This is a genomic window from Cryobacterium sp. MLB-32 (assembly GCF_000738085.1).
In the GTDB taxonomy this organism is placed as follows: Bacteria; Actinomycetota; Actinomycetes; order Actinomycetales; family Microbacteriaceae; genus Cryobacterium.
This window is the reverse complement of record NZ_JPRS01000013.1, coordinates 1-57007: the sequence shown is the minus strand read 5'-3', so window position 1 is coordinate 57007 and position 57007 is coordinate 1. Positions and strand designations below refer to the sequence as shown.

General features: G+C 65.0%; 52 protein-coding genes (1 of these 52 cut by a window edge). 12 read left to right on the top strand and 40 right to left on the bottom strand.

Annotated features, from left to right (window positions below):
* Nucleotides 1–194 carry the 3' end of a hypothetical protein gene (locus JF66_RS02865; protein WP_197059300.1) on the top strand. 517 nt of this gene lie to the left of the window's left edge, so the window shows 194 of its 711 coding nt (coding positions 518–711); its start codon lies off the left edge, out of view; the stop codon is at nucleotides 192–194.
* A gap of 125 nt (nucleotides 195–319) precedes the next feature.
* Here JF66_RS02865 and leuA read toward each other — a convergent pair whose 3' ends face one another.
* From leuA to hrcA, 13 genes are all read right to left on the bottom strand, one after another.
* Entirely contained in the window at nucleotides 320–2086 is a 1767-nt protein-coding gene (gene leuA, locus JF66_RS02860) for a 2-isopropylmalate synthase (protein WP_035874904.1), read from the bottom strand.
* Between the two features lie 236 nt (nucleotides 2087–2322).
* Nucleotides 2323–3732, bottom strand: a complete 1410-nt coding sequence (locus JF66_RS02855; protein ID WP_035874901.1) for an FtsX-like permease family protein — start codon at nucleotides 3730–3732, stop codon at nucleotides 2323–2325.
* Complete coding sequence (locus JF66_RS02850) at nucleotides 3729–4490, bottom strand: ABC transporter ATP-binding protein (protein WP_035874898.1); 762 nt, start codon at nucleotides 4488–4490, stop codon at nucleotides 3729–3731. The genes JF66_RS02855 and JF66_RS02850 overlap by 4 nt, the downstream gene beginning before the upstream one ends.
* Before the next feature lie 101 nt (nucleotides 4491–4591).
* Nucleotides 4592–5302 (bottom strand): response regulator transcription factor, encoded by a 711-nt coding sequence (locus JF66_RS02845; protein WP_035874896.1) that lies wholly within the window; start codon nucleotides 5300–5302, stop codon nucleotides 4592–4594.
* Nucleotides 5299–6588: a sensor histidine kinase gene (locus JF66_RS02840; RefSeq protein WP_051973043.1), complete on the bottom strand. Its 1290-nt coding sequence runs from the start codon at nucleotides 6586–6588 to the stop codon at nucleotides 5299–5301. The genes JF66_RS02845 and JF66_RS02840 overlap by 4 nt, the downstream gene beginning before the upstream one ends.
* A gap of 135 nt (nucleotides 6589–6723) precedes the next feature.
* On the bottom strand, nucleotides 6724–7641 hold the full coding sequence (gene era, locus JF66_RS02835) for a GTPase Era (RefSeq protein ID WP_035874988.1): 918 nt from the start codon (nucleotides 7639–7641) through the stop codon (nucleotides 6724–6726).
* A complete protein-coding gene (locus JF66_RS02830; protein ID WP_051973042.1) occupies nucleotides 7625–8953 on the bottom strand; it encodes a hemolysin family protein in 1329 nt (442 codons plus the stop codon). The genes era and JF66_RS02830 overlap by 17 nt, the downstream gene beginning before the upstream one ends.
* Nucleotides 8953–9417 carry an rRNA maturation RNase YbeY gene (gene ybeY, locus JF66_RS02825; protein ID WP_035874893.1) on the bottom strand — a complete coding sequence of 155 codons (465 nt, stop codon included), beginning with the start codon at nucleotides 9415–9417 and terminating at the stop codon, nucleotides 8953–8955. Before ybeY ends, JF66_RS02830 begins: the two co-directional genes overlap by 1 nt.
* A complete protein-coding gene (locus tag JF66_RS02820) occupies nucleotides 9414–10430 on the bottom strand; it encodes a PhoH family protein (protein WP_231556268.1) in 1017 nt (338 codons plus the stop codon). The genes ybeY and JF66_RS02820 overlap by 4 nt, the downstream gene beginning before the upstream one ends.
* 52 nt (nucleotides 10431–10482) lie before the next feature.
* Entirely contained in the window at nucleotides 10483–10860 is a 378-nt protein-coding gene (locus tag JF66_RS02815; protein WP_035874887.1) for an HIT domain-containing protein, read from the bottom strand.
* A 19-nt stretch (nucleotides 10861–10879) separates the two neighbouring features.
* Complete coding sequence (locus tag JF66_RS02810) at nucleotides 10880–11620, bottom strand: 16S rRNA (uracil(1498)-N(3))-methyltransferase (RefSeq protein ID WP_035874884.1); 741 nt, start codon at nucleotides 11618–11620, stop codon at nucleotides 10880–10882.
* Nucleotides 11621–11637: 17 nt separating this feature from the next.
* On the bottom strand, nucleotides 11638–12747 hold the full coding sequence (gene dnaJ, locus JF66_RS02805) for a molecular chaperone DnaJ (RefSeq protein WP_035874881.1): 1110 nt from the start codon (nucleotides 12745–12747) through the stop codon (nucleotides 11638–11640).
* Between the two features lie 85 nt (nucleotides 12748–12832).
* Nucleotides 12833–13864, bottom strand: a complete 1032-nt coding sequence (gene hrcA, locus JF66_RS02800; RefSeq protein ID WP_035874878.1) for a heat-inducible transcriptional repressor HrcA — start codon at nucleotides 13862–13864, stop codon at nucleotides 12833–12835.
* Nucleotides 13865–14039: 175 nt separating this feature from the next.
* Here hrcA and JF66_RS02795 point away from each other — a divergent pair, with 175 nt between their 5' ends.
* Both JF66_RS02795 and JF66_RS02790 read left to right on the top strand, forming a co-directional pair.
* Nucleotides 14040–14468, top strand: coding sequence for a DUF4870 domain-containing protein (locus JF66_RS02795; protein WP_035874874.1), 429 nt, complete (start codon nucleotides 14040–14042; stop codon nucleotides 14466–14468).
* 96 nt (nucleotides 14469–14564) lie between these two features.
* Nucleotides 14565–14957: a DUF4870 domain-containing protein gene (locus JF66_RS02790; RefSeq protein WP_035874872.1), complete on the top strand. Its 393-nt coding sequence runs from the start codon at nucleotides 14565–14567 to the stop codon at nucleotides 14955–14957.
* Nucleotides 14958–14963: 6 nt separating this feature from the next.
* Here JF66_RS02790 and hemW read toward each other — a convergent pair whose 3' ends face one another.
* The 4 genes from hemW to JF66_RS02770 are packed head-to-tail and all read right to left on the bottom strand — an operon-like array spanning nucleotide 14964 to nucleotide 19971.
* Nucleotides 14964–16187 (bottom strand): radical SAM family heme chaperone HemW, encoded by a 1224-nt coding sequence (gene hemW, locus JF66_RS02785; RefSeq protein WP_035874869.1) that lies wholly within the window; start codon nucleotides 16185–16187, stop codon nucleotides 14964–14966.
* A gap of 4 nt (nucleotides 16188–16191) precedes the next feature.
* Nucleotides 16192–16839, bottom strand: coding sequence for a DUF1990 family protein (locus JF66_RS02780; RefSeq protein ID WP_035874864.1), 648 nt, complete (start codon nucleotides 16837–16839; stop codon nucleotides 16192–16194).
* A gap of 4 nt (nucleotides 16840–16843) precedes the next feature.
* On the bottom strand, nucleotides 16844–18700 hold the full coding sequence (gene lepA / locus JF66_RS02775; RefSeq protein WP_035874862.1) for a translation elongation factor 4: 1857 nt from the start codon (nucleotides 18698–18700) through the stop codon (nucleotides 16844–16846).
* A gap of 59 nt (nucleotides 18701–18759) precedes the next feature.
* The gene (locus JF66_RS02770) at nucleotides 18760–19971 is read right to left on the bottom strand and encodes an amidohydrolase (RefSeq protein ID WP_035874860.1); all 1212 of its coding nucleotides are present in this window, start codon (nucleotides 19969–19971) and stop codon (nucleotides 18760–18762) included.
* Between the two features lie 63 nt (nucleotides 19972–20034).
* Here JF66_RS02770 and JF66_RS02765 point away from each other — a divergent pair, with 63 nt between their 5' ends.
* From JF66_RS02765 to JF66_RS02755, 3 genes are all read left to right on the top strand, one after another.
* Nucleotides 20035–20823, top strand: a complete 789-nt coding sequence (locus JF66_RS02765) for an alpha/beta fold hydrolase (protein ID WP_081882098.1) — start codon at nucleotides 20035–20037, stop codon at nucleotides 20821–20823.
* Between the two features lie 137 nt (nucleotides 20824–20960).
* On the top strand, nucleotides 20961–21224 hold the full coding sequence (rpsT, locus tag JF66_RS02760; RefSeq protein ID WP_035874857.1) for a 30S ribosomal protein S20: 264 nt from the start codon (nucleotides 20961–20963) through the stop codon (nucleotides 21222–21224).
* Nucleotides 21225–21353: 129 nt separating this feature from the next.
* Nucleotides 21354–21965: a hypothetical protein gene (locus tag JF66_RS02755; protein WP_156109625.1), complete on the top strand. Its 612-nt coding sequence runs from the start codon at nucleotides 21354–21356 to the stop codon at nucleotides 21963–21965.
* A gap of 16 nt (nucleotides 21966–21981) precedes the next feature.
* Here JF66_RS02755 and holA read toward each other — a convergent pair whose 3' ends face one another.
* Nucleotides 21982–23028: a DNA polymerase III subunit delta gene (gene holA / locus JF66_RS02750; RefSeq protein WP_035874851.1), complete on the bottom strand. Its 1047-nt coding sequence runs from the start codon at nucleotides 23026–23028 to the stop codon at nucleotides 21982–21984.
* Nucleotides 23029–23211: 183 nt separating this feature from the next.
* Here holA and JF66_RS02745 point away from each other — a divergent pair, with 183 nt between their 5' ends.
* Nucleotides 23212–24600: a polysaccharide biosynthesis protein gene (locus JF66_RS02745; protein ID WP_231556262.1), complete on the top strand. Its 1389-nt coding sequence runs from the start codon at nucleotides 23212–23214 to the stop codon at nucleotides 24598–24600.
* A gap of 23 nt (nucleotides 24601–24623) precedes the next feature.
* Here the strand turns inward: JF66_RS02745 and JF66_RS02740 are convergent, their stop codons facing one another.
* The 4 genes from JF66_RS02740 to pabB all read right to left on the bottom strand — a co-directional run bounded on the left by JF66_RS02740 (nucleotide 24624) and on the right by pabB (nucleotide 31949).
* On the bottom strand, nucleotides 24624–27011 hold the full coding sequence (locus JF66_RS02740; RefSeq protein WP_051973041.1) for a ComEC/Rec2 family competence protein: 2388 nt from the start codon (nucleotides 27009–27011) through the stop codon (nucleotides 24624–24626).
* Nucleotides 27008–27679 (bottom strand): helix-hairpin-helix domain-containing protein, encoded by a 672-nt coding sequence (locus JF66_RS02735; RefSeq protein ID WP_081882097.1) that lies wholly within the window; start codon nucleotides 27677–27679, stop codon nucleotides 27008–27010. Before JF66_RS02735 ends, JF66_RS02740 begins: the two co-directional genes overlap by 4 nt.
* A gap of 113 nt (nucleotides 27680–27792) precedes the next feature.
* A complete protein-coding gene (gene leuS, locus JF66_RS02730; protein ID WP_051973050.1) occupies nucleotides 27793–30321 on the bottom strand; it encodes a leucine--tRNA ligase in 2529 nt (842 codons plus the stop codon).
* 146 nt (nucleotides 30322–30467) lie between these two features.
* On the bottom strand, nucleotides 30468–31949 hold the full coding sequence (gene pabB, locus JF66_RS02725) for an aminodeoxychorismate synthase component I (protein ID WP_051973040.1): 1482 nt from the start codon (nucleotides 31947–31949) through the stop codon (nucleotides 30468–30470).
* Between the two features lie 62 nt (nucleotides 31950–32011).
* Between pabB and JF66_RS02720 the strand changes: the two genes are divergently transcribed.
* Nucleotides 32012–32647 (top strand): DedA family protein, encoded by a 636-nt coding sequence (locus tag JF66_RS02720; RefSeq protein ID WP_051973039.1) that lies wholly within the window; start codon nucleotides 32012–32014, stop codon nucleotides 32645–32647.
* Between the two features lie 8 nt (nucleotides 32648–32655).
* On the opposite strand, the gene cydC is transcribed toward JF66_RS02720, so the two are convergent.
* The 4 genes from cydC to JF66_RS02700 are packed head-to-tail and all read right to left on the bottom strand — an operon-like array spanning nucleotide 32656 to nucleotide 38443.
* Complete coding sequence (cydC, locus tag JF66_RS02715) at nucleotides 32656–34362, bottom strand: thiol reductant ABC exporter subunit CydC (protein ID WP_035874848.1); 1707 nt, start codon at nucleotides 34360–34362, stop codon at nucleotides 32656–32658.
* The gene (gene cydD, locus JF66_RS02710) at nucleotides 34355–35998 is read right to left on the bottom strand and encodes a thiol reductant ABC exporter subunit CydD (protein ID WP_035874961.1); all 1644 of its coding nucleotides are present in this window, start codon (nucleotides 35996–35998) and stop codon (nucleotides 34355–34357) included. The genes cydC and cydD overlap by 8 nt, the downstream gene beginning before the upstream one ends.
* Nucleotides 35999–36004: 6 nt before the next feature.
* Nucleotides 36005–37009: a cytochrome d ubiquinol oxidase subunit II gene (cydB, locus tag JF66_RS02705; protein WP_035874845.1), complete on the bottom strand. Its 1005-nt coding sequence runs from the start codon at nucleotides 37007–37009 to the stop codon at nucleotides 36005–36007.
* Nucleotides 37010–37033: 24 nt separating this feature from the next.
* The gene (locus JF66_RS02700) at nucleotides 37034–38443 is read right to left on the bottom strand and encodes a cytochrome ubiquinol oxidase subunit I (protein WP_035874842.1); all 1410 of its coding nucleotides are present in this window, start codon (nucleotides 38441–38443) and stop codon (nucleotides 37034–37036) included.
* An 87-nt stretch (nucleotides 38444–38530) separates the two neighbouring features.
* On the opposite strand from JF66_RS02700, the gene JF66_RS02695 reads away from it, so the two are divergent.
* A complete protein-coding gene (locus tag JF66_RS02695) occupies nucleotides 38531–38917 on the top strand; it encodes a BlaI/MecI/CopY family transcriptional regulator (protein ID WP_035874839.1) in 387 nt (128 codons plus the stop codon).
* Nucleotides 38918–38936: 19 nt separating this feature from the next.
* On the top strand, nucleotides 38937–39881 hold the full coding sequence (locus JF66_RS02690) for a M56 family metallopeptidase (RefSeq protein ID WP_035874836.1): 945 nt from the start codon (nucleotides 38937–38939) through the stop codon (nucleotides 39879–39881).
* A gap of 99 nt (nucleotides 39882–39980) precedes the next feature.
* On the opposite strand, the gene JF66_RS02685 is transcribed toward JF66_RS02690, so the two are convergent.
* The 5 genes from JF66_RS02685 to JF66_RS02665 all read right to left on the bottom strand — a co-directional run bounded on the left by JF66_RS02685 (nucleotide 39981) and on the right by JF66_RS02665 (nucleotide 43990).
* Nucleotides 39981–40907, bottom strand: coding sequence for an ABC transporter substrate-binding protein (locus JF66_RS02685; protein ID WP_035874958.1), 927 nt, complete (start codon nucleotides 40905–40907; stop codon nucleotides 39981–39983).
* Nucleotides 40908–40936: 29 nt separating this feature from the next.
* Entirely contained in the window at nucleotides 40937–41644 is a 708-nt protein-coding gene (locus JF66_RS02680) for an ABC transporter permease (RefSeq protein WP_035874833.1), read from the bottom strand.
* Nucleotides 41641–42321, bottom strand: a complete 681-nt coding sequence (locus JF66_RS02675) for an ABC transporter permease (RefSeq protein WP_035874830.1) — start codon at nucleotides 42319–42321, stop codon at nucleotides 41641–41643. Before JF66_RS02675 ends, JF66_RS02680 begins: the two co-directional genes overlap by 4 nt.
* Complete coding sequence (locus JF66_RS02670) at nucleotides 42318–43202, bottom strand: ABC transporter ATP-binding protein (RefSeq protein ID WP_035874827.1); 885 nt, start codon at nucleotides 43200–43202, stop codon at nucleotides 42318–42320. Before JF66_RS02670 ends, JF66_RS02675 begins: the two co-directional genes overlap by 4 nt.
* A gap of 98 nt (nucleotides 43203–43300) precedes the next feature.
* Nucleotides 43301–43990 (bottom strand): TetR/AcrR family transcriptional regulator, encoded by a 690-nt coding sequence (locus JF66_RS02665; protein WP_051973038.1) that lies wholly within the window; start codon nucleotides 43988–43990, stop codon nucleotides 43301–43303.
* 114 nt (nucleotides 43991–44104) lie between these two features.
* Here JF66_RS02665 and JF66_RS02660 point away from each other — a divergent pair, with 114 nt between their 5' ends.
* Entirely contained in the window at nucleotides 44105–45178 is a 1074-nt protein-coding gene (locus tag JF66_RS02660) for a phosphatase domain-containing protein (RefSeq protein WP_035874823.1), read from the top strand.
* Between the two features lie 43 nt (nucleotides 45179–45221).
* Here JF66_RS02660 and JF66_RS02655 read toward each other — a convergent pair whose 3' ends face one another.
* The 4 genes from JF66_RS02655 to hisD form a co-directional block, all read right to left on the bottom strand.
* Nucleotides 45222–46664: a hypothetical protein gene (locus JF66_RS02655; RefSeq protein ID WP_035874820.1), complete on the bottom strand. Its 1443-nt coding sequence runs from the start codon at nucleotides 46662–46664 to the stop codon at nucleotides 45222–45224.
* A 79-nt stretch (nucleotides 46665–46743) separates the two neighbouring features.
* Entirely contained in the window at nucleotides 46744–47781 is a 1038-nt protein-coding gene (locus tag JF66_RS02650; RefSeq protein WP_035874818.1) for a quinone-dependent dihydroorotate dehydrogenase, read from the bottom strand.
* 7 nt (nucleotides 47782–47788) lie between these two features.
* Nucleotides 47789–48283, bottom strand: a complete 495-nt coding sequence (nrdR, locus tag JF66_RS02645) for a transcriptional regulator NrdR (RefSeq protein ID WP_035874815.1) — start codon at nucleotides 48281–48283, stop codon at nucleotides 47789–47791.
* A 48-nt stretch (nucleotides 48284–48331) separates the two neighbouring features.
* Entirely contained in the window at nucleotides 48332–49666 is a 1335-nt protein-coding gene (gene hisD, locus JF66_RS02640) for a histidinol dehydrogenase (protein ID WP_035874812.1), read from the bottom strand.
* A 70-nt stretch (nucleotides 49667–49736) separates the two neighbouring features.
* Between hisD and JF66_RS02635 the strand changes: the two genes are divergently transcribed.
* Entirely contained in the window at nucleotides 49737–50303 is a 567-nt protein-coding gene (locus tag JF66_RS02635; protein WP_035874809.1) for a flavin reductase family protein, read from the top strand.
* Here the strand turns inward: JF66_RS02635 and JF66_RS02630 are convergent.
* From JF66_RS02630 to JF66_RS02610, 5 genes are all read right to left on the bottom strand, one after another.
* A complete protein-coding gene (locus JF66_RS02630) occupies nucleotides 50300–51070 on the bottom strand; it encodes a 1-acyl-sn-glycerol-3-phosphate acyltransferase (protein ID WP_035874953.1) in 771 nt (256 codons plus the stop codon). The genes JF66_RS02635 and JF66_RS02630 overlap by 4 nt on opposite strands.
* Before the next feature lie 40 nt (nucleotides 51071–51110).
* Nucleotides 51111–54578 carry a DNA polymerase III subunit alpha gene (dnaE, locus tag JF66_RS02625; RefSeq protein ID WP_051973049.1) on the bottom strand — a complete coding sequence of 1156 codons (3468 nt, stop codon included), beginning with the start codon at nucleotides 54576–54578 and terminating at the stop codon, nucleotides 51111–51113.
* Nucleotides 54579–54692: 114 nt separating this feature from the next.
* Nucleotides 54693–55619, bottom strand: a complete 927-nt coding sequence (locus JF66_RS02620; protein ID WP_035874806.1) for an RluA family pseudouridine synthase — start codon at nucleotides 55617–55619, stop codon at nucleotides 54693–54695.
* Nucleotides 55616–56224 carry a signal peptidase II gene (gene lspA, locus JF66_RS02615; RefSeq protein WP_051973036.1) on the bottom strand — a complete coding sequence of 203 codons (609 nt, stop codon included), beginning with the start codon at nucleotides 56222–56224 and terminating at the stop codon, nucleotides 55616–55618. The genes JF66_RS02620 and lspA overlap by 4 nt, the downstream gene beginning before the upstream one ends.
* Entirely contained in the window at nucleotides 56214–56843 is a 630-nt protein-coding gene (locus JF66_RS02610; RefSeq protein WP_035874803.1) for a DivIVA domain-containing protein, read from the bottom strand. The genes lspA and JF66_RS02610 overlap by 11 nt, the downstream gene beginning before the upstream one ends.
* Nucleotides 56844–57007 lie beyond the last annotated feature (164 nt).

The following is a 57007-nucleotide window of genomic DNA, read 5'->3' as shown; positions in this document are numbered from 1 at the left end:
CCATTCTGCGTGTGTCGGTGCAGGGCGTCGCCGAGGCGTGCATCCCCGATACGGATGCCAAGCTCTTCGAGCTGCTCTCCGCTGCGATTTCCGACACTCAGGCTATCCTGCAGCCGTGTGACGCGAGGCCAGCAGCCCGTCAGACCCAGCCCGACCAGACACAGCGCGTGGATTCTCGCCCTCGCGTCGTCTGACCGGGTCGCCCGTCGGCAACCCCGCAGACAACGACGTGAGGCCCGTCCCATTTCCGGGACGAGCCTCACGTCTGCGTGCTTTGAGCGGAGCGTTCAGCGGTGCAGATGCTCCATGACGCGTGGGCTCAGACGACGCTGAGTTCGCGGTCGCCCACCTCGGAGCGGATGCCGCGGTTGACGGCCGACACCACAGCCTTCAGCGATGCCGTCGAGATGTCGGCATCGATACCCACACCCCAGAATCGCTTGCCGTTGACATCGAGCTCGACATACGACGCGGCCTGGGCGTCACCGCCTGCCGACAGGGCGTGCTCCACATAGTCGTACAGGGTAATCTCAATGCCGCGTGGGGCCATCAGGGTGAGGAACGCGTTGATGGGGCCGTTACCCTCGCCGGTGGCGGTCGCCGTGGTCTCACCATCACGCAGGTCAACCGTGAGGGCGACGTGTCCCGCGAGGTCGCTCGATGTGCGGGTGGAGAAGAGCTCAAACCGTCCCCACTTGGCATCCGGCGTCTTCACACTGGCCGGCAGGTACTCGTCATTGAAGATGTCCCAGATCTGGGCGCTCGTCACCTCGCCACCCTCACTGTCGGTCTTCGTCTGAACAACGCCGGAAAACTCGATCTGCAGCTTGCGGGGCAGGTCCAGGGAGTGGTCCGTCTTGAGCAGGTAGGCGACCCCACCCTTGCCGGACTGAGAATTTACCCGGATGACCGCTTCGTAGCTGCGCCCGAGGTCTTTCGGGTCGATCGGCAGGTACGGAACGGCCCAGACCAGATCAGCAACGGAGCACTCCCGCGCGGCGGCATCGGCATCCATGGCCTCGAAGCCCTTCTTGATGGCGTCCTGATGCGAACCGCTGAACGCGGTGAAGACCAGGTCGCCGGCCCACGGGCTGCGCTCGGGGACGGGAAGCTGGTTGCAGTACTCCGCGGTCCGCTTGATCTCATCGATGTTGCTGAAGTCGATCTGCGGGTCCACGCCCTGGGTGAACAGGTTCACCCCCAGGGCGACGAGGTCGACGTTGCCCGTGCGTTCGCCGTTGCCGAAGAGGCAACCCTCGATCCGGTCGGCCCCGGCCAGGTAGCCCAACTCGGCAGCCGCGATAGCGGTTCCCCTGTCGTTGTGCGGGTGCAGGGACAGAATGACGTTCTCGCGGTGCGCGAGGTGGCGGGACATCCACTCAATGGAATCGGCGTACACATTGGGCGTCGCCATCTCCACCGTCGCCGGCAGGTTGATGATGACCTTGCGCTCCGGTGTGGGCTCGAAGATTTCGATGACCTGGTTGGAGACGTCGACCGCGAAATCGAGTTCGGTACCGGTGAAGCTCTCCGGCGAGTACTCGTAGTAGACGGTGGTGCCGGGCACCGTGGCTTCCATGGCCCGGCACGTTCGAGCTCCGAACAGGGCCAGGTCGATGATCCCCTGCTTGTCTTCGCGGAAGACGACCTCGCGCTGCAGCACGCTCGTGGAGTTGTACAGGTGCACAATGGCCTGCTTGGCACCCTTGATCGATTCATAGGTGCGCTTGATCAGGGCTTCTCTGGCCTGGGTGAGCACCTGGATCGTGACGTCATCCGGAATGGCGTTGTCGTCGATCAGGCTGCGCACAAAGTCGAAGTCCGTCTGGCTGGCGGACGGAAAGCCCACCTCGATCTCCTTGTAGCCGATGCGCACCAGCAGATCGAACATGATCCGCTTGCGCTCGGGGCTCATCGGGTCGATGAGCGCCTGGTTACCGTCTCTCAGGTCAACGGCGCACCAGCGCGGCGCGACCGTGATGTGCTTGGACGGCCACGTGCGGTCAGCGAGGTCGATACCGAATTGCTCGTGGTACGGACGGTAGCGGTGAACCGGCAGGTTGGATGCGGTCTGATTGTTCTTCATGATCTGTGATCTCCTCAGGATTGTCAGCAGCCAACGACAAACGCCGCGACGAGGGAGGCCTCAGATTAGGACTCGTCGCGGCAGCTAAGAAGGAGCAGACCGAACAACACAGACAAATGCTAGCACCGTTTGTCACGAGGCTGGCCCCGAAACGGTCCCCACCGTGAGCGGCGGAGGCCCCGAGCGCGTCGCGCTCAGGGCCTCCGTGCACGCCTCACACCCGCCTCACACCCCCCTCACGCGGTGGCGAGGGCGGCCACCGGCGAGATGGATACCGCCCGACGCGTGGGCAGGATCGTGGCGCCGATCGCGAGCACCGCGGTGCCGACCACGCACAGAACAACGAGCAGCCACGGAACCGACGGTGCCACGAGGCCGGCATTCGAGAGTGACCCGAAGAGTGATTGCGCCGCCGCCCAGCCGTAGCCGACTCCGAGCACCAGGCCCAGGGAAACGGCAGCGACGGTCATCTGCAGGCTTTCGGCGAGGATCATGGCGCGCACCTGCCGCCCGGTGAACCCGAGCGCCCGGAGCAGTCCGATCTCGCGGGATCGCTGCAGAACGCTGAGGGCCAGATTGTTGACTATGCCGACCGCCGCGATCAGAGCGCTGAAGCCTACGAGCACGGAGATGACGGCCAGACTGGTGGACACCATTTCGGAGACCTCCGCACGCATCGCGGCGTCTTCCATCAGCGGCTGCATCATGGTTTCGAAGGTGGATCCCGCGACGGCGAACATGGTGATCAGCGTCACTCCGACGACCAGTCCGATGGTGGTGCGGGAGCTGCGCTCCGGGTGCTGCGTGGCGTTCGCTGCTGCGAGTCGGGCGGGCGCGCCACCCCCGAGGCACCGGCCGACCAGGCTCAGGATGGGCGGCATGAGCAGGTGCGATCCCAGCACCAGCCCGGTGAACGAGAGCAGCCCGCCCGCCAGTCCGAGCAGCACGCCGTATTCGTTCTGTTGTCCGACGACGACTCCTGAGGCGAGGAACAGGAGGCCCGTGACCATCAGCACGATCGCGACGACGTTGCGTACCGGGCGCCGAGCCGATTCCTCGAGGGAGCGCTCCTGCGCTGCGCCGATGGCCTGCATCGGGCTGACGGTGAGAACCCGGCGAGACCCGACCCAGGCGGCGCACCACGTGGACAAGACGACGATCGCGACGGGAAGCGCGAGCAGAGGTTCGACGAGGCCATAGTCGAGATCAGGGATGAGGCCCGACGCGAGAGCCACCCGCACCGCCGCGAAACTCAGCAGTATCCCGACCAGGGCACCTCCGACCGCACCGGCGAGACCGACCGTGAGACCGTCCCGGGCCACGGCGCGGCGCTGGTCCCCCGCACTCGAACCGATCAGGCGCATGAGCGCGATGGTGCGGGTTCGACCAGCGATGACCGTCGCCACCGTATTCGTGGTCACGATCGCACTCACATAGACCGCAATGGTGATGAACAGGAACGCCACAATCGACAGGGAGGCGCGAACGGCGGGGCGGCTGGACACGTCACTGCCGCTCACGACCGTGGCGAGCACACTCGTCACCTCGAGGAGCACCACTCCGAAGGCGGATGCGAGCCCCGCCACGAGCAGGCTCGCTCCCCGACCGGCGTGCCCGTTGGCCCGGGCGCTCTCCGGGCCGCTCATGCGCGCTGCTCCATGCCGAGCATGATGGCGGAGATCTCTTCGGCGGAGGACCGTTCCCGGTCTTCGACCACTCGGCCGTCGGCGAGGAAGAGGATGCGGTCGGCGTAACTGGCCGCAATGGGGTCGTGGGTGACCATGGCGATGCTCTGGCCGTAGCCGGTGCTGGCCGCTTTGAGCAGGGTGAGCACCTCTCGCCCGGCGCGCGAATCGAGGTTTCCGGTCGGCTCGTCGGCGAACACCAGCTCGGGCCGGGTGGCCAGGGCCCTCGCGATCGCCACGCGCTGTTGCTGTCCGCCGGAGAGTTCGTGCGGGCGGTGCGTGAGCCGGTCGCCCAGGCCGAGGGAGTCGGTCAGCTGATCGATCCAGGCCTTCTCGGCCGAGTCCGGCCGGCGTCCGTCGAGGGCGAACGGCAGGAGGATGTTCCCCCGCACGTCCAGGGTGGAGACCAGGTTGAAGGATTGGAAGATGAATCCGATCCGCCGCCGCCGCAGCACCGTGAGGTCGGCGTCACCCAGGCCGGTGATCTCGGTGTCTCCGAGCCAGGCCCGGCCGGCGCTGGCTTCGTCCAGGCCCGCCATGATGTGCATCAGGGTGGACTTGCCCGAGCCGCTTGGCCCCATGATCGCGGTGAATTGCCCGCGACGGATACCGATGGACACGTCGTCGAGGGCCTTCACCGAAGTGGTGGCCGATCCGTATGTTTTGCTCAGGTTGGTGACTCTGGCGGCGACGCCGAGTTCGGTCGTTGTGATTTCCATGTTTCCACGCTAGGAACCACGCCCCCTCCGCCGCATCCGGCGCGAGGACCATCCCGCACACCGCGGGGATGACTCCGGCCCGGGCCGGGTCATCCTTCCGGCTACTCCGTGAGGCGGTGCTGGAAGGCGTACACCACGAGCTGCACCCGGTCTCGGAGGGACAGCTTGGAGAGTATGCGGCTGATGTGCGTCTTGACGGTGGCCTCGCTGAGGAATTCGCCGGCCGCGATCTCAGCGTTGCTCAGGCCCAGGGCGGCCAGGGCGAAGATGTCCCGTTCCCGCCCGGTCAGGGCGCGGAAGGCCTCGGGTTCCTGTGGCCGTTCCGGCACCGGGGCAGGAACGGGCGCCGGGGTCCTGAAGTGGGCCAAGAGCTCACGGGTCGCGGATGCGGCGATGACGGCGCTTCCGGCGTTGACGGTTCGAATCGCTGCCAGCAGAAACTCCGGGTCCGCGTCTTTGAGCAGGAACCCGCTCGCACCGCTGCGAATGGCCCGGCTGGCGCTCTCGTCGAGTTCGAAGGTGGTCAGGACGATGATGCGCGGCGGCTTGGTTCCGGCGGACTCCGCGGCGGCGATGATGGCCACCGTGGCGTCGATGCCGTCCATCACGGGCATCCGGATGTCCATCAGGATCACGTCGGGGTGCACCGCTGCGGCCATGGTCACGCCGGTCGCGCCGCTGCCTGCTTCCCCGACGAACTCGAGGTCCGGTTGCGAGGACACCAGCATCCGGATCCCGGCACGGAAGAGCGCCTGATCGTCGACGAGGGCGACACGGATGCGGGGCGCATCCGCGGCCGGTACCTCGCTCATGCGTTCACTTCCTGGTCGCTCGGGAGCTCCGGCCCAGCGTGCGTGCCGGCCGGGAGCCATGCCGCGACAGAGAATCGGCCTCCACTGGATTCGACCGTCAGGGAGCCCCCGGCCAGTAGCGCCCGCTCCCGCATGCCCGGAAGCCCGTGGCCGATCTCACCAGCCTTCCGCCCCCCGGGGCCTGACTCCCCATCGGCAGCGACCGACGGCATCCGCAGTGCGTTGTCGATCGTCACGGTGATCCCGTCGGCCGTCCAGACGAGGCGCAACGCCACCGTGCGGCCGGTATCCCCGTGACGGAGGGCGTTCGTCAGCGCTTCCTGCACGATGCGGTACCCCGCCAACTGCGCGCCGGAGGCGAGGCCGGTGGGCGTGCCGATCGTGGCCCAGTCGATGTCGAGACCCGTGCTGCGCATCTGTTCCACGAGACGGTCGAGGTCGGCGAGCACGGGCTGTGGTCCGGTGGCACCGTCCTGGCGCTGACGGGCGAGCAGGATCCGAACCTCGCCCAGGGCCTCCCGCGCCGTCGAGGAGATTGTGGTGAGCGCCTCATCGACCGCGTCGGGATTCTGCGCTCGCGCATAGCGGGCACCGTCAGCCTGCGCGATGACCACGGCGAGGGAGTGCGCCACGACGTCATGCATGTCCCTGGCGATGCGGTTGCGCTCCTGTTCGACGACCACCGCGAGCTGCGCCGCGCGCTGCTCCTCGACGGCACGGTACTGGGTGAACCTGCTTTCCCGGGCGCTCGTCCGGGTGCGCGTCAACAGTCCGAGGGTCCAGGACAATCCCAGAACGGCCACACTGACCACGGACATCAACACGGTCGACCAGACCATGCTGGCCAGGTCGCCCTGCTGCAGCGCCGCTCCGAGCTGGTCCACTCCCCGTTGGACGACGGCAAGGTAGACGCCGGCGACGAGCGAGCCGACACCCACCGAGATCAGGCCCGCACGACGCGTGCGTCCCTGGGAGTACGCCGCGGTGGCGTACAGCACCGCCAGGATCACCATGTCACTGGCAAGAACAGGGAGGCCGGCCAGCATCTGTCCGATGGCGGTCAGCCACGCAATCGAGAGGGCCAGGCCGGGCGAGAGCCGACGCACCGCGAGCGAGGCCGTGAACCCGACCAGCGTCAGGAAGGTCGGGACATCGTCGAAGACGAACAGCAGGGCAATGAGAAAGAAGACCCCGGCGATCGACACGTCCACGATCAGGGTTCGACGGGAAACCGAACGGGTCCACCCGTTGCGCGGTACACGTGGTGATGCTCCGGGGTCGGTCATCTTTCCAGCGTACGGCCCCGCGCGCGAGCCACCGAGGCGCTCCGGGAATATCATCCCGCAGACGTCCCGAAATCCTCCGAGCGATGTAGTCCCCATCGCCGGGGTCTGGAAGCCCAGGTGCTAGAAGCCCAGGCGCTAGAAGCCCAGGCGCCCGAGCTGCTTGGGGTCACGCTGCCATTCCTTGGCGACCTTGACCCGAAGCGACAGGAAGACACGCTTGCCCACGAGCGGCTCGATTTCCTTGCGGGCGCGCATCCCGACGTCTTTGAGCCGGCTGCCCGACTTGCCGATGATGATGCCCTTCTGGCTGTCGCGCTCCACGAACAGGTTGGCGTAGATCTCGACCAGTTCCTGGTCGTCACGCTCAATGATGTCGTCGATGGTCACGGCAATGGAGTGGGGAAGTTCGTCGGTGACGCCTTCGAGCGCCGCCTCACGGATGTACTCGGAGATGCGGGATTCGAGGGTTTCGTCCGTCACCGTGTCGGCAGGGTAAAGCGGAGCGTCGGATGTCGGCAGGAGCCGCAGCAGCTCCACGGCGAGGGTGTCCAGCTGGATGCGGCTGGTCGAGGAAATCGGAACAATCGCTTCCCAATCACGCAGCTGCGACACGGCGAGCAGTTGATTGGCGACATTCGTTTTCGACGATGCATCGATCTTCGTCACGATCGCCACCTTGCGCGCCCGGGGGAAGGCATCCAACTGCTCGTTGATGAACTTGTCGCCCGGGCCGATGGGCTCGTTGGCCGGGATGCAGAGTCCGATCACGTCAACGCCGGACAGGGTCGCCGTCACGAGACTGTTCAATCGCTCACCGAGCAGGGTGCGCGGCTTGTGGATTCCGGGGGTGTCCACCAGGATCAGCTGGCCGTTCTTCTGGTGCACGATTCCGCGGATGGCGCGACGTGTCGTCTGCGGCTTCGACGACGTGATGGCGACCTTTTCCCCGACAAGGGCGTTCGTGAGTGTGGACTTTCCCACGTTGGGTCGTCCCACGAAAGACACGAATCCGGCGCGATACGCGTCCGCCCGGTTATCACTTGTGCTGGTCATGGCCACTTGCTCCTTCATCGTCCGACACTCCGAGGAATGCCGTCTGCGCATCAATCAATGCTTCATCTCGTTCCACCAGCACTGTGCTGATGCGCTTGCGTCGACCCTCGGTGCGTTCCGCGGTGAGAATCAGCCCGCTCACCCCCGCTACCGATCCGGCAACCGGAAGCCGCCCGAGGGCCTTGGCCAAAAGCCCGCCCACCGAGTCGACATCGTCATCGTCGAGTTCGAGGTCAAACAATTCTCCCAGTTCATCGACCGGCAGGCGTGCACTGACACGAAAGTGACCGTCACCGAGATCTTCGACCTCAATCGACTCGCGGTCGTATTCGTCGGAAATATCACCGACAAGCTCTTCAATCAGGTCCTCGAGGGTCACAAGTCCGGCGATTCCCCCGTACTCGTCCACCACCATGGCGAGGTGGTTGGATTCGGCCTGCATCTGGCGCAGCGTCGCGTCGGCCTTCTTCGATTCCGGTACATAGACGGCTCCCCTGGCCAGTTCGGCGACGGTGAGGGTTTCCATGTTGTCCGGCCGCTCATAGATCAACCGAGCCACGTCGCGCAGATACAGCACGCCCGTGACGTCGTCGACCTCGCCATCCACGACCGGCACGCGTGACGTACCGGAGCTCAGGAACAGTCCCATCGCGGCATCGACGGATGCGGTGGCCTCGATGGTGATCATGTCCGTCCGGGGAATCATCACCTCGCGCACCACCGTCTCGTTGAACTCGAAGATCGAGTGGATCAGGTCCCGGTGGGCCTCTTCGATGACATCGAGTTCGGTGGCTTCGTCCACCATGCTCAGCAGTTGGTCCTCGGACGTGAACGTGGCGAGACGACTGCGGCCCGGCGTGACCCGGTTGCCCAGTGCGACGAGGGCGTTCGCGATCGGGCCCAGCAAGACGCGCACGAAGTGCACGAGCAGGGCACTGGACCGCAGCAGGTTGATGGGATGCGCCCGGCCGACGCTGCGCGGACTCGCGCCGACCAGCACAAACGACACCGCCGTCATGATTAATGCCGACAGCAGAAGGGCGAGCCAGAGGTGGTCGATCGTGGTGGCGAAAACGAGGGTCACGAGCACCGCCGCCGTTGTTTCGGCGATGATGCGCATGAAGTTGATCGCGTTCAGGTGCGCACCCGTGTCGGCGGCGATGGCCCGCAGCGATCTTTTGGCGCGCGAAGTCTCACTCAACCCCGCGATGTCCGCGCGGGATTGCACGGTGATCGCCGCGTCGACGGCGGCCATCAACCCGGCGAAGGCGATCAGGAAGATCGCCGCCGCCAGGAACCAACCGATCAACATCAGCCGCGGTGCCGTTCCTGCATCGTGAAACCGAGCAGGATGTCGCGCTGGATGCCGAACATCTCCTTCTCTTCGTCTGGCTCGGCGTGGTCGAACCCGAGAAGGTGCAGGATGCCGTGTGTCGTCAGCAGCAAGAGCTCATCGAGCGTGCTGTGGCCGGCCGTCTCCGCCTGGGACTGGGCAACCTGCGGGCAGAGCACGATGTCGCCGAGCAACCCCGGCGGTGTTTCCGCTTCCTCGGTTCCGGGTCGCAGTTCGTCCATGGGGAAGCTCAGCACATCGGTGGGTCCGGGTTCGTCCATCCACTGCACGTGAAGCTGCTCCATGGCTCCTTCGTCGACGAGCACGATGGCGAGGTCAGCATCCGCATGCACGTGCATCGTATCGAGCGCGAAGGATGACAGCCTCTGGATGGCGGCTTCGTCGACCTCGATGGTCGACTCATTATTAATTTCGATACTCAACTGTGACTCCGTTTCGGAAGGCGGTCCCGCGGACCGCCCGAGCGTTGGGGGCCTCTGGCCGCGAAATCGCGAGCCTCGGCGGTTTCCTGGCGCAGCGCTTGCCGCTGCGCATCATATTCCGTGTAGGCATCGACGATGCGTCCCACGAGCGAGTGACGCACAACATCTTTGCTGGTCAGGTAAGAGAAATGGATGTCATCGACGGTGTCGAGCACCCGAGTGACCAGCTTGAGTCCGCTCGTGCCTGCCGGCAGGTCGATCTGCGTGACGTCACCGGTGACCACCATCTTTGAGCCGAACCCCAGACGGGTCAGGAACATCTTCATCTGCTCCGGAGTGGTGTTCTGCGCCTCATCCAGCACAACGAACGATGAGTTGAGGGTGCGACCACGCATGTACGCGAGCGGGGCAACCTCGATCGTGCCGGCCGCAAGAAGTTTGGGGATCAGCTCAGGGTCGAGCATCTCGCCGAGGGCGTCGTACAGGGGGCGAAGGTAGGGGTCGATCTTGTCCGTGAGGGTTCCGGGCAGGAACCCGAGCCGTTCCCCGGCCTCCACGGCGGGACGGGTGAGGATAATGCGTTCAACCTCTTTGTTCTGCAGGGCGCGAACGGCCTTCGCCATCGCGAGGTAGGTCTTGCCCGTGCCGGCAGGGCCGATCCCGAAGACGATGGTGTTGGCGTCGATGGCGTCCACGTACTGCTTCTGCCCGATGGATTTGGCCCGAATGCTCTTGCCCCGCGCGGTCAGGATCGGCGCGCCCAACAGCTGGGACGGGCTCGTCGAACTGTCGGCACGAAGCATGCGCGCCGACGTCGCCACCTGCGCCTCGCCCAGGTCCTGGCCATCGATGATCATGGATTGGAGTTCCTCGATCAACCGACGCACGGCCTCGATCTCGGCGGGAAGACCGACGAGGGTAATCTCGTTGCTCCGCACGTGCACGCTCACCCGCGGATACTGTTTTTCGATCGTCGACAGGTAACGGTCCTCTGGACCGAGAAGACGCACCATGGCGATGCCGTCAACATGCAGGCGCAACTGCGCGGATTCGGACTGGCCAGGATCAGAGGGAACCAAGAGACCCCTCTCCGAGAGCATCAGCGACGGTCACGACGCCGAGCACGTGCGCATGCACGTGGAACACGGTCTGCCCGGAGGCAGCCCCCGTGTTGAACACCAAGCGGAATTGCCCCATCGTGCGTTCATCCGCAATCGTCTGCGCCACCCGCACGAGCTCGGCCAGAAGCCCGGGGTCACCGGCCGCCAGTTCAACGACGTTGCGATACTGCGGGTCTTTCGTGGTGATGACGACGTGCACCGGCGCTTGCGGGGCGATGTCCTCGAAGGCGATGAGGCGGTCGGTCTCGGCCACGATCGTCGCGGGTATTTCGCGGGCGATGATGCGGCTGAAGATGGACGGTTCGGCACCCTGAGAAGACATATCTCTATCTTAAGCGCGACTACCAGCGGCCGAGGGCCGCATTCAGGATTGCCAGCGCGGCCGGTCCAGCCGTCGACGTGCGCAAGACGGTGTCGCCAAGCCGAACCTGTGTCGCACCGGCCTGCTCCAGCAGGCTCAGCTCGCCGGGCGCGATTCCGCCCTCCGGCCCCACGACGAGCACGATGTCCCGGTCGTCGATCGGTGGCGCCACCTCGGTCAGGCGGATCGTGGCGGACGGCTCCAGCAGGAGCATGTGCGTCGTCGCCGCCAGCGCGGCGAGTTGCTTGGTGGTGCACAGGTCACCCACCTCGGGCAGCCAGGCACGAATGGACTGCTTGCTGGCCTCGCGTACGATGCTCGTCCAGCGGTCCTGGCCCTTTCGTACCTTCGGGCCCTCCCAACGGGACACGGAGCGCGCCGCGGCCCAGGGGATGACCCCATCGATACCCAGCTCCGTCGCGGCTTGGACGGCCAGCTCGTCCCGGTCGCCTTTGGCCAGAGCCTGGACGAGACGGATGCGCGGCGTCACGGCCGGCGTGTCCGTCGCCGTGTCGACTCGGAGCGTGAACTCGGCCGGTTCGGCCGACACGACAGTGCCGGAGAGCATGAGCCCGGCGCCGTTCCCGATCAGCAGACGTTCGCCCGGCCGGATCCGACTTACGGTCACCGCGTGCCGGGCTTCGGTCCCCGTCACACTCACCACGGAGCCGCTCGGGCACTCGTTCGCCCGGAGCTCGGGAGCGAGATAGAAATTAGCCACGCTGGCTTTCCCGCTCCCTAACCGAGGAAGCGGTCGCGAAGCTTGGCAAACAAGCCCTGCTGATAGTGGCTGAGCGTGGGCGCGGGCGCGGAGTGACGGGCCGCGAACTGCTCGATCAGGTCACGCTCCTTGTGATCGAGTCGCGTTGGCGTCACGACCTGGACGCCGATTTTAAGGTCGCCACGTCCCGAGCCGCGCAGTTTGGTCACACCCCGCTCCTTCACCGTGAGAATCTCGGAGCTTTGCACTCCCGGGCGCAGTTCGACCTCGATATCACCGTCGAGGGCCTTCACCGTGACGGTGGTGCCGAGAACAGCGCTTGTCATGGGCACTTCGAGCGAGCACATCAGGTCGTCACCGTCGCGGCTGAAGACGTCGTGGTGACGCACCTTCATCTCGAGGTACAGGTCGCCGTTGGGTCCGCCGGCCGGACCGACCTCGCCGCTGCCGGGCATCTGGAGGCGCAGGCCGGTGTCGACGCCGGCGGGGATGTCCACCGGAACCGTGCGGCGCGCGCGAACGCGTCCCTGCCCGGAGCAGGTGGTGCACGGTGTGGCGATGATGGTTCCGAACCCGCGGCACGATCCGCAGGGGCTGCTCGTCATGACGTTGCCCAGAAGTGATCGGACGGCGCGCTGGATGCTGCCGGTCCCGCGGCAGATGTCGCAGGTCACGGGAGACGTACCCGGCCGGCAACAGGAACCCTTACAGGTCTCGCAGAGAATCGCGGTGTCGACCTCAAGGTCCCGATGCGTACCGAAGATGACATCCGCGAGATCCAGCTCGACCCGGATCAGAGCGTCCTGGCCGCGCTCGCGCCGCGACCGCGGACCGCGGGTTGATCCCCCGCCGCCGCCGAAGAAGGTCTCGAAGATGTCCCCGAAGTTTCCGAAGTTCTGTCCGTCGAACCCGCCGCCGTTCTGCCCGCCGCCCTGGTCGTACTTCTGTCGCTGCTTCGGGTCGCTGAGCACGTCATAGGCGTGGGTGACGCTCTTGAACTTTTCCGAGGCATCCGCCCCGGGGTTGACGTCAGGGTGCAGCTGACGGGCGAGGCGACGGTACGCCTTCTTGATTTCATCGGTGGACGCATCGCGGCTTACGCCGAGGACTTCGTAGTGGTCAGCCAAAGGTGGCTCTCCTTGTTGATCTGTTGAGATTGGTTGATCAGTTCATCTGATCGAGTGACGGTCTGTGATGACGGGGTGGTGAAGCCTAATTCTCGCCCAGCAGGCGGGAAAGGTAGCGTGCGACGGCTCGTACGGCAGCCATGTTGTTGGAATAGTCCATCCGAGTGGGCCCGAGGACGCCGAGGCGCGCGAGGTTTCCATTTGAGCTGTACCCGCTCGTGAGAACCGAGGTTTCCGCCAGTCCGAAAGGGGCGTTTTCCCGGCCGATGCTCACCGAGACCCCATGCTGATCGGTGGCCATCTCACCGAAAAGACGAAGCAACACGACCTGCTCCTCAATGGCTTCCAGAACCGGGTAGATGCTCCCCGTGAAATCTTCCTCCGTGCGCACCAGATTAGCGGCACCGGCCATCACAAGCTTGTTCTGCTTGTTGGCCCCGACCTGCTCGCGGAGGGTGTTCGCGATGAGCTCCGTCACGTTCTGCAGCTCGGGGGAATCGGGGCGGGACTCGACCGGCGCATCGGCGGCGAGGGCGGCCGCGGCATCCGTCATGCTCAACCCGACGATGGCACTCAGCAACCTGGCACGCACCACGCTGAGCGCGGACTCGTCCACGGCGCGCGGAAGATCGATGACCCGCTGTTCGACCGCCCCGGAATCCGTGATGAGGACGGACAGGATGCGCGTGTCCGTCAGCGACACCAGCTCGATGTGCCGAACCTTCGAGCGCGACAGCGAGGGGTACTGAACCAGGGCGACCTGGTGCGTGAGCTGCGACAGGAGACGCACGCTCCGCACGAGGACTTCGTCAAGGTCCGCAGAGTGACCGAGGAAGGTTTCGATGGCCTGCCGCTGGGCTGGCGACAGCGGGCGCAGGTCGGCGAGGTGGTCGACGAATACCCGATATCCCTTGTCGGTCGGGATCCGCCCCGACGAGGTGTGTGGAGCGGCAATGAGCTGCTCCTCCTCCAGGAGTGCCATGTCGTTGCGAATCGTCGCGGCCGACACTCCGAACGCGTGCCGGTCGACGATGGATTTGGAGCCGACGGGTTCACGGGATGCGACATAGTCCTGAACAATGACGCGCAGCACATCAAGGCCACGATCGGAAACCATGATGACCGCCTCTCGGTTCTGACTGCGTGGACGAGCTCACGGGGTTGGCACTCGCATTACCTGACTGCCAATCATATCGCGCCTTCTCGAAGATCACCCATTGCCCCCCGACCGGGGCGGCAGTACATTATGCAGTGAGGTGGTTCTTTTCCCATTCAGTGTGAAAGGCATTGTCATGAGCGATCCAAACGCGCAGGTTCCCCCAGACCCGAATCCTGGACAACCGCAGCCACCGTCTTATGCGACGGTCACACCACTCACAGCGGCCGAAGACCGCCAGTGGGCCTCCTTTGCTCACCTGGGCGGAATCCTGTGGTTCCTTCCCTCCCTCATCATCTGGCTCGTCTTCCGGGAACGCGGACGCCTGACAGACGTTGAGGCGAAAGAGGCGCTGAACTTTCAGATCACTTTTCTGATCGTCTACTTCGCCGTGTTCTTCCTCGGAACGTTCCTGGCGATTGTCACGTTCGGTATCGGCATTCTGTTCTCGTTCCTCGGATTCGCCCTGTGGATTGTGAACGTCGTCTTCTCGATCCTCGGATTCACGACGGTGAAGAACGGCGGCAACTACCGCTACCCGATTTCACTGCGTCTGATCAAGTAGCCCGTCGCGCAGGACACCTGCGGTCAATGTTGGCCGGGTACGCTTGCTGAGCCGGTGGCACACCGCCACAGCCCGGTGCCCGATCGAGGAGACCGCATGTCCGACGCCACGCCGCCTGTCAACCCGTACCAGTCCACCGGGGCTCCACTCAGCCCTGCCGATGAGAAGCTGTGGGCGACGCTGATCCACGTCGGCGGCATCTTCTTCTGCTGGGTACCATTACTGAACTGCGTACCGGCGCTGATCGGATATCTACTGCTCAGGGACCGCGGACCGTTCATCCGCGCGCACACCGCGACCGCGTTGAATTTTCAGATCACCATGGCGATCGGACTGACTATTTCTGCCGCGCTGCTGGCCATCGCGATCGGAGCCCTCACCGCGTTCGCCATCTGGATCATCATCGTGGTGTTCAGCATCATCGCGGCCCTCGCCGCCAACCGCGGCGAGGGATACACCTACCCGCTGTCGTTGAGATTCGTGAGCTAGTCACACCTAGTCGGTAATCCGCCGAACAACGGCGTCGGCGAGGAGCCGCCCCGTGAGGGTCAACTCGAGTGAGCCGGACAACGCAGCCTTCGCGTTGATCAGCTCGTCGGCAATCAGGCCGGCGACCTCCCGGCGACCGGGTGCCGACAACGACGCGATCGGGATACCGGTGCGGATACGGCTGAGCAGCAGGATGCGTTCGAGCTCCCGGGTGGCTTCATCCAGGGTCTCGCGGCCTGCAGCCGGAGACACCCCGGACAACACCCGTTCCGCATAGGCGGCGGGGTGCTTGACGTTCCACCAGCGCACGCCGCCGACATGGCTGTGAGCGCCGGGGCCGACACCCCACCAGTCCTGACTGCGCCAGTACGACAGGTTGTGGCGCGACTCGTGTGCGGCGTCCTTCGCCCAGTTGCTCACCTCGTACCAGTGGTAGCCCGCCGCTGCCAGGAGTTCATCCGCGAGCTCGTAGAACTCCGCCTGCTGGTCATCGTTGGTCGGCACCACGTCGCCGCGCCGGATCTGTCGTGCGAGTTTCGTGCCCTCCTCGACGATGAGCGAGTAGGCGCTCAGGTGGTCGGGATTCTGGTCGATGGCGTGCTCGAGGCTCGCCCTCCAGTCATCGATGGACTCCCCCGGAGTGCCGTAAATGAGATCGAGGCTCACGTCGAGGCCCGCTTCGCGCGCCCACTCGACGACGAGGGGAACACGTTCGGGGTCGTGCGTGCGTTCCAGCGTGGCCAACACGCGCGGCACAGCCGATTGCATGCCGAAGGACACCCGCGTGAAACCGGCCTCCCGGAGCGAGGCGAGGTAGGCCGCGTCGACGGAATCGGGATTGGCCTCTGTCGTAACTTCGGCCCCCGGGGCCAGACCCCATTCCGTACCCACGGCGGCCAGCATCTTGGCCAGGTCGGTGACCGGAAGCAGCGTGGGCGTGCCACCCCCGAAGAACACGGTGGACGCCGGCCTCGGCGGCAGGCCGGAATCGGTCAGGATGCGACCGGCAGCCTGGATCTCCAGCACGGCCTGGCTCGCATAGTCGCTCTGTTTCACGCCGCGAAGTTCGGTGGACGTATACGTGTTGAAATCGCAGTACCCGCAGCGCACCTTGCAGAAGGGAACGTGCAGGTAGACCCCGAAGTCGCGCTCCGATGCGCCAATCGACGCGACTGAGGGAAGGAGTCCGTCGGCGGGCGCTGGGTCGCCGAGGGGAAGAGCACCGGCCACGGGCTTACAACGCCCCGACCGGATGAAGGGCGCGCAGATACCGCCGGGTGAATCGCTCCTGCTGGAACCGAAGGAAGGGTGCGGCGAGACGGTAATACCAGGTGCTCGGACGCGAGAACGAACGAAGCGTGAACCAGACAGAATCATCGTCTCGCCTGTCCAGGATGAACGATTCCTCTCCGCTCTCGGGATGTCCCGTCATCGTTCCATAGGCGAAGCCCACCCGATTGACCTCGGCGATGACGTACACCACGCGAACCGGCGCCTTCACCGTGAATGGACCCACCTTGATCTCGAGCTGGGCGGTCATCCCGTTCACGATGTACGGTGTGCCGTCATCAGCGAACGTTGATTCGTCCGTCAGGGCCGGACGGGCGGGCAGTGGCGTTCCGTCGGAGGCGAACTCCACCGGCGTGTACTGCACCCCCGTTCCCGCTTCGAGGTCCGTAACGTTCATGCCGCTCTGCCGCTGAACACCCCAGGTCATCAGCAACTTGGAGGCCACCTCGAACCGCTCGGCCCCGCTGCCGAGGCGTACGCTGCGTTCCATGGGCCGGTGGCCTGTGGGTGGGTACTGCAGGAGGTCGGGCGCCAGGGTGCCGCCGATGGCCCCATAGGTCACGGCCGCATCGGTGAAAGTGGCTCGACGCATGCTTCTACTTCTTTTCTTTCTTGGGGGGCTCGTCGCCGGAGAGGGCGGCGATGAAGGCTTCCTGCGGCACCTCGACACGGCCGACCATCTTCATGCGCTTTTTTCCCTCTTTCTGCTTCTCGAGGAGCTTGCGCTTGCGCGAGATGTCGCCGCCGTAGCACTTGGCCAGCACGTCCTTGCGAATTGCGCTGATCGATTCGCGGGCGATGATGCGGGCACCGATAGCGGCCTGGATCGGCACATCGAACTGCTGGCGCGGGATGAGTTTGCGCAACCGGCCGGTCATGAGCACACCGTAGTCGTAGGCCTTGTCGCGGTGCACGATCGCGCTGAACGCATCCACCTGTTCGCCCTGCAGCAGAATGTCGACCTTCACGAGGTCGGCCTCCTGCGAACCGATCGGCTCGTAGTCCAGCGAGCCGTAGCCGGCCGTGCGGCTCTTGAGGTTGTCGAAGAAGTCGAACACGATCTCGCCCAGAGGCATCGTGTAGCGGATCTCCACCCGGTCTTCGCCGAGGTAGTCCATGCCGAGCAGCGTTCCGCGGCGCGTCTGGCAGAGCTCCATGATCACGCCGACGTAGTCCTTGGGAGCCAGGATCGCCGCCTTGACGATGGGCTCCTCGACCTTGGCAATCTTGCCGCTGGGGAACTCGCTCGGGTTGGTGACCGTGACGGTCTTCTTGTCGTCTGTCGTCACCTCGTACGGCACGCTCGGAGCCGTCGTGATCAGGTCAAGCCCGAACTCGCGCTCGAGACGCTCGGTGATGATCTCCAGGTGGAGCAGTCCGAGAAAGCCGCAGCGAAACCCGAAGCCGAGGGCGACGGATGTCTCCGGCTCGTACCCGAGGGAGGCATCCGACAGCTTGAGTTTGTCGAGGGCCTCACGCAGGGCCGGGTAGTCGCTGCCGTCGATGGGATACAGGCCAGAGAAGACCATGGGCTGGGGCTCGGTGTATCCGGGCAGCGCCTCGGTCGCCGGCCGGCTGGCCGTCGTGACGGTATCGCCGACCTTGGACTGGCGCACGTCCTTCACGCCGGTGATGAGGTAGCCGACCTCACCGACGCCGAGGCCCTTCTTGCTGATCGTGGGCTCCGGGGAGATCACGCCGATTTCGAGGATCTCGTGCGTAGCGCGCGTCGACATCATCTGGATCTTCTCGCGCGGGCCCAGGTTGCCGTCGATCATGCGCACATAGGTGACGACGCCGCGGTAGCTGTCGTACACCGAGTCGAAAATCATCGCACGCGTCGGGGCGTCGGGATCGCCGAACGGGGCGGGAATGGACCGTGTCGCAAGGTCGAGGAGCTCGGAAACGCCGGCGCCGGTCTTGCCGGACACCCGGAGCACGTCTTCGGGCTTGCCGCCGATGAGGCTTGCCAACTCGCGGGCATACTTGTCGGGGTCCGCGGCCGGCAGGTCGATCTTGTTCAGCACCGGAATGATCGTGAGGTCGTTTTCGAGCGCGAGATAGAGGTTGGCGAGCGTCTGCGCCTCAATGCCCTGGGCAGCGTCGACCAGCAGGATCGCGCCCTCGCAGGCGGCCAGACTCCGTGACACCTCGTAGGTGAAGTCCACGTGCCCGGGGGTGTCGATCATGTTCAGGGCATAGGTCTTGCCATCCAGTTCCCAGGGCATACGCACCGCCTGGCTCTTGATGGTGATGCCACGCTCGCGCTCGATGTCCATGCGGTCGAGGTACTGTGCTCGCATGGACCGGTCGTCCACGACGCCGGTGATCTGCAGCATCCGGTCGGCCAGCGTCGACTTGCCGTGGTCGATGTGGGCAATGATGCAGAAGTTGCGGATGAACTCGGGCGGCGTGGCGGCGGGTTCAAGCGCCTGAAGGGCTCTCGGTGACATAGTTTTCCCATTCTTTCATGTCCGCACCCGGCGCGCTTACGCGCCACGTGCGAGACCGGCTAGGAGAACCGACTGGCGCGTTCCGTGACCTGGCCGCGACCGTCGCTCCAGCGGTAGACCTCGACCCCACCGATGAGCACCAGCTCAGCACGCGAGTTCACGTCGAGCGGGTCTCCGGACCAGATGACGACGTCGGCGTCCAGCCCGGGAGCGAGCGATCCGACCCGTTCGTGCAGCCGGAGAATCAGCGCCGGGTTGACCGTGAGGGCCTCAAGCGCCGTCTGCACCGGCAGCCCTTCCTTCACGGCGAGGGACGCCTGGTGCACGAGGAAGTTGACCGGAACCACGGGGTGGTCGGTGGTGATGGCTACCTGCACGCCGGCGGCGGCCAGGGCCACGAGGTTCGAGAATGCCCGGTCACGCAGTTCCACCTTGGATCGGGCAGTGAACAGCGGGCCGTAGATAACCGGAATACCGCGTTCGGCGAGCACATCGGCGAGTTTGTGCCCCTCCGTGCCGTGGTTGATCACGAGACGGTAGCCGAACTCGTCTGCGAGCCGGATGGCGGTGGCGATGTCATCGTGGCGGTGCACGTGCTGGTCCCACGCGAGCTCTCCGGCCAGCACACGCGCCAGGGTCTCCTTGCCCAGGTCGCGAGTGAACGGCTCGCCCTTCTCGGCGGCCGCGTCACGCGCGGCGGCGTAGTCCTGGGCCGCGATGAACGCTTCTCGAATCACGAGGCTCACGCCCAGCCGGGTGCTCGGAGTCTGCTTCTTGTCGCCGTAGACCCGCTTCGGGTTCTCGCCGAGGGCGGATTTCACGCTCACCGCGTCGCTGATCACCTGTTCGTCGATGGTGCGACCGCCCCAGCTCTTGATGGCCACCGACTGCCCGCCGATCGGATTGCCCGATCCCGGCTTGACCACGATGGTGGTGATGCCTCCCGCGAGGGCATCGCGGAATCCCTCATCATCGATGTCGATTGCATCGAGGGCCCGCACCGCCGCCATGTTCGGACCGGTCATCTCGTTGGTATCGTCACCCGCCCATCCGTTGGCCTCTTCGTGAATGCCCACATGGCCGTGCGATTCGATGAAACCGGGCAGCACCCACTTGCCGGCGGCGTCGATGACCGTCGCGTCAGCGGGGATTGTCACGTCGGTGCCAAGCTCGACGATCCGTCCGTTCTGCAGCAGAACCGTACCCCCGTCGAAGGCGGCACTCGCAACGGGAACGACATGGGCATTGATGATTGCAGTCACTGGAGTCATCACTCCAGACTATGCATCTTCACCCGGGGCCGGTGTGAGCGGGCAGGTGGCTATGCTGGCCGCATGGACTCCCCGGGAGATGCGCCACAGCCCAGTAGGGCCTCGACGTCGGACGCCGTACCCGTCTCCGTGTTACTGGTGCACGGCATCCGCACATCATCGTCGATGTGGCGGCACCAGATCGACGTTCTTCGAGGGCGTGGCCACACCGTGGCTGCCGTGGACCTCCCGGGCCACGGGTCCCGGTTGGGCGAACCCTTCACCGCGGTGGCGGCGCGCCGAGCCATCGATGAGGGCGTCACGTCTCTCGGCGGACGAGTGATGCTCGTCGGACTATCCCTGGGCGGGTACTGGGCCATCGACTATGCGGCCACCCACCCCGAGAGAGTGATCGGGCTGGTGGCGTCCTCCTGCAGCGCCCTTCCGCGGGGTCCGCTCCTCGGGGGCTATCGTGCGCTGGCCCGCGGCATCCGTCGGCTGCCGGATCGAGGCCTCCTGCTGCACAGAACGATCGCCCGGGCCTTCCTGCCGCAGCAGGGCGCGCTCGACGTGATGGCGGGTGGAGTCGCCCTCGACGTGATGGATGCCGGCCTGCGGGCAACAGGACGCTTGACACCGCTGCGCAGCCTCGCGGCCTACCCCGGCCCCGTCTGGCTGATCAACGGGTCCCGTGACCACTTCCGACTTCACGAGCACCGGTTCCTCGCGGCCTGCCGACGCGGGACGCTTATCGTGGTGCCGGGTGCAACGCACCTGGTCAGCCTCGTGCAACCCGAACTCTTCAGCGAGCACCTGACCGCCGTCGCTCAGACGCTGACCGAGCGCAAATGTTTCGGGGATTCCGCCGCGTGATTGTCGAAGCGGCCAACTTGCTGGTATCGTTGGCCGTTGACTTGCGTGTTGGGTCCCACCCCATACGATTATCGCCGTAGCAGCGCCCTCTATCGCTCAGCGGCATCCCAACCAGAATCTAACGAAAGCGTATAAACGTGGCAAATATCAAGTCGCAGATCAAGCGAATCGGCACCAACAAGAAGGCTCAGGAGCGCAACAAGTCGGTCAAGAGCGAGTTCAAGTCGGCCATCCGCGCGACTCGTACCGCTGTTGCCGCTGGTGACAAGGACAAGGCTGTCGTCAGCCTCGGCATCGCGTCGAAGAAGCTCGACAAGGCCGTCAGCAAGGGTGTCATCCACCAGAACCAGGCAGCAAACAAGAAGTCGGCAATCGCGAAGGCTGTTTCAGCTCTCGTCTAGTCCTCCTCATCGCTCATCCGAGCGCAGAAGCCCTCGCCTCACGGCGGGGGCTTTTTTGTGCCCGGTGGTCGGGCACTGGGCCCCCGTTCGGGCTGCGTAGGCACCGCACCATCCCGCTACACTTTGGCCGTGATGAGTTCAGCAAATGATCCAGCTCCGCGAGCGCCCGACGCACAGGTCCCCCCGCGCAGCCAGGCCCGCTATCGCGGCATTCTCGCAGCCGCGGGCGCCGCGCTCCTCACGGCATGCCTGTTGCTCGTGCCACTCAATGGCGCACAGGACAGCGGGTGGACGGTCCTCGGCACCATCGCCCTCGGCCTGCTTCTGACCAGTACCGCTCTCTATGCCGGCTCGGCCGCGCCTGGTTCGCGGGGCGGCCCGACCTTAGGAGCGCCGCACCCAAGCGGGCGGCGGCGCCTCGCGCTGCGTCTGGCCGGCGTCGCTGCCGCAACCGGGCTCGTTCTGGTGCTCGGCATGGTGACGGCACGACTGTTCGTCCCCGCGCCGGAGCAGACGGTAACGGTGCAGTTCTCGGACCCCACCGGGCGGGTCATCCTGGAGTACTGCCCGACGCTGCCCGGGTCATTTGAGGCACAGGCCAGACCTGCCGACCTCTCGGGCGGGTCATCGACACTCCCCATTCGCGTGACCGCCGACATCTGCGGCAATCCGGAATTCGACAAGGGAATCTGGCTTTACCTGCAGCGGTCAGGCATCACGATCGGTGTCGCTGACCGGTAGCAGCTCCGAGCGGACGTCAGCCCTGGCCGCGGCGGGCGATGACGCCGATCAAGCGTTCGAGCACGAAGACCGGGTCTCGTCCTGCACCCTTGACACCGGCATCCGTCTCGGCCAGGACCTCGATACACCGCGCGAGGCCCTCGTCTGTCCAGCCGCGCAGGTCGCGCTGCGCTCGCTCCACTTGCCACGGTGCGAGACCGAGCGACGACGCAAGCTGGCCCGAGGAACCTCGGGCGCCGAAGACTTTGGCCATGGTGCGTATTTTGCTCGCAAAGGCCGCCACGATCGGCACCGGATCGGCCCCGGAGGAGAGGGCATGGCGCAGGGTGAGCAGGGCCTCACCGTTCCGTCCCGCAATTGCGGCGTCAGCGACCTTGAAGGCATTCGTTTCGACGCGGCCGCCATAGTAACGATCGACCGTCGTCTCAGTGATCTCGCTCGTCACATCCGAGATGAGCTGTTGGCACGCCGCCGACAGCTCGGCGAGATCGTCGGAGAATGCTGCGACGAGGGAGCGCAGGGCGCTGGCCGTGACGCGTTTTCCCACGGCTGAGAATTCTGCGGAGGCGAACTCATACTTTTCCGTGTCTTTTTTGAGCTCGGTGCACACGACTTCGATGCCACCGCCCTCCCCGCCCCTGATGCTGTCCAGAAGACGCTTACCGCGCACTCCCCCGCCGTGCCGCAGCACGACATACGTGTCCTCAGCCGGATTGCTCAGGTAGTCCAGGGCCTCGGCCAGGAACACGTCACTGCACTTCTCGACGGAACTCACCCTGATCAGGCGGGGTTCACCGAACAATGACGGACTGGCCAGCGTGAGCAGTTCCCCCGGCGCATAGCTGTCCGCCTGCACGTCGCTGATCTCCAGACTCGGGTCTTCGAGCTTCAGAAAATCCCGAAGTTGGCGGATGGCGCGCTCCGCCAGGAACGTCTCGGTACCCGATACAAGAACGATCGGCGCGGGCCGAACCTGATGCCAGGCCAGTTGCGCGATCACTGTCTTGGCGGCAGCCGCCTTTCCCTTGGCTGCGGACCGACCTGCTGTTGCTTTCACGACCATGCCGTTCCCTTCGACTGCAATGTCCAGCTTAACCCGCCCTCACCGACGCCGCGCCGGCCACCCCCACTTCGCGGGCGGGCGAGCGCAATCGGCGGCCTTCGCCCTCTTTTCGGCGACTTCTCCTGCTATGAATACACGGAGTATGAGTGATCGGTTCGTGTCCAGGTCGAAGTCGAGGGTGTTGTGACCAAGCAGGTGTCTTCCCGGCGGGCCCGTCCCGGCGGCATGCTGGCGACGGTCGGAACCACTGCAGCCGCCAAGATCCTCGTCGTCGGGCTGTCGGGCGTGCTCGGCATCTTGACCGGTCGACTGATCATCGCGAACTTCGGCACGGACGCGTACGCCCAATACGGATTGCTCACCACCCTGCCGGCCCTGCTGCCCTTCGCCGATATGGGCATTGCCGCGGTGGTGATCAATGCCGTGTCCGGCTCGGATTCCGTGCGCACCGACGCGTATGTGCGCCGCGTCATCGTGACTGCCTTCCGTATCCTGTTGGTGTCCGGCACCCTGATCGTGGCGGCCGCCGTGGGCTTCTACCTGCTGGGGTGGTGGCCGATACTCCTCGGTGCCGGCCTCCTCCCCGACGGAGGAAGTCTCGCGGCGGCGGCATGCCTGGCCGTTTTCGGACTCGTGCTGCCCCTCACCGTGGGCCAGCGACTGCTGGTGGGGCTTCGGAAGACGAGCGCCCAGGTCGCAAGCCAGTCGATCATCGCTCCGTTCATGCTGCTGTCGATAGCCCTTCTCATCGCATTCTCCGTGCCCGCCGGCACCTACATCTCCGTTCTCTCCTACATCGCCAGCGGACTGGTCTCCGCCGTCTGCCTTCTCATGGCCAGCCGCGCCCTCGCGCCTCAGGTGGGCCGGGCAATTCGAGAGATACCGCGCCTGCGCAGCGTGCGCAGCGTGCCTGCGCTGGGCCTGGCCTGGCCGATGCTCGTTCAAATGCTGGCCATGCCCCTCTCCATGCAGACGGGCCGTCTGCTTCTCGCACACCTGTCCACCAGCCACGAGCTTGCCACCTACAACCTGGCGTCCCAGCTTTTCGGCATCGTGCTGCAGACCATCGCGGCGGCCGGCGTGGCGCTCTGGCCCATCTACGCCCGGGCGCGGTCAACGGGCTCCGTGGAGTCTCCGCTCGCTCCAACGCTGTGGTTTCTGCTGGGTGGCCTCACCCTCGGCACCATTCTCGCCCTGGCGTCCCCCTGGGTAGCGGGTTTCGTCTCGAGCGGCAAGATCGTTCTCGACCCGCTGCTGTTAGTGATGTTCGTGGTGTTCGTGGGCCTCCAGGCCGCCAAGTACCCGTTCGGAATGTACATGACGGACCGAAAGGGACTTCGGTTCCAGGTGATACCCGTCATCGTGATGGTCCCCATCAGCCTGGGTCTCTCGTTCATGCTTATCCCGCTGTGGGGCGCGGCGGGGGCCGTGGCGGGCGCCTCCGCGGCTGTGCTGATCTGCCAGATCTTCCCCAACCTCTGGTACGTGTACCGCGACCTCGCCCTGCGCCGCGCAACGGCCGCGCAGGACGTCGCCTCAGAGGCACCACTGAGCGGAGACTCCGTCCGGTGATGTACCCGCCTCGGCAGATCAACTCATCCTCCTCTCGCCGATGCCTGGGACAGCCGGTCCGCCGACGCAACCCGCTCCGACCACACGCTGAGTGCACCGTCGTCGGCACGCGCCACCACGACGAGCCCTTCCAGGTCGGTGCGTTCGATCTCCGTTCCGACCCCGCGCAGAATATCGAGCAGGCGCTGAGTCGGGTGCCCGTACGTGTTGTCTGAACCCACGGAGATCAGACCCACCCGGGCCGCGAGGGTTTCATAGAGGGCTGCGCTCTGGTCGGAGGACCCGTGATGCGCCACCTTGACGACGTCGACGCTGCCCGGCGGCGATGCCCGCAGCAAAGCGTCCTGGGCCTCCTCCCCCAGGTCGCCGAGAAAGATCGAACGAAGGCCTCCGCCCTCGAATTCGATCGTGACGCTGCCGGGGTTACCGGTCTGCATTCGCGTCGATCCGGACACGGGCCAGAGGATGCGCCAGGCCAGGCTGCCCAGGCTACCCGAGTCGCCCCGGGCCGACTGCCGAACGTCGGCCCCGCCGGCCGCCAGGCGCTCGTGCAGGCCCGCGTCCTGGGCGTTCTCGGGGATCCCGACGAGCGCATGATCGACGCGTCCGATCACGGCATCCAGACCACCCACATGGTCAAGGTCATAGTGCGTGAGAACCAACAGGTTGATGCGGGCTACGTGGAGCCCCTCAAGGCACTCCGTGAGGAGCGCTGGATCCGGACCGACATCAATGAGCGCATACTGCTCGCCGTCTCTGACAAGCACGGCATCGCCCTGCCCGATGTCGCAGGCCGCTATCTGCCACCGGTCGGGAAAGGCAAGAGTGCGCCCCAGCCCCGCTCCCGCAAGACTCCCGGCATAACCGCCCCCGCCGGCCAGCAACACGGCCAGAACGGCCGCGGGCCAGCGACGGCGGCGACCGTCGCGGCGGCGCAGCAGCAGAGCGATGGCCAGAATCGTACCGAGGGACAGCAGCAGAAAGCCGGCGAATCCCTCGAGCCACGGCAGCCGATTCCCTGGCAGCGCCGCGCTGGTCGTCGCCACGGCCGCGATCCATTCCGACGGCGCCCACGCCGCCGCGATCAGACCGCGCGCGACGCCCGGCAGCACGGGAAGAAGGAGACACCCGATCAGGCCGATCACCGTGGCGATCGGGGCGGCGGGCGCCGCCAGAAGGTTGGCCGGAACCCCGTACAGCGCAATCGACGGATTCAGAAGCAGGAGAACGGGCTGGCAGGCGAGCTGCGCGGCGAAAGGAATGGAGATGATCAGCGCAAGCGCTGTCGGCATCCATCGGGACAACGCACGGGCGAGTGGACCGGCGATGACCAGCAGTCCGGCCGTGGCCAGCACCGACAGGGCAAAACCATAATTGCGGGACAGCCACGGATCACTGACCAGCAGGATGACCACGGACAGCCCGAGAGTGGCCACGCCGCGCCCCGGGCGCCCGATTCCGATCGAGACGAGAGTCACCGAGGCCATCACGGCCGAACGCAGCACGCTCGGTTCTGGCGTCACCAGGATGGCGAATCCGAGGAGAGCCGCAAGCGACAACGCGATCCGCGCCCAGCGTCGGAGCCCCAGCACGGCACCAAGCAGCATGATCGACGCGATGACGATGGCGCAGTTCGCTCCCGACACGGCAGTGAGATGGCTGAGCGCGCTGGATTTCATGGCGTCGTTCAGCTCGGGCGTGACCGCACTCGTGTCCCCGATCGCCAGTCCCGGGAGCAGGTCGGCCCCTTCTCCGGGCAACGTGGCTGCGGCCACGGAGAACCCTGACCGCAGGTCGTTCGCCCACGACAGCGTCCACGGCGCCTCGGCAACGACCTCGGCCCGAGAGTGCGAAAAGAACAGCGCCGCCGCGCTGTCTCCCGGATCCGTCACACGGGGCGTGCCGATCAGTCGCACCGTCGACCCGATCGCCAGGGTACGCGACGAACCCACCGGTGTCGGCGCGAAGGCCACGATCGGCACGGAGACCATCGTCGTGTCTCCCCGATGGCTGATACTCGCGATGGTGGCGCGAAAACGTGCGCTACCACCATCAACCGAGCTGGATCGTCCGAAGCTCCTCGCAGGAACCGGTACGGACCAGACGGTCGCCGTGATGGTCACGGTCTGGTGGCCCGACGCGGCGTCACGCAGGCTCGCCGGGAGACGTGCGGACGCGGTGACGCCGACGACAACGGCCACCAGGCCCGCAACAGCGCCGCAGACGACCAGCGCGCCGCACAGCGTTCGCCATCTCGGTCGGCGTATCACCAGCATCGTCCCCAGGCTCGCCACGGCCACAATCCAGCAGGCCACGGCCGCCGGTACGCTCAGATCGGGGACCGCGATCAGGATTCCCGACGTCAACCAGGCGGCGGCGGCCGGTGCGACCAGCCGCAGGTCGTGGCTCACGTCGTGACCAGGTCCTTCAACGACTCAAACGTCTTGTCGCCGATTCCGGTGACGTTGCGGAGGTCGTCGACGCTGCTGAAAAGACCGTTGGCCGTACGGTAATCGATGATGCGCTGAGCCATCATCGGTCCGACGTGCGGAAGCGTGTCGAGATCGGCCGCCGCAGCCGTGTTGATATTCACCTTGGCAGGGGGTGAGCCAACCTGCCCCTGGCCATCCCCGGCTATCGGCACCGCCGGGGACTCGCCGATTGCCGGAACGTAGACCTGTTCCCCGTCGGCCAGGAGCCGGGCAAGATTGATCCCGGCCTGGTCCGCCGATTCGGTGAGGCCACCCGCCTGCGCGACCGCGTCCATCACACGAGCCCCGGCGGCCACCTCGAAGAGCCCGGGGTTATGGACTGATCCGAGAACGTGCACGAAGATCGTCGGCGGCACTGAATCGTCGGCAGGAGCCATGCTGAAGGCGGACGTGGGTGGCCTGACAGCCGGGCTCGGCCCCGCCCCAATCGGACGCTCCGCCGGCTGGGTCACGGCCGAGATCACGACCGCCGCCACCAGGGTCGCGATCAGCAGCACGATGGCGGCGCCGACGCCCAGGCGTCCGCGTTGGGCGATGCGGGCCCGGGGGCTCAGCCGGGCGAGGTCATCGTGGGGTTCTGGCTGCATCCCGACAGATTAGGCGGGAGGGCCCGGTCTCGCCGCAGGCCAGGTCAGGTCTGTGAGCCGGCGTCGGTCAGCGCGCCTGTGGAGGAAGACTCGACGCCGGCAGAAGCGTTCGCTTACGCCTTCGTGACGATGGACACGAGTTTGGGTACCCGAACGATGACGCGAACGATCTCGCGGTCGCCAATCGAACGAATCACCGGAACGGCCTCACGAGCCATCTTCTCAAGATCCTCCCCCGAGATCTTCGGTGACACCTCGAGCAGCGTGCGCATCTTGCCGTCCACCTGCACAACCGCCGTCACCGACTCCTCCACGAGCAGGGTGAGGTCGGCCTTCCGCCAGAGGACCAGGGCGATGCAGGGCTCGTAGCCAAGGTGCTGCCACATGTCCTCGGCCGCATAGGGCGCGAACAGGTTGAGGGCCATGGCCGTCACCTCGGCGGCCTCGCGCACCGCGGCATCCGCCGGGCCTGCCCCGGTGTCGATCACCTTGCGGGTGGCGTTGACGAGGTCCATGAGTCGGGCCACGACAACGTTGAACTTGAAGGACTCCACGAGCGCCGGTGCATCGGCCAGGAACCGATGGGTCACCCGACGCAGAACGCCGTCACCCGATTTCCAGTCGATGTCCGGGGAGCTCGTCACGTCCCGCGCCACACGCCAAGCACGGGCAAGGAATTTGGCCGAGCCCACCGGGGATACGTCCGCCCAGTCGATGTCGTCTTCGGGGGGACCGGCAAAGGCCATCGTGAGTCGCACGGCGTCGACGCCGTGGCGTTCGATTTCCTCGGTGAAGTAGACGAGGTTGCCCTTGCTCTTTGACATCTTCGCACCGTCGAGAATTACCATGCCCTGATTCAGCAGCGCGGTAAACGGCTCGGTGAAGCTGACGTAGCCCTCATCGAACAGGAACTTCGTGATGAAGCGCGCGTAGAGCAGGTGCAGAATGGCGTGTTCGACACCCCCGACGTACTGGTCGACCGGGGCCCATTTCTCGGCTTCCAACCGGTCGAAGGCCTTGGTGGCATCATTCGGGTTCAGGAACCGCAAAAAATACCACGAGCTGTCGACGAAGGTGTCCAGGGTGTCAGCATCACGTCGCGCCGGAGTGCCGTCAATCGGGTTCGGCACGTTGACCCAGTCGGCGGCGCCGCCCAGCGGCGAGGTTCCACGGGGCTTCAGATCGAGACCCTCCGCCGGGGGCAGCAGCACGGGCAGCTGGTCCTCGGGCACCGGAATCTCGGAGCCATCGGCGCCGTGGATGATCGGGATCGGTGCGCCCCAATACCGCTGGCGGGAGACGAGCCAGTCTCGCAAACGGTAGTTCTTCGCGGCACGGCCGAGCCCATCGCCGGCGAGCTGTTCGACGATGCGCTTGATGGCCGTGGTCTTGCTCAGGCCGTTGAGGGGGCCGGAGTTGATCAGGCGGCCCTCGCCCGCCAGGGCGATGCCGGTGCTGAGCGGGTCAAGCGCCGGCAGCTCTTCCGTGCCGTCGATCATGGCCTGGGTGATCACCGGTATCATGCCGGTGGCCGGTGAATTGGTGTCGACGACGACCCGCACGGGGAGGTCGAACGCCCGGGCGAAGTCGAGGTCACGCTGGTCGTGCGCCGGTACGGCCATGATCGCGCCGGTGCCGTAGTCGGCGAGCACGTAATCGGCCGCCCAGATGGGCAGGCGTTCTCCGTTGACCGGGTTGATCGCGTAGCGGCCGAGAAACACACCTGTCTTGTCCCGGTCGGTCGCCTGACGCTCGATCTCGGTGCTGCGCTGCACCTGAACGAGGTAGGCCTGGAAGGCTTCCCGCTCCTCGGGGGTCGAACCGGCGACGAGTTCTGCGGCCAGGTCGCTGTCCGGCGCGACGACCATGAAGGTGGCGCCGAAGAGGGTGTCGGGGCGGGTGGTGAACACGGTGACCCGTTCGTCCCGTCCCTCGATCGCGAACTCGACATCCGCTCCGATGGACCGGCCGATCCAGTTGCGCTGCATGTTGAGCACCTTGGCCGGCCAGCTGCCCTCAAGCTGATTGAGGTCGTCGAGCAGTCGGTCGGCGTAGTCGGTGATCTTGAAGTACCACTGGGTGAGCTTCTTTTTGACCACGACGGCGCCGCTGCGCTCAGACGTGCCGTCAGCGAGCACCTGCTCGTTCGCCAACACGGTCTGGTCGATCGGGTCCCAGTTGACCCAGCTGTCTTTCCGGTAAGCGAGGCCCTTCTTGTGCAGCTGCAGGAACAGCCATTGGGTCCACTGGTAGTACTCGGGATCGCTCGTATGCAGCTCGCGGTCCCAATCGAAGCTCGTGGCATAGAGCTTCATGCTCTTCTTCTGCTGGGCGATGTTGTCGTAGGTCCAGCCGCGCGGGTCAATGCCGCGTTTGATGGCGGCATTTTCGGCGGGCAGGCCAAAAGAATCCCAGCCGATGGGGTGGAGCACGTTGAATCCCTGGTGGCGCCAGTAGCGCGCCACAATGTCGCCGAGAGCGTAGACCTCCGCATGCCCCATGTGCAGGTCGCCCGACGGGTACGGGAACATATCCAGCACGTACTTGCGCGGTCGGGTGTCGTCGGCGTCGCTCGTGCTGAACGGCTTCAGGTCTTCCCAGATCGGTTGCCACTTGGCCTGAATGGCCGCGAAGTCGTACATCTCTTCGTCACTGTCCTCGTGCGGGTGGACGGTGTCGTGCAAAGGGACGGTGTCGTGCTCGTGTGCCACGGGGCTCTCATTCATTGCGGTGGGGACGAGCCGGGGCTCGCGTGAGTGCGCCCGGTAAAGGCGTCCACCCCTCTAGGTTACTCACCGCGCTTGCCTGTCGCTGACCCCCGGTCCGGCGAGACGGGAGCCGCACCGAGGGCCAGGAGGAGCGCGGCAGCCTTGATCCGGGTTTCCTCGATTTCCTCGCGCGCATCGGAGAGCGCCGTGATCCCTCCGCCGGTGCCGATGGATGCACCCGCGGGACTGAGCACAATGCTGCGAATGATGATCGCGAGATCGACGGCGCCGTCCAGGCCGAAATAGCCGAAGGCCCCGGCGTAGAGCCCGCGTGGACCGCCCTCAAGCCGGTCGATGATGCCCATGGCACTGTGTTTGGGTGCGCCGGTCATGGAGCCCGCTGGGAAACACGCCGCGACGACGTCAACCCCGGTCACTCCAGCCGCCAGACGAGCCTCAATCGTGCTGACCAGTTGATGAACGTGTCGGTAGCTTTCGACCGCCAGAAGCTTCGACACGGCAACGGAGCCGAGTTCGGCGATCCGACCAAGGTCGTTTCGCATCAGATCGACGATCATCAGGTTTTCGGCGCGTTCCTTCTCGCTGGATCGAAGCTCCCGTGCCAGGTCTCCGTCCCTGACAGCATCCACGGATCGAGGACGCGTGCCCTTGATGGGCTTCGTGCGGACCTCTCCGTGCGGCGTCACCTGGAGGAACTGCTCCGGTGACGCGCTCAGGAGAGCGGTCTGGCCAAAACGCAACAACCCACCGTGATGGCTCGGACTGCTCTCTCGGAGTCGCAGGTAGGCCGCTACCGGATCGACAGCTCCGTCCACTCGGATCTCGTTGGTGAGGCACACCTGGTAGACATCCCCGGATCGGATGGCGACGAGGCACTCTGCGATGAGCTCGGCGTACCGTTCCGGGGAATGACGCCAGCGGGCGACAGCGGATGCCGGGGGTCCCGCCGGCGGCCTCTCCGGCGTCGTCTGCAGCGCGAATTCCACCTCCGTGGCCCAGTCCTGAATCGGTTGCTCGGCACCGAATCGGGCCAGCAACGTGACCGTGCGCGTGCCGTGATCGAACATGATGGCGCGGTCCACCATGAGAAGGGCCGCGTCAGGGTGGCCGGCACTGTGGACGGGGCTGCCCACGGTTTGGGACCCGAGTTCGTAGCCAAGCCAGCCGACCCACCCAAGCCGAAATGACCCGTCGAAAATATCGTCGCCCCCGCTGGCCGGGTCGTCGACGCCGGGAGAAGTAGCCCTCGGGCGCGCTGTACCGGCAAGATCACTCCGAAGAAAATCGAAGATCGTCGTTCGCATGGTCACGCCCTCGACACCCGGGGCCCCGGGCGTGACAACGTGCACCGTCCCGTCGGCCACCGACGCCGTGACGAAACGCGAGTGCTCGGTGGCGACTCCAAGGTAGCTCCGGCCCGAGACAGCGTTCGCACCGGCATCGAGCCAGAAGGAATAGGGGTGATCGGAGTACAGGGTCTGAAAGACGCGCTCCGGATCCCACCATTCCGGCAGGGGAATACTTTGGATCTGTCCAGTCACCCCTCCAGCCTAGGCGTGGAAGTGCCCATGCATGCTCGTCGAACCACACCTAGCTGGAGTGGATGAATGACATGCTCAACTGGATTCTCGGGACCGTATCCAGCGTCGACCCCGTCCTTCGCACGACCCTGGCCGGGCTCGGCATGCTGCTTGAGACATCCGTTCTGGTGGGACTCGTCGTTCCGGGCGACACGATCGTGATCGTCGCCAGCACGGCGGTGGCCACTCCCACCGAATATGTGGCGCTGGTCAGCGCAGTCGTGGTGGGCGCCCTAGCCGGGGAAAGCATCGGCTTCGCCCTCGGTCGTCACTTCGGTCCGTACATTCGGCGCAGCCGCCTGGGTACCCGAATCGGCGAGGCCAATTGGCAGCGTGCCGAGACGTATCTGGAACGCCGGGGCGGGCTCGCTGTCTTCATCTCCCGTTTTCTTCCCGTTTTGCATTCCGTGATCCCGATCACCGTCGGCATGAGCTCCATGCGCTATCGCACGTTCATGGCCTGGACGGTGCCGGCGTGTGTCCTGTGGTCCCTCGCCTACGTCTCCGTCGCCTCGGCGGCGGCCGGCGGATACCGTGAGCTCAGCACCGAGCTTCACCTCGCGGGATATTTCTTTGTTGGAGCCATCGCCGTCTTCATGCTCGCCGTCGTGCTGCTCAAGAAATGGTTGCACCGCCGCGAGTCCCGACACATGGACTAGCCGGCCGGTCAGCCCAGAGTCACTCGGCCGGTGATGAGATCGTCGGGGACGGGCGTGTGGGAGATCAACAGCACGGCACGATTATCGGCGGCAGCCACGCGCAGAATGTCGCGCACAAGCCGCTCTCCTTGCTCGGTATCGACGTTGGCGGTCGGCTCGTCCACGATGAGGATGGGGAAGTCGGCAAGCAACGCACGAGCGAGGGCGATCCGCTGGGCCTGCCCGCCCGAGACAAGAGCCCCGCGCTCCCCCACGCGGGCGTCGAGCCCGCCGCGAGCGGCCGCCCACGGGCCCAGCCCGACCCGACCCAGAACGGCCAGGAGATCGGCGTCCGTTGCGGTGTCTCTGGCGAACAGCAGATTCTGGCGAATGCTGTCGTCGAACAGCCACGGTCGCTGCTCGCAGAGTCCGACGAGGCCGCGCACCCGATGCTGAGGCAGGTCGCGGGCTTCGACGCCACCGAGCCGATACGACCCTGTGTACTCCAGAAAGCGCACCAGGGTCGTCGCGAGGGTGGTCTTGCCGGAGCCGCTCGGGCCCGCCAGATGCACGCGATCGCCCGGCGCCAGGCGCAGCGAGACGCCGGCCAGCGCCGGCGTCGCTGCTCCCGGCCACCGCGCTCCGAGATTGTCTAGTTCCAGAACGACCTGCCCCTCTGCCGGAAGCACTGGGGCGCCTGGAAGCGCTGGCACCGCCGTCGCATCCCTCGTCAGGTGGTCCTCGTCAAGCGGAATCTCCCGCGGAATCTCCCGCGGCACCACCGACGCGACCCGCTCGGCGCTTGACCGGACCTGGCGCCAGGCACCGGCGGCCAGCGGAATCATGCCGAAGACCTCGAAGACAGCGAGGGGCACGAGCACGATCACCACGAACGCCGGAGCGTTCAGCCCCGCAGGATCCAAACCGAGGGCGGGGACTCCCCAGACCAGGGCCGCGATCGTGGCGCAACCGGCACAGAGTGACACGACAGCGGACTGCACACCGAAGCCGAGAGCACGGCGGAGGGTCGCCCGACGAAGCCGGTCGTCCAGGCGGCGGAACGAAGCCAGCCGGGCGTCGAGGGCGCCGAACAGAGTCAGCACGTCAAGGTTCTCGATGATCTCGAGAATCTCATCGGCGAGTGCGCCGCGCAGGGGCGCGAGGGTCCGTTCGGAACCCGCCGACAGTCGCCCGGCCACGAGCGTACCGACGACGCCGGCGATGACGAGGCAACAGAGGAGGGCCAGCCCGGCGGCAGGGAGGATGAGCCACACTCCACAGACGCTCAGCGCGGCCGTCAGGCCTGCCACCAGCAGGGGTTGCACGACCCGGAGCGGCAGGTCCTGGAGGTCGTCGACGTCACGCACCAGTCGGCTCAGCAGATCGCCACGACCGGTGTGCGCGAGCCCGGCCGGTGCACGCGGCAGAATACGCGCGAAGATTCCGAGCCGCAGCTCAGAGAGCTGGGCGAAAGCGGCGTCGTGGCTGGCGACGCGCTCAAGATAACGGAAGACCGATCGTCCGAGGGCAAAGGCCCTCACCCCGACGACGGCCATGGACAGGAACAGGATCGGCGGCATCTCGGCGGCCCTCGTGATGAGCCAGGCGGACACAGCCAGCAAGGCAACGGCGAAGAGTGCGCTCAGCACGCCCGCCGCGAGTCCGGGCGCGAAGCGCCGTGCGCGCGGCTGCGCCAGCCGGAGCACGGCTCGGGAGTCTGCGGACAGCCTAGACATGAGCGTCCTCCCGGATGGTCAGTACCCGGTCTGCGGCGGCGACAACCACGGGCCGATGGCTCACCACAATGACGATCCGCCCCTGATCGGCGAGCCGGCGAAGGCCCCGCAGCAGATCCAGCTCTGCCGCGGCGTCCAGGGCGGAACTCGGTTCGTCGAACACCACCACGGCGCACCCGTGCACCAGCGCGCGATAGATGGCTCTGGCCGCCGCGAGGCGCTGAGCCTGACCGCCCGAAAGCCCTGCGCCGTTCACGCCGAGCCGGGTGGCCGTCGACAGGCCGGACAAGCCTGCCCAGTCGAGCGATGTCTCGAGCGCGGCGGAATCCACGGCGGCCTCTCCTAAGGCGACGTTGTGCGCCACCGTGCCCGACATCAGCCCCGGACGCTGCCCTGACCACGCCAACCAGCTGCGCGGACTGCCCGGTGTTATCGTCCAATCACCGAGCCGCACCTCACCGTCGTACGGCACGAAGCCGAGGAGGGCCCCGACGAGCGTCGATTTTCCGGCACCACTGACCCCGTTGATCACCGAGATGTGGCCGGATCTGAATTCGGCGTCGAGGCCGTCGATGACCGGCGTGCCCTGTCGTCGTACCGTGAGCGAATGCAGGTGGAGGGCACTGGCCGCCGTACCGGGATCGGTCATGGACACCGCATTCGGGATGGACGCCCCATCGCTGGCGTCGTCGTCGAGAATGGCGAAGACATCGCCTGCGGCCGCGAGGCCGTCTGCCGCCGCATGGAACTGGGCACCCACTTGTCGGATCGGCAGGAATGCCTCCGGGGCAAGCAACAACACGAAGAGCCCCACGGAGAGAACCAGGGAACCGTCGACGAGGCGCAGACCCACCGAGACGGCGATCAGGGCCACTGACAGACTGGCCGCCAGCTCGAGCACGAAGCCGCTCAGGAAAGACACGCGGAGCACCTTCATGGTGCGCTGGCGATAATCCTCGGTGATCGTGCGCAGGCGCACGAATTGACGCCGCTCACGCCCGAAGATCTTCAGGGTGCCGAGCCCGCCGACAACGTCGAGAAAGCCCGATCCCAGGCGCTGCAGCGCATCCCATTGGTTCTGCTGAACGGACTGGGTCGCCCTGCCGATCAGTACCATGAACACGGGGATCAGGGGCAAGACAATGATGACCGTGATACCGCTCGCCAGATCGTTGGCGAGCATGACCGCCACCAGAATCGGGGTGGCAATCACGGTGAGCAGAAGCTGTGGCAGGTACCTCGCGAAGTAGTTGTCGAGGGCGTCGAGCCCGGAGGTGACCGTTGTCGCAAGACGAACGCCCTGCCGACCGGACACCCACTCGGGGCCACGCTCGGCGACGCGGGCGAGCACCTGGGTGCGCAATTGTGTCTTCACCTGTGCCGCACCACGGGTGGCGGCCGCGTCGAGCAACCAGACGACGAGAGCCCGCAGCCCGACGATGACGGCAAGAGCCGCAATACTGGGGCTGAGTTCATCAATCGAGCGGCCGTCGATGGCGAGGGTGATCACCCGACTGAGCAACCACGCGTACGCGACGACGATGAGCGTCTGGGCCAAGCCCAGCACCGCTCCAACGAAGAGAAACCAGCGTGCAGCGGTCGCGTAACGCAGCAGTCGGGGATCCAGTGGTCGCACGAGCATTTAGTGTACGGCGGCCTCAATGTGCGCGCGACCGATGCGCTTGCGGAAGACCCAGTAGGTAAATCCCTGGTAGCCGAGGATGACCGGCATGCCAATCAGAGCGGTCCAACTCATCACCGTCAGGGTATACGGGGACGACGCCGCATTGATGATCGTCAGGCTGTTCGCCGGGTCGTTGCTGGCCGGCATGACGAACGGGAAAAGCGAGGCGAACAGGGTGAGTACGGCCAGACCGATGGTCGCGGCCATGAGGCCGAAGGCCCACCGTTCGGCCCCGCGCAGGTTCGCAACGAAAGCACCCACGAGGGTCAGTGCAGCAACGAGGGCGAGCACGCCGGACGACAGAGTGCCGAAGGCGAAGGTGGTCCAGATCAAGAATGACGCAGCCACGACGATCGTGACGATTCCGGCCTTGATCGCCACGGCCCTGGCCCGCACACGGATGTCGCCTTCAGTCTTCAGCGACACAAATATCACCCCGTGCGTGAAGAAGAGCAGCAGGGTCGTGAGCCCACCCAGAAGGGCGTACGGGTTCAGCAGGTCAAAAAAACTGCCCGAGTAGTTGAAGTTCGCGTCAAGCGGCACACCGCGAACCACATTGGCGAACGCGACGCCCCAGAGCAGCGCCGGGACGGCAGACCCGACGACGATCATGCCGTCGAACCACTTCTTCCACTCGGATTCTGGACGCTGGTGCCGGTATTCGAAGGAGACCCCGCGCACGATCAGGGCGAGCAAGATGAGCAGCAGCGGAAGATAGAAGCCGCTGAACATGGTGGCGTACCACTCGGGGAAGGCCGCAAACAGCGACGCCCCCGCGACGATGACCCAGGTCTCGTTGAGGTCCCAGACCGGTCCGATCGTGTTGATCAGCACGCGGCGGTCGGTGTCGTCCTTGCCGAGAAACGGGAGCGACATACCCACCCCGAAGTCGAATCCGTCCAGCACGAAGTACCCGATGAACATGAAAGCGATAATCCAGAACCAGAGAATGTTGAGATCCATGATGTTTTCCTATCTGCCCGTCGCCTAGTAAACCGTGACCGCGCGCGTGACCTCGCCGGCCTCGTCGAGTTCCGGCGCGTCGTCGGGCCCCTTCTGAACGGCGCGGAGAATCAGCCTGAACTCGACCACGGCAAGGATTCCGTACAGCAGCGTGAAGGCAATGAGAGAGATCAGAATCTCGATGCCGCTGACGCCCGGTGACACACCATCGGCGGTCTTCAGGAGTCCGAAGACGAGCCAGGGCTGACGGCCCATCTCGGTGAAGACCCAACCGACGCTCATGGCCAGCAGTGAGAAGGGGAAACTCCAGATCGCGATCTTCCATACCCACGTGCTCTTCGGGCTGCGTCCCTTCCGAGTCATCCACAGGCCGACGACAGCGACGAGCATGTGGGCCAGTCCGAGGCCGATCATCCAGCGGAAGGCCCAGTACGTGATCCAAATGGTGGGCGTGTAGTCCCCCGGGCCGTAGAGCGTGACGTACTGCGCCTGCAGGTTGTTTATTCCCTCGACGGTGCCGTCAAAGGTGTGGGTCGACAGGAACGAGAGCAGGTACGGCACCCGCACGGAGAACAGTTCGTGCACACCGTCGGGGGTACCGAGGGTAAAGATCGAGAAGCTCGCATTGGCGCCGGAGGCCGTGTGATAGAGTGCCTCGGCCGCCGCCATTTTCATCGGCTGGGCGTCGACCATGGCCAGGCCGAGCTGGTCGCCCGCGAGAGTGGTGAGCACCCCAGCGATGACCATCATCCACAGGCCGAACTTGAGGGCCGGGCGCATCGTGTCCAGGTGCTGATTGCGGTAGATGTGCCAGGCCGCGACGGAAATGATCAGTCCGGCAGACACCATGAAACAGGCGAAGATCGTGTGCGGAAACGCGGCCAGGGCGATGGGGTTGGTGAGCAGTTCCCAGATGCTCGTGAGTTCTGCGCGCCCCTTCTCCTCATTGATTGTGTACGCGATCGGGTTCTGCATGAACGCATTCGCCGCCAGGATGAAGTAGGCAGAGGCGATGCTTCCCACGGTCGTGAGCCAGATAGTGGCGAGGTGGAGTTTCTTCGGCAGTTTGTCCCAGCCGAAGATCCAGAGCCCGATGAACGTGGCTTCCAGGAAGAACGCAATGATGCCCTCAAACGCCAGGGGCGCCCCGAAGACGTCACCGACGAACCGGGAGTAGTCCGACCAGTTCATACCGAATTGGAATTCCTGCACAATACCCGTGACGACGCCCATGGCAAAGTTGATCAGGAAGATCTTCCCGAAGAAGTGCGTCAGCTGAAGGTACTTCGCCTTGTCGGTGCGCACCCATGCGGTCTGGAAGATCGCCACGGTGAGCGCCATCCCGATCGTCAACGGCACAAAGAGAAAGTGATAGACGGTCGTCAGACCGAACTGCCACCGAGACAGGAGTAAAGGATCCAGCCACTCGTTCATGTGTCCTCCAGGAACATTTCTACGTCTCGTAGAATAATACCTTCTACACGGTGTAGAAAATACCGTCGGCGAGCTACGATGGAGGTTATGGGAAGCTTGGGTGTACTGGAGAGACTGATCATGGACCTCCTGTGGAACACCGAGCAGCCGTTGTCGGCCACCGACCTTCGTGATCGCCTGGCCGATCCGGCTCGGGCGACCGACAGTTCCAAGACGCTCGCCACAACCACAGTGCTCACCGTGCTCTCCCGCCTCGAGACCAAGGGCTTCGTCGCGCGCGATCGCAGCATTCGCCCACACCTGTACACGGCAGTGACGACGCGTGCGGAACATACTGCGCAGCTGATGCACCAGGTGCTCGGCTCCGTGCCGGACCGCCAGGAAGCGCTTGCGCGATTCATCGGCAACGTCACCCCGGAAGAAGCCGACACGCTGCGTCACCTTCTCGGCGCGGTGCATTCCCCTCGACCGTGAGCGATCAACTGCGACGACCGTGCTGTCGGCGGCACTAGTTCTTGGGGTGGTGGCGCTCGCCCTCGCCTGGCCGCTACCCGTGCTCCTCGCCGGCGCGCGTTGGCCTGCTCGATCCCCCGGAATCGCCCTCGCGCTCTGGCAGGCCATTGCCCTCGCCGGCGGCTTCTCGATGATCGGCTCGCTGCTCTGTTATGGCCTCATACCGTTCGGGGCGGATGTGAGGGACGGGGTGCTCGGCCTCGGAGAGGCGCTGTGGGCCGGAACGCCGGCTCCCACCACGACCTTTGCTCACGTCCTGGCGCTCTGTGGTGCTCTCCTGCTGGGCACGCACCTCGTGCTCAACCTCGCATCGACCTTCGTGCGGGCGGAAGGTGAACGACGTCGTCACCACCACCTGATCAATCTGCTGAGTGATCCGTTGCCCGACCGCCCCGGAATGCGTGTCATCGACTACGCCGCTCCCGTGGCCTATTGTCTTCCGGGGGCCATCCGCTCGGCAACGGTACTCTCCAACGGCCTGCTCCGGCTGCTCGATGGCGACCAGCTGCGCGGCGTGATCGCGCACGAACAGGCGCACCTTCGCCAGCAGCACCATCTCGTCCTGCTGGCCTTCAAGTCGTGGCGTAGTGCCCTGCCGTGGTTTCCCATCGCCAATCGCGCTGAGCATGCTGTCGCCCTGCTCGTCGAGATGCTCGCGGACGACCATGCCCGCCGCGTGATCGACGACCGAACGCTGGCGACGGCTATCGCCCTCGTGGGACTAGGCCAGCAGCCAGAGGCTGGTTCCCCGGAATCTGCCGTTCCGGCGTGGGCCGCGCACGTGCCAGAGCAGCCGCTCGTGGCTCAGCGCGTTCATCGACTGATGACTCCCGCGGCGCCGCTGTCGAGCCTTGAGTCGTGGGCAGCTCTGACGTCAGCCATCGTGCTGGTGATCAGCCCCGCGGTCGTACTCGTCCTCGCTTAAGCGGTTCGTACGCGAACAATTCGACGGAGATCCTCCCGTTTCAGCGGCCTGCTGGCAGGTCACGCGAAACGCGGAAGATCTCCGTCGAATTCGCCGGGATTAGAAGAGGTTGGCCTGCTTCAACCAGGCGGCGGCAATGACATCCGCCGACTTCTGGTCGTTCACACTCTCGGCGTTTAGGCTCGGGAGATCGCCAGCGGCGAGTGCGGCACTGACCTTGTTGAGCACCGCCGCGGCCTTCTCATCGACCTTCTCAGACACGACAGGTACGACGTTGTCGGCGAAGAACAGACCGTCCGGATCCGATAGGGCGACGAGCTTGTCAGATTCGATGTTCGGGTTGGCCGTGTAAATGTTCGCCAGCTGGATGTCGCCGTCCACGAGCGCCTTGACAGTCAGCGGTCCGCCGCCATCTTCGATGGGGACAAATCCAGCTGTCTCAATACCGTACGTCTCCTTGAGCGCGTCCGGCCCATAGACTCGCGTGAGCAGCTCTGAGTTACCTCCGACTGTGATGGGCTCTGTCACGTTCGTGAGCGAGGCGATGTCCGTGAGGTTGTACCGGTCGGCGAAGGCCTGCGTCACCGTCCAGGAATTCTGATCAGAGGCTTCCGCCTTGTCGAGAGCGCGCAGCCCGGCGGGCAGCGCTTCCGTCAACTGCGTGTAGATCTCATCGCTCGTTCCGCCCGGGGCGTCTGTCTTCAGAGCCTGCAGCAGGCTTCCCGTGTACTCGGGGAAGACATCGATTCCACCGGCCTTCAGCTCGGGTAGGTAGACCTCCCGCTGGCCGATGCGGAAGCTGCGATCAACGGTGAACCCGTTGGCCTCCAGCGCCTGAGAGTAGATTTCGGCGATGATCTCGTTCGAGTAGTAGTCCTGAGATCCCACGACGAGTGTCTGAGCGTCCGCGGACGACCCACTTCCACCGCCCAGGGGATCACCGGACGCGCACCCTGCAAGAGCGACGACGGCTCCAACCGCGACCACGCTGATGAGCGCGAGTCGGCCTCTGTGTACTGTGAACATGCGTTTTCCTTCCGTGATGGCGAATTCCATCACCGGGCCGATTGTGTAGAACCGGACCGGATGTTTGTGGGGCGTCCCGCCGCTACGCCGCGGGGAACAACCAGTTTTTGCAGGAGCGTGAAGAAGCCCTCAAGCGCGAGCGCGAGGAGAATGACGAGAATGGACCCTCCGAGCATTTCGGCATAGTCACGGGTTTTCAACCCCGCAAACAGGTAGCGCCCCAGGCCGAAGTCGGCGAGGTAGGCAGCGAGGGTCGCCGTCGCCACAATTTGCAGGGTTGCCGACCGGAGTCCGCCGATCAACAGCGGCAGTCCGAGCGGCAACTCAACCTTGCGCACAATCTGACTCTCAGACATGCCGACAGCCCTCGCGGAATCGATTGTCGCGCGATCGATGGCCTCAAATCCGGCGTAGGCGCCGGCCAGGATGGGCGGGATGGCCAGCACCGTCAATGCCACGTAGGGCGCGGTCAGCCCGATACCGACCGTCAGCGCCACGAGGGTCAAGAGCCCCAGGGTGGGGATGGCGCGAAAGGCGCCCGACGTCCCGACAGCCAATCCGCGCCCTCGACCCGTGTGCCCAATCACGAAACCGAGGGGAATGGCGATCAACGATGCCAACACGAGGGTGACGAGGGTGAATCCCAGATGCTGAAGCACCCGGATGCCGATGGCGTTCGGCCCCGTGTAATTGGCGGGGTCTACCAACCAGGCCAGCGCCTCGGTGAAGTAATTCATGCCGACGCCCCCGAACGCAGTGGCGCATGAGTCGCCGTGACCCGAGGGGCACGATTCCACGGCATGAGTAGCCTGCCGACGAAGACGAGCGCGCGGTCAAGAACAAGGGCGAGAACGACAGTGGCGACAATGCCGGCAATGATCTCGGCCTGGATACCGCGTTGAAACCCGTCGGTGAAGAGACTGCCGAGGCTTTGCGCACCGATGAGGGCACCGACGGTCGCGAGACTCACCGTGCTGACGGTGACGACCCGGAGCCCTGCCAACAACACCGGTCCGGCCAGGGGAAGCTCAACCTGCCAGAACTCCGTTCGGGAGGAGAATCCGATGGCCGAGGCCGACCGGCGAACGTCTGGATCAACGGACCCGAGCGCGTCTGCGACCACGCGCACCATCAGGGCCACGCCGTAGAGCGTGAGGGCGATGATCAGGTTGAGCGGTGAGCGCAGGGTTGTACCCACGATGAAGGGCAGCACGATGAAGAGCGGAAAAGACGGAATCGCATAGAGCAGACCGACAGCGGTCAGGATAAGACCCCGGCTCACGCGGTATCGATGGGCCAGCCAACCCAAGGGTAGGGCGATCACAAAACTCAGGATGATCGGCGGAATGCTCAACACGAGGTGATCCAGGGTGCGATCCCAAATCAGGTCGAGGTTCGACCACAACCAGGTCACCGCGAATCCCCACCCTGCGCCGGAGCACCCGACCCCGCGAGGGGGCCGGCCTTGTTTCCTCGTACCGCGGGAGCAACGAACACGCCGGCGAGGCGCCCCTCGGAGTCCACGACCACATCACCGTCCGGCCTACTCTCCAGATGCAGTGCACGCTTTCCGCGATCGGCGCCGACAAAGCTCGCCACAAAGTCATCGGCGGGGTTGGACAGAATTTCAGCGGGTGTGCCGACCTGCGCGACCAGGCCACCGGTGCGCAGGATAACCACCTGATCCCCGAGCAGGAATGCCTCGTCGATGTCGTGCGTGACGAACACCACGGTCTTATCGAGCTCGCGCTGCAGGCGCAGCAGCTCCTGCTGCAGCTCGGCGCGAACGATGGGATCTACGGCTCCGAAAGGTTCGTCCATGAGCAGGATATTGGGATTGACGGCCAGCCCCCTGGCCACGCCCACGCGCTGTTGCTGGCCTCCCGAAAGCTGGCTCGGGTACCGATCGGCGAGGGACCGGTCAAGTCCAACGGTATCGAGCAGCAGAAGGGCGTCCGCGCGCGCTGTCTTTCGAGGGACGCCGCGCAACAGAGGGACGGTCGCGACGTTGTCGATGACCTTCCGATGCGGCAACAGGCCGGAGTTCTGCATCACGTAGCCGATGCTGCGCCGCAGACCGACGGGCTCCAGGGTGGCGATATCCGCGCCATCGATCTCAATCGAACCACTGCTCGGATCCACCATGCGATTGATCATGCGCAGAAGGGTCGTCTTCCCCGAGCCCGACGTGCCCACCAGCACCGTGGTCTTGCGCGACGGGATGGTCAGGCTGAAATCCTGCACGGCCAGCGTACCGTCGGGAAACTGCTTCGAAACAGAACGAAATTCGATCATTCAGGTGGCTCATTCCTCGCGTGGCGCCGAATCGACACAAACCAGATAATCAAGCCAACCACGGTTCGACGCCGGAGGCAAAATGGATTGCCGAACCGCTACCCGATCTGCTCGATGCTCGCGGGCGCGATCGGAACGATCGGCCCATAGAAACTCTCCAGGTAGGTCCGAATGACACGACGGCATTCCGCGATGAACTGCTCGTCCCCCAGGGGGTCCACCTGGAAGGCTCGGGACAGAAGAGCGTCCGCAAGCTCGACCGCGACCTCGAGCCGAAACGTCAGGTCCGGTTCCTGGGGCAGCCCGAACTCTTCTTCGAACGCGGCCGCCAGCTGACGGGAAAAGGACCCGGATTCCAGATCTGGTTCCTCACCGATCAGCGGGCGCTCGCGGTCCGCAAAATTGAGGATCCGAAAACCAGGCTCCGACCGGTAGAGGCTGACGAAGGCCGTGATTGCACCGTCGACCGCATCCCACCACGTTTCGGGCTTGTTCGTGCCGAGTTCGGCGACGACGCGTTCTCGCAGTCGGAGCACGGCGCGCTCGTGCAGGGCATTGAGCACGGCAACCCTATCCGGGTAGTACCGGTAAACCGTGCCGATCGAGGCGCCGGCGCGCTCCGCAATCATGGCCGTCGTGATGCGGTCGAACCCGACCTCATCGACGACGGCCGCCGCGGCGTCCAGCAGACCGGACAGCCGCGCGGCGCTGCGCTGCTGGATCGGTTCCGCCCGGCCCGGTGTTCCTGGGGCCACGCTCTCTTCACTAATAAAGTCGACGTGCGACATCTGTCCCCCTGTACATTATTGCCAATACTACGTGTCACCCGCCCGCATCCCTATTTTGGGGGTAGGGCACGGTGCTGTGCCCCCCGAGCACCGCGTACATGAGAGACTTGAGGGGTGCCAGAGTCCCGAGACAAGACGCCGATCGCGCTCACTCCCGCTCAGATGATGCACCGTGCGGCCCGAATCGAGGACTGGTTGCACGACCGCCGTGAAGGATTCGCGCGCAAGCGTGGCTATCGCCCGATGGTTATCCCGTTCACCGGCTACGGGTCGACCGGGTGGGTTCGAATCTTGTGCCGTGTTCTGCTGGCCAAGCCAGAGAAGCCCGGCTCTGTGCCGCGGGAGAAGAAGCCCCGAACGGACGGACGCGACGCGGGCATCCGCGGGTGGCGGAGTTTCACGAGTGTGCCGGTCAAGGCCGTCATTGTGACCATTGAGATCAGCGGCGAGATCCATGAGGTCGAGGCCGACAGGGGCGGCGTCGTTGACGCTGTCGTTCAGGTTTCTCTGACGCCGGGGTGGCACGTGGCCAGGCTGCACACGGAGAACTCCGCGGTGCAGGAGGCCCCCGTGCTGATTGTGGCTCCCGGGACCACGCGCGGGATCGTCTCTGATGTGGACGACACCGTTATGGTGACCACCCTTCCCCGCCCTCTTCTGGCCGCGTGGAATACTTTCGTCCTTGACGAGCATGCCCGGGTTCCCACCCCTGGCATGGCCGTCTTCCTGGAACGCCTGGCAGCGGCCTCTCCCGGAGCTCCCGTGATCTACCTGTCGACGGGCGCGTGGAACGTCGCGCCCACCCTGACCAGGTTCCTTTCTCGCAACCTGTACCCGTCCGGAGCCCTCCTGCTGACCGACTGGGGACCGACCCACGACCGACTTTTCCGCAGCGGCCGGGAGCACAAGCGCGAAAATCTGCGCCGCCTCGCCCTGGAATTTCCGGACATGCGTTGGATCCTGATCGGTGACGACGGCCAACACGACGAGGCCATCTACAGCGAGTTCATGCAGGAGTTTCCCGGGAGTGTTGCGGCCGTCGCCATCCGCCAGTTGTCCCCGAGCGAAGCAGTTCTTGCCGGCAGCCGATCGAAGGATGCTGTCGAGGGAACGGAGGAGTCTCCCTGGGTCTACGGACCTGATGGGTCCAGTCTCGCCAATCAGCTCGCGGAATACGGTCTGCTGTAGCCAGCGGCCATCCGAAGGTGACCGCGGTCGACGTCTGACGCGCTCATGCGATGTCGGAGAGGGACGGGTCGAACGGCCTTGCGATCACGCTCAGGGAGCGCTCCAGCACATCGGAGAGCATCGTTCCGCTGAGCAGGGCATGCACGTCGTCCCTTTCAGCGAGCTGGAACGCCGCCTGACGTCGGAGCTGCTCCTGCAGGGAGATCACGACCGGTCTCACCGTCGAGGCGAAGGCTGGATCATCCGCGCAGATCCGCGTCAGCATCACCAGCGGTTGCACGAGGTTCTCGGGCCGACGCCTGCTCAGGACGGCATCCAGGGCTTCCGGCACGTCGCGCAGCGAGGACGCGACGAGGTGCTCGGCGAGGAGGCCCCTGGCCATCGGATTCCACCAGAGCGGTCCCGGGTACAGGTCGTGAACCCACCGGGCAATGCGCTGGCGTTCGAAACGGCTGCTCTGGGCCAGTTCGGGGAGCGCGGCGAACAGGTGTGCCGCCTCGTTTTCGCCGCGGGCACCGGCCAGTGCCGCGAGGGCGACCACCCTGCGTCGAAACGTGGGACCCGCATCGACGTGCACGTTCGTCACGTTTCCCCAGGATTCCTCTTCATATCGCAGGAGGCCTTCCATCAGATCGGGGCCGAGCAGGTCATCGCGATGCCGTGCCCGGAGCAGTGCGGTGACGGTTGTCCTCATCGGCGCCTCACCGTTCAGCGCCGGAATGATATCCGCCTCAACCGACATACGCTGGGCGGGCCCGACACCGGAACGCAGAGCGATCGCGACCGTTCGGAGGAGCTCAGCGCTCTCGGACGCTGTTGGCATCAGCCCATCGAGGTCGAAAACGGACGACGTCTCAAGAATGGTGTCGGCATCGGCGCCCCTGCCAGAGGTGAGCGATTCCAGACCGCCTTCGAGTCCCCCGCGAGCCGAGCGCACCAGCACGACCACTCGAACGGGATAAAGCTCGCTCGCTGAGAGCCGCAGGGTAGGGAGCACGACCTCAAGCTGGGCTCGACGGTTCTCTCCCCCGTCGACGATCACGAGGCGGGGCGCCGGGGTGTCGGCAAGGTCCGCGAGTCCGAGCGTGTCCACGGAGTGCCGGAGCAGTCCGGTGAGCCAGCGCCTGGCTTCGGCCACACGGCAGAGTTCAACCGCCAGCCGCGTCTTGCCGGCGCCGCCGTGCCCCTGAAGGACCGCCACAGCGAACGGACTGCTGCCACCGATCCACTCGGACAGCGCTCCCAGTCGTCCGCCGATGTCGACATAGGGAACGACGCCGGACCGAGCATCGATCGTCCTCGCCGGCGAGGAGCGACCCACGAGGGTCAGCACGGGCCGTTCCAGCGGCACGTGCCAGCTACGGTGCCCGTAGGTGATCTGGAGCGCGGAGCCGCCGACGTCAACGGATCGGATGTCTCTTCCGCCCTCGACCCAGGACGCGGGGCCAGCTACCGGGCCGTCCTCAGCCGCTCGGACGTCATCCATGAAAAACTCCCGCTTGTCGATCGAACACCGCAAGTATTGCGCGCCTGGGTCCTCGTGACTAGAAGAAAGATGGGAAAGGTCAGCGCGCCCCGGTACGCAGGCGATCGAGACCGCGGTTGATCCGGCGTGCCCACAGCGGCCCACGGTAGAGAAAGGCCGTGTACCCCTGCACGAGAGTGGCTCCGGCGGCCAAGCGTTCGGCGACGTCCTCGGCCGTGTCGACACCACCCACCGACACCACGCAGAAGTCGCCGGGAACAACACTGCGAATCAGTGTGAGCACCTCGAGAGATCGGCCTGCCAGAGGCGCCCCGGAAAGACCGCCCGCCCCGGCCGCCGTCACGACGGCCGATTCCGTCTTCAGGTTCTCACGCGACAGCGTGGTGTTGGTCGCGATAATGCCGTCCAGCCCCAGCTCAACGGCCAGGCCCGAAATACGCAGCACCTCCTCGTCGCTCAGATCTGGCGCGATCTTGACGAGGAGGGGCGTCGAGGCTGCGGCTTCCTTCACTGCCGTGAGCAACGGAGCCAATCGGTCCAGTTCCTGCAGCCCACGCAGGCCGGGAGTATTGGGCGAGCTGACGTTGACCACGAGGTAATCCGCAAGTGGGGCGAGGAGGCGCGTGCTCACGAGGTAGTCCTCGATGGCATCGTCGACGGCCGTGACACGGCTCTTTCCGATATTGATTCCGAGCACCGGTCGGCCGGCGACGTGCCGGATTCGCGTCAATCGTGGAGCGGCCGCGGCCGCTCCACGATTGTTGAAACCCATTCGGTTGATCACCGCGTGGTCGGGAATCAGCCGAAAGAGGCGTGGTCGGGGATTCCCGGGTTGGGCGACCGCTGTGAGGGTACCCACCTCGACGTGCCCGAAGCCGAGCGCACCCAGGCCGAGCACGGCTTCGCCATCCTTGTCGAAACCGGCGGCCACGCCGAAAGGCGACTCGAAACGCAGGCCGAGGGTGCTGACGCTCAGATCGGTGCGCGGGCGAGTGAAGTGGTGTACGGCGCGGGAAAGCCCCAGACGCGGGAGCATCTGTATGGCACTGAACGCCAGGTGGTGTGCTCGCTCCGGATCCAGCCGGGTCAGGATGAGCGAGAAGAAGAGTGGATACATCCGGCGCTCAATCGGTGATCGGCGAGGCAGCGGGCAGATGCGCGCCGTCGGTACCGGGGTGTTCCCCGCGAAGCTGGAGAATGGCTCCCTCGAAGTCTTCGAGGGAGCTGAATCCCTGATACACGCTGGCAAATCGCAGGTAGGCAACTTCATCAAGGTCGCGCAGCGGAGGCAGGATGGCCAGGCCGATGTCGTTGGCGTCGATCTGTGAAGCCCCGGTCTGGCGAATGGTCTCTTCAACCTTTTGGGCAAGAAGGGCGAGGTCAGAGTCGGTTACGGGCCGCCCCTGACACGCCTTGCGCACGCCGGACACGATCTTCTCCCGGCTGAACGGCTCGACAACTCCGCTCCGCTTGATGATGTTGAGGCTGGCCGTCTCCGTGGTGCTGAAGCGGCGTCCGCATTCAGGACACTGACGCCGACGGCGAATAGACAGGCCATCGTCGCTCGTGCGCGAGTCGATGACTCGGGAGTCTGGGTGGCGGCAGAACGGGCAGAACATGGTTATGCCACCCTATCGCGCCGAGGGAGCACCCCGGCAGCGGCCGAGCTAGTGCTCGGCATTGTCGGGCGCGTTCTCCGCGGCAAATCGGGCCGTGACGGCATCGCCGTGTGCGGGCAGCGCCTCCGCATGGGAGAACGCCGCGATGTTCGCTGACACGGCGCGCAGGGCTTCCCGGTCATAGCTGACAACCTGCTGCGGACGAAGGAACGTGTACGCGCCGAGCGCCGACGAGAACCGCGCCTGTCCCCCCGTTGGAAGCACGTGGTTTGATCCTGCGGAGTAATCCCCGAGACTCACCGGCGAATGCGGCCCGAGGAAAATAGCACCGGCATTCTCGATCGTGGCGAGCACCGTTTCGGGGGTACGGGTCTGGATCTCGAGGTGCTCAGGACCGAACGCATTACTGAATGCCGCGGCGACGGCGAGGTCGTCCACGAGCACGATAGCGGACTGGTGCCCCGTCAGGGACGCCGTCACTCGCTCGCTGTGCGTGGTCGTTGCGGCCAGTGCGGTCAGCAGGGTCGACACGGCATCCGCGAGTTCCACCGAGTCGGTGACCAACACGGCAGCGGCCAGCTCGTCGTGTTCGGCCTGGCTCACCAGATCGGCGGCGACAAGCGCGGGGTCGGCATGAGCATCCGCTATGACGAGGATGTCCGTGGGACCGGCCTCCGAGTCAATCCCGGCCTGACCGCGAATGAGGCGTTTCGCCGCGGCGACATAGACGTTTCCCGGCCCGGTGACGATCTGAACGGGGTCGAGACCAAGGTCGGGGACGCCGTAGGCGAGGGCGCCGATGGCACCGGCGCCACCCATCGCATAGACCTCATCAACGCCGAGGAGCGCGGCGACAGCCAAGATTGTGGGGTGGACGCGCCCGTCGTAACGACTTTGCGGTGGAGACGCGAGGGCGATCGACGCGACGCCCGCCACCTGCGCCGGAACGACGTTCATGACAACGCTCGAGGGGTAGACCGCCTTGCCCGCGGGTACGTAGAGCCCCACTCGATTGACCGGCTGCCAGCGTTGACGGATGGTGGCGCCCTCACCGATCGTGGTGGTCACAGCGGGCGGGACCTGAGCCGCGCTCGCGAGGCGTACGCGCCGGATCGTCTCCTCCACAGCCGTGCGCACGGCCGGATCGAGCCCAGCCACGGCCTCAAGGAAATGCTCCGCCGGAACCCGCACCTGGGCTGGGCGCACGTGGTCCAGGCGTTCCGCCTGATCCAACAGGGCGGCTTCCCCCCGCGCCTTCACATCGGCGATAAGTTCCGCCGCAACGTCGCTCGCTGAGGTGACGCTGGTCACGGCACGGGGTACGGCAGCCAAGAGCGCCGCCGGGGTGGTCAGGGTTCCGCGGAGGTCAATAGTCTGAATCATCGACTCCAGCTTATCCGTCAAGATTTGCAACCGGGAATAGTGTTGACTACGAAGAGATTGATGGTTACGTATGAATGACACCCCTGCACCCCGGTTAGCCGCCCCGTCCACACCTCCCACGCTCGCGTCCGACCCGAACGCCCCGCTGGACCTTGCGGCCTTCAAACACGCGTTTCGGCGTCACGCGGCTGGCGTGGCCGCCATCTCAACGCTCGCGGAGGACGGTAGTCCCGTGGGCTTCACCGCCACCAGCCTGGCGTCACTGTCGGCGGTCCCTCCCCTGGCCACGTTCAACATGGCGCGCTCGGCGAGCACCTGGCCGGCCATCGTGCACAACGATCGTGTCATCATTCACATGCTCGGAGCGCGCAATCGAGCCGTCGCAGAAAAACTCGCCGGTCCCCACGCGGAGCGTTTCATCGGCGATCACTGGCATGTCGGCCCGCACGGGTTACCCGTGCTCAACGACGTCACGTCGTGGATGGTCGGGCGGATCGTGGAGCGTGTATCGGTGCACAACAACGCCGTCGTCGTCGTGCAGATCGAGGACGGCGGAATCGGTCAGGACGACGACGCCTTGCTTTACCATGAACGCGCCTACCGTGTTCCAGGGGCGACCCTGCAGGCCTCGGTCTAGGCCCCGTCGGAACGCTCCGCGGCGCGACGCCGCTGCCGCTCCGCTTCAACCCTGGCGGCCTCGGCTGGCGTGGGAGCCGTTCCCCCGAGATGGGCCGGCTGCCACCATTGTCCTGTTCCGTCCACGGGGTAGGTCGTCTGCAGTCGGTCGACGAGGTGTTGCAGGGCGTCGTGAAGGCGACGGGTATCAGCCGAGGCGTCGTCGGCGACCGAAACCGCAAACGGCTCACCGATGGCAAACCGCACGGGGGTCCCAATGGCCTGACGAAGCGAGGGCTTCCGGTTCTTGGTGAGGAGCCGATGCCCGCCCCAGACGGCGATGGGGATGATCGGAACTCCGGCCTCCGCTGCCATGCGCACCGTCCCGGTCTTGAGGTCCCGAACCGTAAATGACGCATTCACGCCACCCTCAGGGAAAACCCCGAGAACTTCACCGTCCCGGAGGGCGTCCACGGCTTGCGCATACGCGGCGGCTCCGCTGGTCATGTCTACCGAAATGTGGTGCATTCCGCGAAGAAGAGCGCCGATGAGGGGCTGCCGAAAGGCGCCCTTCTTCGCCAGAAAGCGGATGTGCCGTCTGTTGTGATGCCACATCCTCCACTCGACCAGGGCGAAATCAAGGTAACCGAAGTGCGTGATCGCCAGCACGGCACCCCCCGAATCCGGCAGGTGGCCGAGTCCCTCGACTCGAGGCTTGAGGCGCAGGGCACCGAACAGGGCTCGCCCCGCAGCGATCGCAATGCCGTAGATCGGCTCAAACGTTGTCATGCTGTCAGAATAGTGCCGCCGACCGAGGCGCATGGTCCAGTTAGGTCAGGCAATTCGGGCCCAGAATGCTCTTCAGCTCGCCAAACAGGTCCGCGCTCACGGTGACCCGATGCGGCAGCTCGAATACGCGTGCGGTGTCGCCCTTCACCAGTTTCAAGCGGACCTCCGCATCTCCGGCATGACGGGTCAGGATCTCGCCGAGCAGCTGCACGGTGTCGGTGGTCGCTCGGGCTTCGGTGACGGTGATCGACACCGTGCTTTGGTCTGAGGCCTGCCCCAGTTCCGGTTGGAACACGCTGAAAGCGTGCAGGTTCATTCCATCGTCCCGCATGCTCACCCGCCCTCGCACAACCACAACGGAATCGTTGATCAACTCGGGGGCGAATTCCACATAGGCCTTGCCCATGAACATGGCCGTGATCTCCCCGCCGAAGTCTTCGACCTGGATCATGCCGTACTGATTACCCGATTTCTTGGCCGTGCGGTGCTGCACACTCGTGATCAAACCCGCGACCGTGACCGTGTCACCATCCTCGGTCGTCTCCGAGGCGATGAGGTCGGCAATGGACGTGCTCGCGTGCTTGGCGAGAGGAATCTCGAGTCCCGCGAGGGGGTGATCGGAGACGTAGAGTCCCAGCATGTCGCGCTCGAAGGCAAGCTTCTCCTTCTTGCTCCATTCCGGACGATCCGGCACCTGATCGGTGTCCTGCGGCTCGTCGAAAAGACTGTCGAAGTCGAATCCGATGTTGCCGTGTACCTCTTCGCGTTTGATCTTGACGGCCGACTCCACCGCGGACTCGTGAATCTCGACCATCCCGCGTCGGGTGGCGCCAAGGGAGTCAAATGCCCCCGCCTTGACCAGAGATTCGATCGTACGTTTGTTGGCCACCGGCAGCGGCACCTTGCGCAGGAAATCATGGAACGACTCGAAGCGCCCTTTCGATTCACGGGTCGCTCGAATGGCATCGACGACGTTGAAACCCACGTTGCGCACAGCACCGAGTCCAAAGCGGATGTCGGTGCCGACGGCCGCGAAGAAGCCGATGGACTCGTTCACGTCGGGCGCGAGAACCTTGATTCCCATGCGGCGGCATTCGTTGAGGTAGAGGGCAAGCTTGTCGCGGGAGTCTCCCACGCTCGTGAGCAGGGCCGCCATGTACTCGGCCGGATATTTTGCCTTCAGGTAGGCCGTCCAGTACGACAGCACGCCGTAGGCGGCCGAATGCGCCTTGTTGAAGGCGTAGTCGGAGAACGGAAGAAGGATGTTCCACACGGTGGTCACGGCATCCATCGAGTAGCCGTTGGCTTTCATCCCGCTGGAAAAGCCTTCGAACTGCTTGTCCAGCTCGGACTTCTTCTTCTTTCCCATTGCGCGGCGCAACAGGTCGGCTTCACCCAGGGAGAAGCCGGCGAGTTTCTGCGCGATCGACATCACCTGCTCCTGATACACAATCAGGCCGTAGGTCGTGCCGATCACGTCGGAGAGGGCTTCTTCGAGCTCCTTGTGGATCGGAATGATCTCCTGCTGCCCGGTCTTGCGCAGCGCGTAGTTGGTGTGGGAGTTCGCTCCCATGGGCCCTGGCCGGTAGAGCGCGATAACGGCCGAGATGTCTTCGAAGTTGTCGGGCTTCATGAGCCGCAGGAGGGACCGCATCGGCCCGCCGTCCAGCTGGAACACCCCGAGCGTGTCACCGCGCGCGAGCAATTCGTAGGCCGCCGGATCTTCCAGGCCCAGATCTTCCAGTACCGGGCGGTGACCCCGGTTCACCTCGATGTTGTCGAGCGTGTCGTCGATGATCGTGAGGTTGCGGAGCCCCAGGAAGTCCATCTTGATCAGACCGAGGGCCTCCGACGCGGGATAGTCGAATTGTGTGACGACCTGGCCGTCCGCTTCGCGCTTCATGATCGGGATGATGTCGATGAGCGGGTCGGACGACATGATCACGCCTGCCGCGTGCACTCCCCACTGGCGCTTCAGGTTTTCCAGACCGAGGGCCGTGTCGAAGACGGTTCTGGCCTCCGGGTCTGATTCGATGACCGCGCGGAAGTCGGCGGCCTCACGGTACCGCGGGTGGTCCTTGTCGAACATCCCGGTGAGCGGCACGTCTTTGCCCATGATCGCCGGCGGCATGGCCTTGGTGAGCTTGTCACCCATCCCGAAGGGGAAGCCCAGCACCCGACTGGCATCTTTGAGGGCCTGCTTCGCTTTGATCGTGCCGTAGGTCACAATCTGGGCAACGCGTTCCTCGCCGTACTTCTCCGTGACGTACTTGATGACCTCACCACGTCGGCGCTCGTCGAAGTCGACGTCGAAGTCGGGCATGGACACACGATCAGGGTTCAGGAATCGTTCAAAGATCAGACCATGCACGAGCGGGTCGAGGTCGGTGATGCCCATCGCGTAGGCCACCATGGAGCCGGCACCCGAGCCGCGGCCGGGCCCGACGCGAATACCCTGCTGTTTGGACCACATGATGAAGTCGGCAACGACCAGGAAGTAGCCGGGAAACCCCATTTGGATGATGATGCCGATTTCGTAGTCGGCGCGCTTGCGCACGTCGGCAGGTATTCCGTTCGGGTAGCGCATGGCCAGCCCGATCTCGTTTTCCTTGACGAACCAGCTCTCCTCGTTTTCCCCCTCCGGGCAAGGGAAACGCGGCATGTAGTTGGCCTTGGTGTTGAACTCCACGTCGCATCGTTCGGCGATGAGAAGTGTGTTGTCACAGGCCTCGGGATGGTCTCGGAACATGTGCCGCATCTGGGCCGCGGTCTTGAGGTAGAACTCGTTGGAATCGAACTTGAACCGATTGGGGTCGTCCAGCGTTGACGCGGACTGCACACAGAGCAGAGCGGCATGCGCCGTGGCGTCGTGCGCGTGCGTGTAGTGCAGATCGTTCGTCGCCAGAAGCGGCAGGTCAAGCTCCTTCGCGAGCCTGAGGAGATCGGTCATGGTGCGACGCTCGATGTCGATGCCGTGATCCATGATCTCGCAGAAGAAGTTCTCCTTGCCGAATATGTCCTGGAAGTCCCCCGCCGCCTTCTTGGCCTCCTCGTATTGTCCGAGTCGCAGGCGGGTCTGCACCTCTCCACCCACACAGCCCGTGGTCCCGATCAGACCCGTCGAAAATTGACTCAACAGTTCACGGTCCATGCGTGGCTTGAAGTAGTAGCCCTCAAGTGATGCCTTGGACGACAACCGGAACAGGTTGTGCATGCCCTCAGTGCTTTCGGACAACAGCGTCATGTGGGTGTACGAACCACTGCCGCCGACGTCGTCTCGGTTCTGGGCACCGGTCCCCCAGCGCACCCGCGTCTTATCGCGCCGGTCCGTGCCGGGCGTGATGTACGCCTCCGTGCCGATGATCGGCTTGATACCGGCGTCTGTGGCGGTGCGCCAAAAATCGAACGCGCCGAAGACGTTTCCGTGGTCCGTGATGGCAACTGCAGGCATCTTCTGTTCGACGGCCGCGGCGATCAGCGGTTTCACGCGCGCCGCGCCGTCCAGCATCGAGTACTCGCTGTGTACGTGAAGGTGCACGAATGAATCCGTCGAGGTCGAAGAAGTAGTGCTCACTGTGCTCACTCTGCTGATTGAATCACTGCTGGTTGGTGCGTGCCGGGGTCAGTCGCCACGCAACACGGATAGACCGTGCGCGAGATCTGGCGCGTACGGCGCGTTGAAGGTGACCCATTCGTGCGAATCCGGGTGGGTGAAGGCGAGTTGCTTCGCATGCAACCACTGGCGGGTGAGCCCGAGCCGTGCCGTGATGCTGGGATCAGCGCCGTACATTGCGTCCCCCACGCAGGGATGCCGCTGCGCGGCCATATGCACGCGAATCTGGTGCGTGCGTCCGGTCTCCAGGTGGATCTCGAGCAGGGACGCAGACGGGAAGGCTTCAAGTGTCTCGTAATGGGTGACAGCGTGTTTCCCGTCGGACATGACGGCGAATTTCCAGGCGGAGCTCGGGTGACGACCGATGGGTGCCTCGATGGTCCCGGCAAGCGGGTCTGGGTGCCCCTGCACGACGGCATGGTAGATCTTCTCGACCTCCCGGTCGTGGAAAGCACGCTTCAGCGCTGTATAGGCCATTTCAGACTTCGCGACGACCATGAGGCCACTGGTACCGACATCGAGTCGGTGAACGATGCCGGCTCGCTCCGCGGCGCCCGACGTCGCAATGCGATAGCCCGCCGCGGCCAAGGCCCCGGGGACCGTCGGTCCCGTCCAACCGACGCTGGGATGGGCGGCCACCCCGGCCGGCTTGTTGATCACAATGATGCTCTCATCGTCGTGAACGACCGTCAGGTCCGGCACGGCAATCGGCACAATGCGTACCGGCTCCTTCGTGTGCCAGGTCACTTCAATCCAGCCGCCGGCGTGCAGCCGATCGGACTTGCCGGCAACCGCCCCGTTGAGGAGCACTCCGTCGGCCTCACACACTTCAGCGGCGAAACTCCGTGAGAACCCGAACAACTTGGCGAGGCCGGCGTCCACCCGCACCCCCTCGAGTCCATCGGGGAGGTGCAGGGAACGGGTCTGGGCAGTCATGGGGTATTTCCGGTTTTCGGCTGGTTCTGGTGCGGCGAATCCTCGTGCGGCGGCACCTCGGGCGGCTCTGTGGCCGTCGATTTCGGGGAGTCGGTCACCCGACGGCCATCAAGACCGATGCCTCGAATCGTGAGGATCATGAAGATCACCATGCTGATGACGATGGACATATCGGCCACGTTGTAAATGGCCGGAATCATCCACGGGGTAGAGATGAAGTCAACGACGTGACCTTCACCGAAGCTGGGCTCACGCAGCAGACGGTCGGTGAGGTTTCCCAGAACACCACCCAGCAGGAGCCCGAACACCAGCGCCCACGTCAGGGAACGGATGCGACGAGCGAACCAGACGATGAACACCACCACCGCAGCGGCGATGATGGAGAAAATCCACGTCGATCCACTAGCGAGGGAAAACGCCGCGCCCGGGTTCCGAACGAAGTGCCATTGCAGCACAGCGCCCAGAACCCGGACGATTTCTCCCTCGGCCATGTGTGTGACCACGAGGAATTTGCTGGTCTGATCGAGCGCGAATACTCCGACCGCCACAAGGGCGAGGAGGATCAGCGCGCGAGACCCCTGCTTCGATGAAGCCTTAGGCGCCAAAGCCCTGGAAACTGGACTTCGAGTCGCTGTTCACGCCGGCACCGACCGAAGACGTTGCATCGAGGTCGTGGAGCTGGCCCTCGATGTAGCTCTTGAGCTTCAGGCGGTATTCGCGCTCGAACGTACGCAGGTCGTCGATCTTCGTTTCCAGGACGGAACGCTCCTGGTCGAGGACCTTCATCTGCGCGCGCTGCTTGGCCTCGGCCTCGGCAATGACGCGCGCTGCGGTGGCATGACCTTCGGCGATAAGGGCATCGCGCTTCTCGGCACCTTCCTTGACGTGCTCCTCGTGCAGGCGGCGAGCCAGCTGCAGAAGATTCGTGGTTCCGGCCGTTTCATCAATGGGCTCGGGAGCGACGGCGACCGGAGCGGCCGCGGCCGGCTCAGGCACAACAGCGGGTTCCGGTGCAGCAGACGCGGCGGGAGCGCTGACGGTCTCGGCGATGACGCCGCCACCCTCGGTGATGCGAGCGCGAAGCTCCTCATTTTCCTGCGTGAGACGGCGCAGCTCAACAACGACCTCGTCGAGGAAATCGTCTACCTCGTCCTGGTCGTATCCCTCACGGAACTTTGTCGACTGGAACCGCTTATTGACTACATCTTCCGGAGTTAGCGCCATGGCTTTCCACCCTTAGAACTTGATACTTCTGCGAACAGTTGGTTGGTGTGCAGCTCACGCGAGCAAGCTGACATCACACTACGCCTGAGCGTGTGTGACACCGATCAAGGATACATGCTTGCGTCCTGTGACCGGCGTGTGCGACGCGCGATTTGAATCCCGAC

Bases quoted from the DNA above. Each gene is read 5' to 3' on its own strand.
- dnaE (WP_051973049.1), bottom strand. From the start codon at position 54,578: ATGCTGGACGGCGCGGCGCGCGTGAAACCGCTGATCGCCGCGGCCGTC.
- JF66_RS02735 (WP_081882097.1), bottom strand. From the start codon at position 27,679: ATGCAGCCAGAACCCCACGATGACCTCGCCCGGCTGAGCCCCCGGGCC.
- JF66_RS02630 (WP_035874953.1), bottom strand. From the start codon at position 51,070: ATGACAACGTTTGAGCCGATCTACGGCATTGCGATCGCTGCGGGGCGA.
- JF66_RS02820 (WP_231556268.1), bottom strand. From the start codon at position 10,430: ATGGTGCGTCTTCTCGGTCCAGAGGACCGTTACCTGTCGACGATCGAA.
- JF66_RS02680 (WP_035874833.1), bottom strand. From the start codon at position 41,644: ATGAATTACTTCACCGAGGCGCTGGCCTGGTTGGTAGACCCCGCCAAT.
- JF66_RS02830 (WP_051973042.1), bottom strand. From the start codon at position 8,953: ATGTTGATCGGTTGGTTCCTGGCGGCGGCGATCTTCCTGATCGCCTTC.
- JF66_RS02720 (WP_051973039.1), top strand. From the start codon at position 32,012: ATGAATGACATGCTCAACTGGATTCTCGGGACCGTATCCAGCGTCGAC.
- JF66_RS02655 (WP_035874820.1), bottom strand. From the start codon at position 46,664: ATGGATGACGTCCGAGCGGCTGAGGACGGCCCGGTAGCTGGCCCCGCG.
- nrdR (WP_035874815.1), bottom strand. From the start codon at position 48,283: ATGTTCTGCCCGTTCTGCCGCCACCCAGACTCCCGAGTCATCGACTCG.
- JF66_RS02650 (WP_035874818.1), bottom strand. From the start codon at position 47,781: ATGTATCCACTCTTCTTCTCGCTCATCCTGACCCGGCTGGATCCGGAG.
- JF66_RS02770 (WP_035874860.1), bottom strand. From the start codon at position 19,971: ATGACTCCAGTGACTGCAATCATCAATGCCCATGTCGTTCCCGTTGCG.
- JF66_RS02670 (WP_035874827.1), bottom strand. From the start codon at position 43,202: ATGATCGAATTTCGTTCTGTTTCGAAGCAGTTTCCCGACGGTACGCTG.
- JF66_RS02795 (WP_035874874.1), top strand. From the start codon at position 14,040: ATGAGCGATCCAAACGCGCAGGTTCCCCCAGACCCGAATCCTGGACAA.
- JF66_RS02790 (WP_035874872.1), top strand. From the start codon at position 14,565: ATGTCCGACGCCACGCCGCCTGTCAACCCGTACCAGTCCACCGGGGCT.
- hisD (WP_035874812.1), bottom strand. From the start codon at position 49,666: ATGATTCAGACTATTGACCTCCGCGGAACCCTGACCACCCCGGCGGCG.
- JF66_RS02620 (WP_035874806.1), bottom strand. From the start codon at position 55,619: ATGACTGCCCAGACCCGTTCCCTGCACCTCCCCGATGGACTCGAGGGG.
- JF66_RS02695 (WP_035874839.1), top strand. From the start codon at position 38,531: ATGGGAAGCTTGGGTGTACTGGAGAGACTGATCATGGACCTCCTGTGG.
- JF66_RS02845 (WP_035874896.1), bottom strand. From the start codon at position 5,302: ATGAGCGAGGTACCGGCCGCGGATGCGCCCCGCATCCGTGTCGCCCTC.
- JF66_RS02850 (WP_035874898.1), bottom strand. From the start codon at position 4,490: ATGGAAATCACAACGACCGAACTCGGCGTCGCCGCCAGAGTCACCAAC.
- JF66_RS02665 (WP_051973038.1), bottom strand. From the start codon at position 43,990: ATGTCGCACGTCGACTTTATTAGTGAAGAGAGCGTGGCCCCAGGAACA.
- JF66_RS02635 (WP_035874809.1), top strand. From the start codon at position 49,737: ATGAATGACACCCCTGCACCCCGGTTAGCCGCCCCGTCCACACCTCCC.
- cydC (WP_035874848.1), bottom strand. From the start codon at position 34,362: ATGTCTAGGCTGTCCGCAGACTCCCGAGCCGTGCTCCGGCTGGCGCAG.
- JF66_RS02815 (WP_035874887.1), bottom strand. From the start codon at position 10,860: ATGTCTTCTCAGGGTGCCGAACCGTCCATCTTCAGCCGCATCATCGCC.
- era (WP_035874988.1), bottom strand. From the start codon at position 7,641: ATGACCAGCACAAGTGATAACCGGGCGGACGCGTATCGCGCCGGATTC.
- leuA (WP_035874904.1), bottom strand. From the start codon at position 2,086: ATGAAGAACAATCAGACCGCATCCAACCTGCCGGTTCACCGCTACCGT.
- JF66_RS02855 (WP_035874901.1), bottom strand. From the start codon at position 3,732: ATGAGCGGCCCGGAGAGCGCCCGGGCCAACGGGCACGCCGGTCGGGGA.
- leuS (WP_051973050.1), bottom strand. From the start codon at position 30,321: ATGTACGACTTCGCGGCCATTCAGGCCAAGTGGCAACCGATCTGGGAA.
- JF66_RS02780 (WP_035874864.1), bottom strand. From the start codon at position 16,839: ATGCGTCGAGCCACTTTCACCGATGCGGCCGTGACCTATGGGGCCATC.
- JF66_RS02840 (WP_051973043.1), bottom strand. From the start codon at position 6,588: ATGACCGACCCCGGAGCATCACCACGTGTACCGCGCAACGGGTGGACC.
- hrcA (WP_035874878.1), bottom strand. From the start codon at position 13,864: ATGGTTTCCGATCGTGGCCTTGATGTGCTGCGCGTCATTGTTCAGGAC.
- JF66_RS02765 (WP_081882098.1), top strand. From the start codon at position 20,035: ATGGACTCCCCGGGAGATGCGCCACAGCCCAGTAGGGCCTCGACGTCG.
- JF66_RS02610 (WP_035874803.1), bottom strand. From the start codon at position 56,843: ATGGCGCTAACTCCGGAAGATGTAGTCAATAAGCGGTTCCAGTCGACA.
- cydB (WP_035874845.1), bottom strand. From the start codon at position 37,009: ATGGATCTCAACATTCTCTGGTTCTGGATTATCGCTTTCATGTTCATC.
- holA (WP_035874851.1), bottom strand. From the start codon at position 23,028: ATGGTCGTGAAAGCAACAGCAGGTCGGTCCGCAGCCAAGGGAAAGGCG.
- lepA (WP_035874862.1), bottom strand. From the start codon at position 18,700: ATGTCACCGAGAGCCCTTCAGGCGCTTGAACCCGCCGCCACGCCGCCC.
- JF66_RS02700 (WP_035874842.1), bottom strand. From the start codon at position 38,443: ATGAACGAGTGGCTGGATCCTTTACTCCTGTCTCGGTGGCAGTTCGGT.
- JF66_RS02685 (WP_035874958.1), bottom strand. From the start codon at position 40,907: ATGTTCACAGTACACAGAGGCCGACTCGCGCTCATCAGCGTGGTCGCG.